Here is a 57,671-nt window from a genome sequence, read left to right as displayed (position 1 = left end):
AAAGTGGGGGGTCTTCCCTTCGGGAGCTATTGCTTGGCGACTGGTAGAGGAAGATTTTATTCAAGACCTCAATGTCTTTAGTGCATTAAAGTTAAGGGGTAGTTACGGACTTACAGGTAACGAATCTATCGGGGCCTATAATTCATTGGCGCTTTATGCGGCAACCGATCAACCTATTATTGGTGGTGTTCCGGTAGTAGGCTTGGCTCCAAATAGAATTAACAATCCCGATTTAAAATGGGAGCGTACAAAACAGACCGATGTGGGTCTTGAAATGGGCTTTTTTGATGGCCATCTAAATCTTGAGGCGGGCTATTACGTAAAAACTACCGAAGACCTTCTGTTAAGTGTGGCGATACCTACGCAATCTGGATATAATACCAGTGTCCAAAATATTGGTAAGGTAGAAAACAGGGGATTTGAATTTGACCTTGGAATGAACCATAATTTCGGGAAACTTACCTGGAACTCTAATTTCAATATCTCCTTTAACCGAAATAAACTGTTGGAACTACCTGAAGGTACCGATGAACTGATCAATGGAATCGGAAGGGGAGAGACCGCTTATGGTTCGTCCATTGCCCAAGTAGGTAAACCCTTAGGCCAGTTTTTTGGCTATCGTTTTGATGGTATTTGGGAATCGGAAGAAGAAATTATTGCCGAAGGCAACACGGTCGGTGGTGTAAATAGGGTCGGACTTCCCAAGTACAGAGACCTGAATGGCGATGGCTTTAAGCAGAACTTAGACGATAAAGAAGTGGTAGGGGATCCTAACCCAGACTTTATCTATGGGTTCACCAATTCATTTTCGTATAAAAATTTAAGCCTATCGGTATTTATAAACGGAAGTCAAGGAAATGACATTGCCAATATGAATACTATCGGACTCTATGCCCAACCTCAAAAACACAATGTGCTGCAAAAGGCCTTCGATGAACGATGGCAGGGGCCGGGAACCGGAAGTACCATTGAAGCTCCCTTGACCAATGCCGGGGAATGGAAAAACTTTAGTGATAGAAATGTTGAGGATGGTTCTTATTTACGGGTAAAGACCATCAATCTCTCATATAATTTGCCTATTGATGACCTCGGGTTACAATGGTTCAGAAGTGCGCAGCTATATATCGCTGCAGATAATTTGATCACCATAACCGACTATTCCGGTTTTGATCCAGAGGTAGATTTGTACGCCTCCAGTAATGTTAGTTTCGGGGTCGATAACGGAGCATATCCTTCTTCTAGAAGTTTTAGGATTGGAATGAAATTAGGTTTTTAATATAACAAGAAAATATCATGAAAAATATAACATATCTAACAGGTCTGATGATGTCTTTGGCCGTGTGCCTGACATCTTGTGAGGGAGATTTAGAAGAAAACCCGGCCGGAAACATAAGTATTGCAAATTTTTATTCTTCTGAAGATGATGCCGTGGCCGGATTGTACGGTGTGTACAATGCTGTATATTCATTATATGGCAACACCGCAATTAACTATGGGGAGGTAAATGCGGACAATGCGACCGTATCCCCCAATGTATCCGATTTATTCGAATGGGATGAGTTTACCTATAGCAATGAGGTCACCGAAGGTTTTTGGAGGTCTGCCTACGACGGTATAAACTTGGCCAATGAGGTGGCCTTATACACGGCCGAAATAGATTTCGATGAAGAAAAAAGAGCGGATATCGTGTCTGAGGCCAAAGCTTTGCGGGCCCTTTTTTATTGGCATTTGGTCAGAACAATGGGAGGTGTGCCCATATACGAGACCCCGACCATTGGGTTCGATGCGGTAGATACCCCACGTGCTACGGCCGATGAGGTGTATAGTTTGATTACAAGGGATTTGGGCGAGGCCGCTTTGGAATTACCGGAAACTAGCCTTGCAGGCAGGTTGAATGCCCATATTGCAGATGCACTGTTGGCGCGGATATATCTTTATAGGAACGATTTCGAAAATGCCTTGGTCCATGCCAAAAGGGTTATCGATTCAGGGGCCTATGATCTTTTTGATGACTATGCCCATATCTTTAAGACTGAGCACAATAATGGTATTGAACATATTTACCAGATACAATATTTAAGTGGCGAAAGAAATAACCCGATTCCAGGAAGCTTTGGTCCACGTGCACTTCCCGGTTCCTATGGGAATTCCTTTTGGGCCAATACCGTGGTAGGCGGGTCTATTGCCCCGAGCACGGAATTCACCGATGATAACCCGATCTCATATCGTCGTTCGGTAACCATTGCCGATAGCTATGAACATATCGATGGGGTTACCGGTACCATTACTATGGAAGAAGCCTATGGTCCTGGGGTGTATCCTTACTATGTCAGTAAGTTCGATGATCGCGCCAATGAATTGCAATCGGGAGTTAATTTTAATGTCATCCGGTTTGCCGATGTATTGTTGATCGCTGCCGAAGCTTTAAATGAAGTCGACCCAGAGGACAACAATAAATATACATGGATCAATAGGGTGAGAGAAAGAGCTCGAAACGGTGTCGAGACCGATCTTTCTGATTTGGCCGGATTGTCTCAAGACGAGTTTAGAACTGCCGTATTGGAAGAAAGAAGGTTTGAATTGGCTTTCGAGGGACAAAGGGCATGGGACCTAAAAAGAAGAGGCGAATTTTTGAACGTCATGAGAGACCAGGGAAAAAATGTGGAAGACTATAAGTTGCTCTTCCCTATTCCGAATAATCAAGTGCGATTGAATCCTAACCTAACCCAAAATGAGGGTTGGTAAGTGCGTTGATGTTTTTTGTTGACGTCATATGAAATAGTTTTTTATCAATTGTTGTGGTATTTGGTCGGAGCGGTTCTTATACCGCTCTGGCCAACTATTTTTCATGTAACCCATAGTTGAAGACCAATCTGACGGCCTTTGATTTTGACGAATGGTTTTTTAAAACCTGTCCCCGAGTATTGTGGAATCCTACTATTAACCAAGAATAAGACATGAAATCAATTATAAGAGGCCTGTTGGCCGTAAGTGTTTTGATCGGATGTTCCGAAAAACCCAAAAAACAGGAAGTAGCTCCTGTGGCGCAGGAAACCCCCAATATTATTTTATTAATGGCCGATGATCAAGGTTGGGGTGATGTGGGGTATAATGGGCACCCCCATTTAAAAACCCCGAACTTAGATGCAATGGCCGCTGAAGGAGCGGTTTTTGAACGATTCTATGCGGCATCTGCGGTATGTTCCCCTACACGGGGCAGTGTAATGACAGGAAGGCACCCTTTGCGCTATGGAATTTGCCATGCCAATTGCGGGCATATAAAACCAGAGGAAATTACCTTAGGGGAGATGGTCAAGGGCTTAGGCTATACAACGGGACATTTCGGCAAATGGCATTTAGGTACGCTTACTCGAGATACGATTGAGGCAAATAGGGGCGGTAGGCCCAAATTTGATGGGGATTATGCCCCTCCTTGGGACCATGGTTTTGATGTTAGTTTTGTAACCGAGTCCAAAGTGCCTACATGGAATCCTATGGTTACGCCTCCCAAGTCATCGGGCGACGTGAGTGGAAACCTGAAAGAAGGCATGCCTTTCAATACTTCGTATTGGACCGGACCTGGGGAAATAGCGGTTGATAATCTAGAGGGCGATGATTCTAGGGTCATTATGGATCGGGCGATTCCTTTTATAGAGAAAGCGGTAAAGAACAAGAAGGCATTTTTAAGTATTATCTGGTTTCATACCCCACATTTACCAGTATTGACCGGGGATGAGGAAAGAAAATCGTATACAGGACTCTCGGAAGACCAACAGCACTATTATGGGGTTATATCGGCGATGGATAAGCAAATAGGCCGCTTGCGGAATAGACTAAAAGACTTGGGTGTGGCCGAAAATACGGTGCTCTTCTATACAAGTGATAACGGGCCTGAAGGAAAATCCGTTGGCGGAAGGACCCAAGGGGTGACCAAGGGCTTGAAAGGAAGGAAAAGAAGCCTTAATGAAGGCGGAATACGGGTTCCGGGAATCATGGAGTGGACGGGTAGGATCAAGCCCGGTACAAAGGTGGAAGCTCCTTGCTTTACTTCCGATTATTTCCCGACAATTGCCAATATATTGGGGGTGGACCTAGCGGAAAATAATAGGCCTTATGACGGGGTGGATATGTTTCCCTTCGTCAGTGGGGAGCAAAAACGAAGGGAAAAACCTTTGGCCTTCGATTTTCAAGGTCAGGCGGCTTTAATAGATAATGAGTATAAAATATACAGTGATGATAAAGGGAAGAACTTCACGCTGTATAATCTCCAAAACGATGCGGCGGAAAGTGTTGATCTAGCTGAAGAACAGCCGGAAAAATTCAATGAAATGCTTGCGTATTGGCATCAATGGAAGACTTCCCAAAAAAGAAGTGCCTTGGGTGAGGACTATTAGTTTGCCTTTCCTTTAAAAGGGTATGAACTACTTAGATAATTAAAATAATAAACCAAAAATCATGTATAAAAGCATAAGCTGTTATTTGCCTTTACTGGCACTATTGTTATTGGGGGCTTGTAAACCTACAGGGGCCGAAAGGAACAATAAGGAAGACAATAAACCCAATTTTGTTTTTCTGTTTGCCGATGACCAAACTTTTGAGAGTATAAGGGCCCTTGGTTTCGATGAGGTCCATACCCCTAATTTAGACCGATTGGTAAATGGCGGTACCTCTTTTTCCCATGCCTACAATATGGGAGGATGGAACGGTGCGATTTGCGTGGCCTCACGTGCCATGATCATTTCAGGAAGCTATATTTGGAACGCCCAAAAGAGAAGTGCGGCCTGGGCCAAAGGCGATTCAACGGCATTGAGCCAAACTTGGGGAAAGTTGTTGGAAAAGCAGGGCTACGACACGTATATGACAGGGAAGTGGCATGTTCAGGCGCCGGCGGCAACCGTTTTCAAGGAAGCTCAACATATCCGTCCGGGGATGCCTGGGGATAAGGCCGGGCAGCTCGGTGCGGCCATAAAAAAATGGAAAAAGGAGTCTGGTGATATGAAAGATTGGAACGATTATATGCCTTTGGGGTATGGTCGCCCAACAGGCCCCGACGATACCGAATGGTCGCCTACCGATACCTTGCAAGGTGGTTTTTGGGAAGGTGGAAAGCACTGGAGCGAAGTGGTTCGTGACGATGCCCTTTCATTTATAGAAAAGGCAAAGAAAAAAGAGGACCCCTTCTTTATGTATTTGGCCTTTAATGCCACTCATGATCCGAGGCAGGCCCCACAACGTTTTCTAGATATGTACCCGGTGAAAGATATCAAGGTTCCTGATAATTTCATGCCTGAGTACCCTTGGAAGGATGATATGGGAAATCCACCGAGCCTTAGGGACGAAGCCTTGGCGCCGTATCCGAGAACGGAATATGCGGTAAAGGTACACCGACAGGAATATTACGCCTTGCTCACCCATATGGACGAACAGATAGGGAAAATACTCGATGCCTTGGAGGCGAGCGGTAAAATGGACAATACCTATATCTTTTTCGGTGCCGATCACGGACTTTCAGTGGGACATCATGGATTGATCGGAAAACAAAGTATGTTCGATCATAGCGTGCGTATTCCCATGATGGTCGTTGGCCCGGGAATACCCAAGGGCAAGCTTTTAGATCAAGATGTCTATCTTCAGGATATTATGGCCACGACTTTAGACCTGGCCCATGTAGACAAGCCGGAGGCCGTACAATTTCATAGCTTTTTGGATATCATCAAGGGTGAACGGCAAGAAAGTCATTACGATGGTATATACGGCGCTTATATCGATGTTCAGCGTATGATTCGTAAAGATGGTTTCAAACTTATTGTATATCCGAAAATAGGGAAGGTTCTTTTGTTCGATTTAAAAAATGATCCCAATGAAATGAACGACCTAGCGGACGACAAGAACTATTCTAAAAAGGTGGAAACACTTTTTGTCGATTTAATGGAACTTCAGCAAACAATGGGGGATCAGCTGTCCTTAACGGAAATATATGCCAAGGTCCAAAATGGGGGCTAGGTAAATTTTGAGTTTTCGAGGGGAATCGTGTGTCCTATAGATCATAAATTGGGCAACGGATTCAAAAGCATTGGGTAGAGAAGGGATTTAAAGATTATACCTCTTGTCGCGGGCCTTGTAAAGTACATTCATTACTAGGCCTGCGATAATTAATAATATCCCGAGCAGACTCCATTGGGTATACGTTTCTCCCAACCACATGAATCCGATAAGTCCCGTAAATAGTACTTCTAAGTACTTGAAGGGGGCAACAAGGTTGTTCGAGGCAATTTGAAAGGCCTTGGTCATATAGAGCTGTCCTATAAACCCGAAAACACCCAAGGTGGCAAAAAAGAGCCAGTCGCTTCCTATAGGGGTGTTCCAAGTAGGTATGGCGAGTATGCCGCCAAACACCGTTGCGGTAAACATAAAGTAATTGACGATTACAATGGGGTGGTCGCCCTTTCCTATTTTGCTTATGATAATGTAGACGAGTCCGCTCAATATGGCTGCGGCAAACACCAGGGCCAAGCCCGTATTGTCTAAGTGGCTATCAAGCCCTTTAAGGATCAAGACCCCCAAGAATGAGATGATAAAGAACAGCCATTGTAGCGGTTTTATTTTTTCCTTTAATAGGTAGATGGCAAAGATGGCCGAAAATATAGGGGCCAAATAACGTAGGGAAACGGCCGTGCCTGCCGACAGGTATTTTAATGACATAAAAAACAATGTCATGGAACTGGTTCCAACGATGGCACGTAGCACCAAGAGTTTTTTATTGTTCCCTAGAATGGGGACTTTTAAACGTTTTAATATGGCCATGGTGAGTAAAAAGGAGCCAAAACCCCTAAAGAGTACGATTTGGTATACGCTGTAGTGCTGCAACTGTTTTACCGCTACGTTCATTAAGGTGAACGCCAGGGCACTGATGATCATGTAAAAGAGAACTTTTCTAATGTTCATAATAGGAAGGCGATGAGGCTTTTTTACGGTAGCCTCGTGGGTAAAAAAAATCCAACCCAAATTGAATTGGGTTGGATCGTATAAATTCTAGTTCTATAAAACTAACCCTGGGTTATACCCTTGGTAAATCACCCTCACCTTTCAATGGTAAGGCAGATTCGCCCATAAGATAGGTGTCTACATGGTGGGCTGCTTGACGTCCTTCGGAAATGGCCCAAACGATTAATGATTGGCCACGTCTTTGGTCGCCCGCTGCAAACACACCGGGTACATTGGTCATATAGTCTTGTTCGCTGGCCTTGATATTGGTGCGGGCATCGGCCTCTACGCCCAATTGTTCCGCTACCGTCATTTCAGAACCGGTGAATCCTAATGCTAAAAGCGCTAATTCGCACTTCCATTCTTTTTCGGTGCCTTCAACCTCTTTTAGTACCATGGATTTTCCAGGTTCCCTGATCCATTCTACTTCAGAAGTAATAAGACCTTTTAGGTTGCCATTCTCGTCACCCAAAAACTTCTTGGTCGAGATGCTGAAAAAACGTTCGGCCCCTTCTTTGTGGGAAGTACTTGTTTTCAAACGCATGGGCCAGAAAGGCCAAGGTTGACTTTCAGGTCTTTCGACCGTGCCCATAGGCATGATCTCAAAGTTTGATACGGATTTTGCCCCGTGTCTGATCGATGTTCCGATACAGTCGGATCCGGTATCACCACCACCGATAACGACAACGTCTTTTCCAGTGGCCATGATTTCGTTTTCGAACTCTTTGACTCCGTCTACTCTTCTATTGTTTTGTGGAAGGAAATCCATAGCTTGAACCACGCCTTTTAAATCGGCACCTTCAATGGGGAGGTTTCTGCGAACCGTAGCCCCGCCCGATAAAACAATGGCGTCAAATTCGTCTTGTAGTTCCGGTCCGGTAATATCCTTTCCTACATGGACCCCACATTTAAATACGATTCCTTCTTCCTCAAGAACCTTCAATCGTCGGTCGATAACGTTTTTTTCCATCTTAAAATCAGGAATACCGTAACGTAAAAGTCCTCCTGGTTTTTCGTCCCTTTCAAAAACGGTTACCAAATGACCGGCTCTATTCAATTGTTGCGCAGCGGCAAGACCGGCAGGACCCGAACCTACTACGGCAACTTTTTTACCGGTTCTTGTAGCAGGGGGTTCGGCAACTACCCATCCTTTTTTAAAGGCCGTTTCCACAATATTTTTTTCAATATTCTCAATGGTCACGGGGTCTTCATTGATGCCTAGTACACAAGCTTCTTCACAAGGTGCCGGACAAAGTCTACCCGTAAATTCGGGAAAATTGTTCGTTGAGTGTAAAATCTTGGCCGCCTTGTCCCATTTACCACGATACACCGCATCGTTAAAATCGGGAATCAAATTGCCCAATGGGCAACCGCTATGGCAAAAAGGAATGCCACAGTCCATACATCTGGCTCCTTGTTCTTTAAGTTCGGGTTCCTTTAACGGAAGGGTGAACTCATGATAATTTTTAACGCGTTCTTCAACAGGTGCGTACGATTCTACTTTTCTATCGAATTCCAAAAATCCTGTAATCTTTCCCATTTCTCGACTTTAAATAGTTTCTAATTTTTCTCTTTCCATACGTAGTAATGCCTGTTTGTATTCTTCAGGTAAGACTTTGACAAATTTAGGTAGGCAATCTTCCCAGTTCTCTAGAATGCGTTGCGCTAGAGGACTCAAAGTCGAGTTGTAGTGACTTTCGATGAGGTCTTTTAGTTCCTTGATATCGTTGTCTTCGTTGACTTCAAGTAGATTCAAGTCTTCGTTGGTACATTTCTTTCTAAAGGTATTCTTCTCGTCAAAGATATAGGCTATACCACCGCTCATACCTGCTCCGAAGTTTCTACCTACGTCACCAAGAATTACGGCAACCCCTCCGGTCATATACTCGCAACCGTGATCTCCGATTCCTTCTACTACCGCTTTGGCGCCCGAATTACGGACACAGAAACGTTCGCCGGCCTTTCCGTTGATGTAGGCGCGACCTGCCGTTGCTCCGTATAAGGTAACGTTACCTGTAATAACGTTGTCTTCGGGAACAATGGTAGAGCCTTCCGGTACTTTGATCACCAGTTTGGCACCTGATAGTCCTTTTCCAAGGTAGTCATTGGTGTTTCCGTTGACGGTCATGGTCAAGCCCCTAGTGGCGAAAGCTCCAAAACTTTGGCCCGCGGAACCTGTAAAGTTCAATTTCAGGGTGTTTATGGGCAATCCTTGTGCTCCGTATATTTTTGAGATCTCATTACTGATGATCGCCCCAACGGCACGGTCCGTGTTTTTGATCGGGAAGTCTAGCGTCAGCTTTTCCTTTCTGAATAACGACGGATTCGCTTTGGCAATAATCTCGAACTCTATCGATTTGTCGATATCATGCGTTTGCTTTTGGGTGTTATAGAACTTGGTTCCTGCCGGTACGTCTACTTGATAGAGGATCGGGGTAAGGTCGATACCTGCAGATTTGTAATGGTCGATCGCTTTTTTGCGGTCTAATTTCTGAACCTGGCCTACCATTTCGTTTATGGTCCTGAAACCTAACTGGGCCATAATCTCACGTAGCTCTTGTGCTACAAAGTACATGTAGTTTACAACGTGTTCCGGTTTACCTGCGAATTTCTTACGTAGTTCAGGGTTTTGGGTCGCAATACCTACCGGGCAAGTGTTTAAGTGGCAAACGCGCATCATAACACAACCAGAGGCAACAAGTGGGGCGGTAGCAAAACCGAACTCTTCCGCTCCTAATAAACAGGCTATAGCGACATCGCGACCGGTCTTGAGCTGACCGTCACATTCAAGAACGATTCTATTTCTAAGGTCGTTCATGACCAAGGTTTGTTGCGCTTCCGCAATACCAAGTTCCCAAGGAAGACCCGCGTGTTTTAAGGAAGTTAATGGCGAAGCTCCCGTACCTCCATCAAATCCGGAGATAAGAATTACATCGGCTTTCGCTTTTGAAACCCCAGCGGCAACGGTACCTACACCAACTTCGGAAACCAGTTTTACGTTGATACGTGCTTCACGGTTGGCCGATTTTAAATCGTAGATCAACTGCGAAAGGTCTTCAATGGAGTAAATATCGTGATGCGGTGGAGGTGAAATCAATCCTACATAAGGAGTGGAATTTCTAGTTTTGGCAATGGATGGGTTCACCTTTGGACCAGGTAGTTGACCACCTTCTCCCGGTTTGGCACCCTGTGCCATTTTAATCTGTATTTCCTTGGCATTGGTCAGGTAATCGGAAGTTACGCCGAAACGACCTGAGGCCACTTGTTTTATTGCACTGTTTCTCCAATCACCTGTGGCGTTTTTGTAAAAACGCTCGGCATCTTCCCCGCCTTCACCGGAATTACTTTTTCCGCCAATACGGTTCATGGCTATGGCCAAGTTTTCATGGGCTTCTTTACTGATCGAGCCATAAGACATGGCTCCCGTCTTAAAGCGCTTCACGATTTCCGTCCATGGCTCTACTTCGTCCAAAGGAATAGGGTCGTAATTAGAGAACTCGAACAAACCGCGGATAGTCATCAAATTTTTTGACTGTTCGTTGACCATTTGAGCGTACTCCTTATAGGTGTCATTCTCGTTACCACGTACGGCTTTCTGTAATTTAGCTACGGTTAACGGATTGAACATATGCTTTTCGCCTTCACGTCTCCAGCGGTATTCCCCGCCCATTTCCAAATCAAGGTTGGCGGCCACTTCTTTTGTGCTGAAGGCTTTCTTGTGGCGTTTGGCCACTTCTTTTTCAATTTGGTACAGACCGATACCTTGAATACGGGTCGGAGTGTTAGGGAAATATTTCTCAACCACCTGACTGTTGATTCCGATACATTCAAACAACTGTGAGCCACGGTAAGAATTCAAGGTAGAGATACCTATTTTGTTCATTACCTTAAGGATACCTTTGCCAATAGCTTTGTTGTAATTCTTGACGGCCTCTTCAAAGGTGATATCGGTGATGTCGTGTTCTTCTATCTGTTCGCCGATAATTTCGTTTACCAAGTACGGGTTGATGGCGCTGGCCCCAAAGCCGAACAATAAACAGAAATGATGTACTTCCCTTGGCTCTGCAGATTCTATGATAACACTTAGCTTGCTGCGTTTGCCCAATCTTTGAAGGCCACTGTTTACATAGGAACAGGCCAATAGCGCGGGTATAGGAGCCATGGTTTCACTCACGTTCCTATCGGATAGGATAATAATATTGGCACCCTCGTCAATAGCTTTAGAGGCTTGGTCGAGAATAGATTCCAATGCATCTTCAAGGCCATTGTGCCCCCTGTTTATTTCGTAAAGGGTAGGAATGGAAACCACTTTGTAATCAGGACTGGCATCGTAGTTTTTGATTTTATCCAAATCTTCCTTGGATATAACCGGATTCTGAATTTTAAGTTTTCGACAATGCAATTCGGAAAAGTCGAATATATTGTGGTCACTACCTAGGGTAAGGCTGATATCGGTAATCAATTCTTCACGTATACCGTCCAATGGTGGGTTGGTAACCTGGGCGAATAATTGTTGAAAGTAATTATAGATCAACTGTGGACGCTGTGATAAAACCGCTATCGGGGTATCTGAACCCATTGAACCGATAGGTTCTTTGGCAGTTTTACCCATAGGAAGTATAATGGTATTGATATCTTCAAGCGTATAGCCGAAAACAGACTTGCGCTTTTCAAGGGAAGCTTCCCCTAAAAATAATGGGCAATCATTATAAGGTATATTCTTTAGGTGAACCAAATTCTTGTCTAGCCATTCTTTGTACGGATGACGTTGGGCGATCTCTTCTTTGATTTCTTCATCGTTGATGATACGGCCTTCTTCCATGTTGACCAAGAACATTTTTCCAGGCTCCAGTCTACCGTGAAATTCTACGTTCTCGGGAGCGATGTCCAATACACCGGTTTCCGATGACATGATTACGTAGTCATTTTTGGTTACCGTGTAACGAGAAGGGCGTAGGCCGTTACGGTCAAGTACCGCACCAATGTAGTTTCCATCGGTAAAAGGTACGGATGCAGGTCCGTCCCAAGGCTCCATCATACATGAATGGTATTCGTAGAAAGCTCTTTTGGCTTCTGACATGTCTGGGTTTTTCTCCCAAGCTTCCGGTACCAAGATCATCATGACCTCGGGTAGTGATCGACCGGTCATCAATAAGAGTTCGACCACCATGTCCATGGTAGCGGAATCCGATTTTCCGGGAAGTACGATCGGTAAGATGTTTTTTATTTCATCGCCGAACCAATCACTTTCCAGTAATTCTTCACGTGAGCGCATTCTTGATACGTTACCGCGAAGTGTATTTATCTCACCGTTGTGGCACATGTAACGAAAGGGTTGTGCCAAATCCCAAGTAGGGAAGGTGTTGGTGGAAAAACGTTGGTGAACCAATGATAAACGGGTTACCACGCGGGGGTCCATCAGGTCTTTGTAATATAGGCTGATATCCTTGGGCATTAAAAGCCCTTTGAATATGATAATTTTTGTAGAAAGGCTAGGTACGTAAAAGAACTTGCTTTCCGAAAGCTTAGAGTTGATTACGGTATGTTCGGTGACCTTTCTGGCAATGAACAATTTTAGGTTGAAGTTGAAATAGTCTTGTTCCTTGTTTTCCTTGGCAATGAAGATTTGCTTGACAAAAGGCTCGGTCTCCATGGCAACACGACCGGGAATCGATCGGTTTACGGGAACATCTCGCCAGCCCAAAAGTTTTAGGCCTTGTTTTTTTATGTTCTCTTCAAAGGTAGAAGTACAGAAGTTGCGTTGGTTTTCCTTTTGCGGTAGAAAAATGTTGCCAACCGCATACTCGCCCGGTTCGGGGAGTTCAAAATCGCAGACGGCCTTAAAAAAGTCATGGGGTATATCTATAAGTATACCTGCACCATCACCGGTTTTTCCGTCTGAGCTGACCGCACCACGGTGCTCCAACTTGTCCAATATCTCCAATGCCTTATGGATAATATCGTTAGACCTCTTCCCTTTAAGGCTACAGATAAAACCTGCGCCACAGTTATCATGTTCAAATTCCGGTAGGTATAATCCTTGCTTCTTCAACGTCATAAATTATGGTATTTCTTCAAAAATAGCGTTTCTGATGAGTAATTAGCAGCTATTTCTTTTAAATCAAATAAAAATTCAACGTTTAGAATAAAACATTGAAAAATATTCAGATATGATTTTTATGTGAGCTAAATTTATCAGAATGGTAAAATTAGCACATTCAACAGACCTGTGAAAGGTTTTTTAAGGGGGTATTTGTGATATTTCTTCACTTTTGGGGTGTACCCCCTTTAATTTTCATGGTCTTGTGATATAAAGGTCTGTCTTTGGGGGGTGTTTGTGATAAAAATAACGGGGGTGGTCGTTAGACTTTTTTTTAATCCTTTAAGATACTTCGTGAAATTACGATTTTTTGAATTTCCGAGGTTCCTTCGTAAATCTGGGTTATTTTGGCATCCCTCATCAGTCTTTCTACATGATAATCTTTGACAAAGCCGTTACCTCCGTGTATTTGTACGGCTTCAACAGTGGTGTCCATGGCAACTTGGGATGCGTAAAGTTTGGCCATGGCGCTTGATAGGTCGTAATTTTTTCCTTGGTCCTTGTCCCAAGCGGACCTATATACGAGGTTACGGGCGGCTTCGATTTGTACGTGCATATCGGCCAATTTAAAGGCTATGGCCTGATGGTTTGCTATTTCGGTGCCGAAAGCCTTTCTTTCTTTTGAATATTTAAGGGCGAGTTCATAGGCCCCGGCCGCAATACCCAAGGCTTGGGCCGCTATACCGATTCGTCCTCCCGATAAGGTCTTCATGGCAAATTTGAAGCCAAAGCCATCTTCGCCTATCCGGTTTTCTTTAGGAACCTTGACATCGTTAAATATTAAGGAATGGGTGTCGCTTCCGCGGATGCCCAACTTGTTTTCTTTTGGTCCTATTTCAAAACCGGGCATGCCTTTTTCAACGATGAGGGCGTTGATGCCTTTATGTCCTTTTTCCCTGTCGGTCTGGGCTATTACTAGGTAGATGTCGGCCGTTCCGCCATTGGTGATCCAGTTTTTGGTACCGTTCAATATATAGTGGTCGCCTTTGTCGATGGCGGTGGTTTTTTGCGAAGTGGCATCGCTACCGGCTTCTGGTTCTGAAAGGCAGAAGGCACCAATGACTTCGCCGGAAGCCAATCGTGTCAGGTATTTTTGCTTTTGTTCCTCGTTTCCAAAGGCTTCAAGTCCCCAACATACCAATGAGTTGTTCACCGATACCACGACCGAGGTCGATGCATCTACTTTTGAGAGCTCTTCCATGGCAATGACGTAAGACAGGGTGTCCATACCGCTTCCGTTGTATTTGGGGTCGGTCATCATCCCTAAGAAGCCGAGTTCGCCTAGCTTCTTTATCTGTTCTGTGGGGAATTTTTGGGCTTCATCCCGTTCGATCACACCAGGTAACAATTCGTTTTGTGCAAAATCACGAGCAGCCTGCCTGATCATTAAATGTTCTTCCGAAAATGAGAAATCCATAATTTTAGTGTGTTTTTTTGAGCTTCTACAAATATAGGACTATGAAATAAATAGTAGACCTTGCTTTGTGTGCTATTTTTTTAAAAATTAATCATTCATTAGCTCTGAAAAACTTTGTATCCCAAGCCAAATTTTTATATTTGTTGAATTCGTTTTTTCGAATTGGTTTAAACGTAATATTATGACACAGCAGTAACGCCGTTAAGGCGGAAAGAAAGAGAATTTTTTTTAGGAGAGGATTAATGAATTATAGTCATAATACTGTTAATTGATATCAATTTGAAATGAAAGAATTACTGCACGCATACGAGAATAAATCACCGGAAATTGTCTTTAATTGGAAAGATAGTGAAACCGAGGCCGAAGGATGGACGGTCATAAATTCGCTCCGTGGCGGTGCGGCCGGCGGGGGAACTAGAATGCGCGAAGGCCTTGATATGAATGAAGTCTTGTCCCTTGCGAAAACCATGGAGGTGAAATTTACGGTTTCGGGTCCGCCTATAGGTGGGGCCAAATCCGGAATTAATTTCAATCCGAACGATCCGCGTAAAAAAGGAGTACTCGAACGATGGTACCATGCGGTATCGCCTTTGTTGAAAAGTTATTACGGTACGGGGGGCGACCTGAACGTAGATGAAATCCATGAAGTAATCCCTATAACTGAAGATGCGGGGGTTTGGCATCCGCAAGAAGGGGTCTTTAACGGGCATTTCAAGCCTACCGAAGCCGATAAGATCAATAGGATCGGGCAGTTGCGCCTTGGGGTCATTAAGGCATTGGAGAATCGTAAGTATTCGCCCGATGTGTCGAGAAAATATACCGTGGCGGACATGATTACCGGCTATGGGGTTGCCGAGGCCGTAAAACATTATTACGATATTTATGGTGGTAATGTGGTAGGAAAACGGGCAATTATTCAAGGTTTCGGAAACGTAGGAAGTGCCGCGGCTTACTATTTGGCCCAAATGGGGGCTAAAGTAGTAGGTATTATCGATAGGTCAGGTGGTGTCATTAAGGAAGAAGGTTATAGTTTTGAAGAGGTCAAGAGTTTTTTCTTGAATAAAGATGGAAATAATCTTGTGGTAGGTGATGGGGAAATGATTCCTTTCGATGAGATCAACGAGCGTATTTGGTCTTTGCAAGCCGAAATATTTACGCCCTGTGCCGCCTCGAGATTGGTCCTTAAGTCGCAGATTGACCGTCTTATCGATTCAGGACTTGAGGTAATTTCATGTGGGGCGAACGTGCCCTTTGCGGATAAGGAGATTTTCTTCGGTCCGATCATGGAATATACCGATGGTAAAGTGAGCTTGATTCCCGATTTTATATCAAATTGTGGAATGGCACGTGTTTTTGCGTACTTTATGGAAAAAAGGGTGGGAATGGACGATGAGCTTATTTTTAGCGACACGTCGGAAACCATCCGAAAAGCCATTTTGAACACCTATGAACATAAGCCATCAAAAAAGAATATCAGCCAAACGGCATTTGAAATAGCATTGAAACAACTAATATAAACACAGATTGAGTATGGAGACCATTATTATCATTGTATTTGTTATCGGTTATCTAGCGATAACTATGGAGCATAATCTTAAAATCGATAAGCTGATTCCGGCTTTGGCCATGATGGCGATTTTGTGGGCCGTAATAGCCTTGGCCCATATGGACGTTTTTGAGGTGAATACCATGCTCAAAGAACTCGAGCCAACGCATATCGATGAGATTCTGCTGCATCACTTGGGTAAAACCGCGGAAATTTTGGTCTTCTTGCTAGGAGCGATGACCATCGTTGAAATCATTGATTATTTTGATGGTTTTGCGACCATTAAAGGGTACATTAAAACCAAGAGCAAGCGTAGGTTGTTATGGTTGTTCTCGATTTTGGCGTTTGTGTTGTCCGCTATAATCGATAACCTAACGGCTACTATTGTATTGATAACCATTCTTCAAAAAGTGATAAAGGAGAGGGAAACCCGTTTGTGGTTCGCCGGTCTTATTATTATTGCTGCCAATGCCGGTGGTGCTTGGTCTCCGATCGGTGACGTTACCACCACAATGCTTTGGATTGGAAACAAGGTTACTGCGCCTGTCTTGATCGAGCATGTATTGATACCTTCTGTCGTATGTATGGTAGTTCCGGTTCTTTTTGCCAGTCGTTATAAAGCCTTTTCTGGGGTGATCGAAACCGAGGAGGTCGATAATGATGCTCCAAAATCCAAGTTTGGTTCAACCATGTTGTACTTAGGTTTGGGGGCAATTGTCTTTGTTCCTTTTTTCAAGACCATTACACACTTGCCTCCCTATGTGGGAATGATGTTGTCATTGGCCGTCGTAGCTACATTTGCAGAGATTTATAGTAGTTCAAAATTTAGTATATCCTCAGTAGATGACGGGGATAACGATACCGTAGGGCATCATAGTCCCGTACATGCTTCCTTGTCTAAAATTGAATTGCCAAGTATCCTTTTCTTTTTAGGGATATTAATGGCCGTAGCGGCTTTGGAATCATTGGGTATGCTTTTCCATTTTGCCGGTAACCTAGAGAGTAGCTTGCCTATGTTGGGTACGGAATCACCAGGTGAATTGGTGTCCGATTTGGTGGTACTTATTTTGGGTATTGGGTCTGCGGTTATCGACAATGTTCCGTTGGTGGCGGCCAGTATGGGTATGTTCTCCGTACCGGTTGATGATCCGGTTTGGCACTTCATCGCATATTCGGCCGGAACAGGTGGTAGCATGCTGATAATTGGTTCCGCTGCGGGTGTGGTTGCCATGGGTATGGAGAAGATCGATTTCTTCTGGTACCTGAAGAAAATTGCATGGTTGGCTTTTATAGGTTTTATCAGTGGGGCAGCCGTTTTTGTTTTAATTAGAAATTTTATACTGGACGCATAATTTTATCGATAAAATACCGTTATAGAGGCAACTCTAATACCTAAGAATTCTATGATATTATTTCAAGATATGGCCCAAGATCCTGCAGCTGCGGATGTTATGTCAGAAGAAAAGACACTTTCCGTTATCGATTTGATATTTAATGGTGGAACAGGTAGTGTGCTTATTATAACGGTACTTTTTATCATGCTGTTCGTTGCCCTATATATTTACTTTGAGCGGATATTCGCGATTAAGGCGGCCTCGAAGATCGATAGTAACTTCATGAACCAAATTCGTGATCACGTGACCAACGGAAAATTGGAGGCGGCAAAATTGCTTTGTGCCCAAACCGATTCCCCTGTGGCCAGGTTGACGGAAAAGGGGGTTTCCAGAATAGGAAAACCTTTGGACGATATCAATACCGCTATTGAGAATGCGGGTACCTTAGAGGTGTATAAGCTCGAGAAGAACGTAAGTGTCTTGGCAACTGTTGCCGGTGCTGCGCCAATGATCGGGTTCCTCGGTACGGTAATAGGTATGATTTTGGCATTTCACGAAATGGCCACTAGTGGCGGTCAGGCCGAAATGGGTTCCTTGGCTTCCGGTATCTATACCGCGATGACAACGACCGTTGCCGGATTGATCGTAGGTATTATCGCTTATATTGGATACAATCACTTGGTGAACAGAACCGATAAAGTGGTTCATAAAATGGAGGCGAATGCCGTAGAATTTTTAGACTTGTTGAACGAACCTTTATAATTCAAGAAAGATGAAATTAAAGGGAAGAAACAAGGTTAGTCCTGATTTTAGCATGTCTTCAATGACAGATATCGTATTTCTGTTATTGATATTCTTCATGCTTACAGCAAACTCACCCAATGCATTGGATCTATTACTTCCAAAGGCGAAGGGAAAGTCAACGAATACGCAGAACGTATCCGTGAGTATAGACAAGAATTTACAGTACTTTGTCAACAACGAGAGAATTAACGGAGAATACATAGAAATTGAACTAAAAAAGGCACTAGAAGGACAAGACAAACCCACAATTATTTTAAGGGCTGAAGAAAGCGTTGCCATCAAAGAGGCGGTAAACGTTATGGATATTGCCAATAGAAATAATTATAAGGTAATCTTGGCCGTGCGACCGAATTAATGTCATTCCTAGACACGAGACACAAAAAACAATCTTTTACACTTACAACCTTTCTGCTAAGTGTGCTCTTGCTTGTGTTGTTCTATATAGGCCTTACCTATATGGACCCACCTATCGAGAACGGTATTTCCGTTAATTTCGGTACCACCGATTTTGGTAGTGGAAACGTACAGCCCAAGGAGAAGATTCGTTCCGAACCTGTTGAAAAACCACCTGTAGAACCGACCCAACAAGAAGAGGTTGTCGAAGAGGTGGAAGAAGTAGCGGAAGAGGTGCCCGAGGAAGTTGTGGCCAAGGAAGCCCCGGCGGAAAAGGTGCTGACCCAAGAGAACGAAGAGTCCATTAAAATCAAAAAAGCACAAGAAGCCAAGCGAAAAGCCGAGGAAGCTGAAAAGGCGGCCAAGAAAAGGGCGGAAGATGCCCAGAAAAAGGCCAAGGCTGAGGCGGCGAGAAAAGCGCAGCAGAAAAAAGCAGCTGAAGAAAAGGCGCGTAAGGAACAAGAGGCCAAGAAGAAAAAACTCGATGAGCTTATCGGAGGAATCAGTAAATCCGATGGAAATGCCTCAGGAAGCGAAGGCGATGACAACAGGGCCGGAGATAAAGGGCAACCCGGTGGGGACCCCTATGCGACCAGTTATTACGGCAGTCCAGGTTCCGGTAGCGGAACGGGAGGATATGGTCTTAATGGCCGTTCCTTGGTCACTAAAGGCCAAGTGAAGCAGCAATGCAACGAAGAGGGCAGGGTAGTGGTGAAAATCATTGTCGATAGGAATGGAAATGTAATCAGTGCTACGCCGGGAGTGAAAGGAACAACGAACAATAGTCCTTGTTTGCTTGATCCGGCCAAAAAAACGGCCTTCAAGCATAAATGGAATTTAGATTCGAACGCGCCAAGCCAACAAGTTGGGTTTGTAGTGGTCAATTTTAAGTTGGGAGAGTGACCTATCAAGAAACCTTGGATTGGATGTTCACGCAACTTCCAATGTACCAACAAAAAGGAAAACAAGCCTATAACGCCAAATTGGACGGTATCCGTAAGTTTACCGAGCATTTGGGGCGGCCTGAAACAAAGTTTAAGAGCATTCACGTGGCCGGTACCAACGGCAAAGGCTCCAGTAGTCATATGTTGGCATCCATTCTTCAAGAGGCCGGTTATAAGGTAGGGCTCTATACTTCACCCCATTTAAAAGATTTTCGGGAACGTATCCGTATAAACGGTGAATGCATAAAAGAGGATTTTGTTGTTGGGTTTATTGAACAAAATCAACCTTTTTTTAATGCCGACCATCTGTCCTTTTTTGAAATGACCGTGGGTATGGCCTTCGATTACTTCGCGAAGGAAAAAGTTGATATTGCGGTGGTCGAGGTGGGTCTTGGAGGGAGATTGGATTCTACTAATATTATTACTCCCGAAGTAAGTCTTATTGTCAATATTGGTTTGGATCATGTGGATATGCTAGGCGATAGCCTATCTAAAATAGCCTTTGAGAAAGCTGGGATTATAAAGGAAGGGGTTCCTGTGGTGATCAGTGAGCGTCAAGAAGAGACAACTGAAACTTTTGAGCAGGTCGCCCGGTCAAAAAATGCTAAGCTCGTTTTTGCGGAACGGGAAGTGAACGAAATTTTTCCGACCTCACTTCTTGGGGACTATCAAACTAAAAATATAAAAGGAGTTTTGGCCGTAATAGCCGAATTGGGCGACTTTCATATCAGTGAAGCCCAATTGCGTAGTGGACTCATGAATGTTATGCAGAATACGGGCTTAATGGGGAGGTGGCAGCAATTGCATTCCGATCCGACCGTTATTTGTGATACGGCACATAATAAAGAAGGTTTATCGATTGTGATAAATCAAGTGGCCCAACAAAAATTTAAAAAATTATTTATCGTATTGGGACTGGTTAAGGAAAAGGACCTAAATACGATATTGCCCCTCTTCCCAAAAGACGCTATATATTACTTTTCATCCCCGAATATTTCTCGGGGATTGGATGTTAATGAATTGGCATTCAGGGCAAAGGAATTTGGCTTGTTAGGGGAGAAGTATGCAACGGTCGAAGCCGCCTATCAAGCAGCTTTGAAGGATGCCTCACCTGAAGATTTCATCTTTGTTGGGGGGAGTACCTTTACCGTTGCGGAAGTAATTTAAATTTTTTTGCTTTTTTCTTTTGGAGAGTAAAAAAGAGTCTTATATTTGCACACCTTTTCGGGCAATTAGCTCAGTTGGTTCAGAGCACCTCGTTTACACCGAGGGGGTCGGGGGTTCGAATCCCTCATTGCCCACAGAAATCCCCAAGCATTAAAATGTTCGGGGATTTTTCTTTTTATGGCCTTTTTCACCTACATCCTTTATTCGGAATCCTTGGACCGATACTACGTCGGTTCCACCCAGGATATGTCCGTACGCTTGGAGGAACATCTGAAGAACCACAAGGGCTTTACCTCAAAGGCGAAGGACTGGGAGGTAAAGTATACCGAAAGCTATCCTACGCGGACGGAAGCCCTGCGCCGGGAACGTCAGATCAAGAAATGGAAAAAGCTTAATATGCTAGGTGTTGTTCCATATATTTTTTATTTTACTGACTACTGACTACTGACTACTGACTACTGACTACTGACTACTGACTACTGACTACTGACTACTGACTACTGACTACTGACTACTGACTACTGACTACTGACTACTGACTACTGACTACTGACTACTGACTACTGACTACTGACTACTGACTACTGACTACTGACTACTGACTACTGACTACTGACTACTGCCCATAAAGAAAAATCCCATCTAAATAATTTAGACGGGACTTTAAAATCGTAAGCAATAGGTCTGTCAGCCTTTTCCTATTACGATCTCTAGTTTTTTGTTGTTCTCTTGCGTGCTTTTGGCCGTTTGTGAGCTCACACCTGTCTGCCACAAATAAACGCGCTTAAGGCTGCTTATTTTCTCTATATCGGGCAAACAGGCATCGGTTACCTGGGTGCCATATAGGTTTAGGGCTTCTAAGTGTGTTAGATTGGACAAATGTGCTACCCCTTTATCGGAAACAGCTGTTTTTTCGAGTTGAAGTCGGGTCAGGTTGGAAAACTCCGACACAATTGAAAGCCAATTGTCTTCTACATTGCTATCGGCCAATGACAGCCAAGTAATATATTCTTTTACTTCCTTAAGGCTCGCGAGCTTTTCGTTGGTCAGGTCTGTGCCTGAATATTTGATATCCAATAAAGGATTGTCGGGACCTAAGGTCTTTACCTCAAAACCGTTCTGTACCAAGGCCGCGAGCTTTGTACTGTCTAATGGCGCAAGCTGTACGGTTTCGTACCAGGGTTTTTCGTTCGTGTCTATGCCGTAGCGTCTTAACAATACCGGTTTTATGTTATCGGCCACTTCAAGGCTGGAAAGGGAAGCTTCGAAAGGAGCGCCCTGTTCGATCCACCACTCAACGGTCTTGATTTCGTCGTAAGTAAGGGCGTTGTTGGTGGGTGGCATAAATTTAATATTCTTTGGAGGTAGCGTAATTCTTCTGAAGAGTTCGCTTTCTTGGGTATTGCCCGATGTAATAACATTTTCGCTTTCGCCTCCGAGAAGTAATGAATCGGGGTGGCTCATGTTGAGTCCTCCTCTTTTTATTTGGTCATTGTGGCATCCGACACATTTGGCCTCGAAAATCGGAGCGACCAAATCGGCATAGACCTGAACTGAATCAGGGTTGGAGAATTGGGGGCGGGTGTCTATATCTTCGCCACCGCCCAATAATTTTTGAATGGGGGCAGGGGCGTATTCGGTCAAGTACGTTTCGCCGTGGGTCAGGTTTCCTCCCTTGTGTCCTTCTATAAACAGCATGGCCAAAAGAACGATGTTAAAGCCGTGCTGTAATTTAATGGGAAAGGCTTTTGGTTTGCTCTTAAGATACCATCCCGCAAACGAAAAAATGACCAAGGCGATTCCTAGCCATCGGTGGGCGAAAAGATGCTCCTCTTCGTAGAGTCCCGTTTCACCAAGAAACCACCCGGAAATTGCGGCACCCGACGCGCTTAATGCACCCAGTAACCAAGCGATGGGAATCAGTTTGCTTTTTGTTTCGGTTTTTTTGAAACTCTCGTACCACTCCAATACAATGGCCAAGAAAAGAAAGCCAATGGGCAAATGGACGAACAAGGGGTGAAAACGGCCTAAAAAAGTCGTGAATTCTAGTGCAATCATAATGTTTTGTTCTAATCGGTTTTGTAGAAATAGAGTTGGTGTATACTATCAATTTTCAGTAAGTATGTTTTTGCCGGTATTACGACGATCCTTTGTTTTATGTTATTATTGAATTTCGGATAAATATATCATGGTTATCGCAAAATACGTATTATTGATGTTATCAATAGTGCAACAAATGGTCAAAATTGCAATTGTTTAGTTTTTGTACATTCGTTTTAGGGGAGAAACCTTTAGAACATTGCCCTTTTTGATCGTTTTATCAATTCTGGGTAATTTTGTGAGTTTTCGTTTTTTGACTGTTGGAATGTGTCGAAGTATTGTTGTTAAAAACAAAAATTGGCGGAAGATCAAGAAGTCGGTCAATTTATGTTTTCATAATCGGAAATAAATTTTACCTTTGGCGGACTATTTTTTGGGTCATTAGCTCAGTTGGTTTAGAGCGCTGCCTTGACAGGGCAGAGGTCACTGGTTCGAATCCAGTATGACCCACAAAATTCTTAGTACTTCCCTTTCTCAATCTGTCCTTTTAATATTTTATAAGTGTTTGGTTTTTAGTCTTTTTAAAAGTCGAATCGCGGCTATTTAACGTGTTTTTACAATATTGTTAAGTTTTTAGACGTTAATATGTGACTTTTTACCATAAGTGGTTTCCTATTAAATGTGTAACCAATTAAGAATCAAGACGTGTTTAACCCATATGTTCTGCTTTTAGTCATAAGTTTGATTATTTTCTTAATAATCATCGTATTTGTGATTCCTTCCGTTTTATCGGCTAAAAAATACATCAAAGACGGGAGTAGGATTACGAAACGAAAATCAAAGCCCAAATTCAATACGAGCGTCGAAGAAAATACCAAATAACAACGAACCGACCGTTGTGCCATTTCCAGCATTTTAGCTCGGAAGTATATTGTCTACAATTGTCTTTTCCTTAATCTTTCCAAGCAACATATTTTCTCGATTTTACATTCAAAAAAAGTGACTTTTTCCAAAAAGGCGGGTCTAATCTTATACACTAACTAAAATGATGTACGATGAACGACCTGGTATTTGTGTTTTTTTGTATTGGTATTACTATTTTTTTAATCGGTATGGTAGTTATGTTGCCAAAGATCTTGTTTTCTTCCGATTTTAAATCTGAGGATAAAAAAAAACGCAAACGGAACTCCCGTGATGAATCTGGGCAGTCTACGGAAAGCTTAAGTAGTTAAATGTTGAATAGCGTTATGGTCTAAAACAGGCCTAGACTCGGTGGGCGAAGGGAAGAAGGGGGATTTAATGCTTCGGTTCTTTGATGTGTTGTTAAGTTGCTAGCTTCTTTGTCCCTGGTAATCGGAGTGTCAATATCTGACGCATACGTTCTTTGAAATATGTTATGGTGTATTCGACCCTGAATATTTGATCGGTAATAATTACTTTTGGAGTTTGAAATTGGAACTGATGCTAGATTTTTGTTTTTGCTTGTCGATAGTAAGTATCTTTGGCAGGGAAAAATGAAGACTTCTAGTTGATTTTTGTGTCGTAATTGAATAATTAGCAACCTAAACCAAGTATTGGAAACAGAGATAGTACCGGAATCAATGTCGGACGAAGAGCTCGTGCGAAAAATAGCCAGACAAAATGATGCTACGCTATTTGCCGTGCTTTATGATAGATATGCGCAAAGGGTATATAACAAGTGTTATAGCTTTTCGAAATCTGCGGATGAAGCGGAAGACCTTACGCAAGATGTCTTTTTGATGCTCTTTATCAAATTGTCAAGTTTTAAGGGGCGATCAAAGTTCTCCACTTGGTTATATGCTTTTACCTATAATTTCTGTGTGAATTATGTGAATAGGAACAAGCAAAGGATGATGAGCGATAAGTCCGACTCTATTTCGGAATCGGATAAGCCTATTCAAGGTGGTAATGACGATGCCGAAATAGCCAATATGCGGGCCGAAAAGCTCAAGAAGGCCTTAGAGCTTATCGAACCCGAAGACAAGAAGATATTGCTCTTGAAGTATCAAGACGATGTGTCGATAAAAGAATTGACCACTATACTTGAAATAGGAGAAAGTGCCGTGAAAATGAGATTGAAACGGGCCAAATCAAGAATAGTGGAAGCTTATAATAAAATACCATAACGCCATGGAAAAGAAAAACCCATTTAAGGAAATGGAAGACTCCCTTCACGAGGTACCTCCCCATTTGAAAAAGAAGGTTATGGATGATATAGCTTCGGCTAAGCTTGTTATGGAAATGGCAAACTTATTTACATGCAATTATAAGTCAGCTATAGAAGATATATTCAAAACCAATCCCGACATTATTTAACGCGTAACATTTAAGAAAATGGATAAAGTTTCAGAATGGAAAAATTTAACTTTCAATACCATAACAACCATAATAAATGATATAGCTTCTGCATTGCCCAATATCTTGGGGGCGCTGGTTATTTTATTTATTGGATGGATCATAAGCAAGGTGGTGCGTATGGTTCTTGGGAAAGTGATGAAGGTGGCCCAAGTAGGGAAAATCTCCGATAAGATCAACGAGGCAAAGTTGTTTGGCGATAGCAACGTAAAGGTTGATATAGAAAAAGTCTTGCTTCAATTTGTAAAGTGGGTCCTTTTATTAATCTTTATTGTGGTTGCGGCAGATATTGTCGAGCTGACCATTATCTCCCAAGAGATTGCCAACTTGTTGCGATACTTGCCTATTCTGCTTAGTGCCATGGTCATTTTTATGATCGGGCTCTATGTGGCAAAACTCATAAAACAAGCCTTGAAAGGGGTCTTTGACTCCATGGGATTTGGCGGTGGCCGACTTGTGAGTAGTGTCGTCTTTTATATTATCGTCATTTTTGTAACGATAACTTCATTGAACCAAGCGGGTATTGATACCTCTATGTTCACGAACAACTTTTCGCTTATACTGGGCGCATTTTTGTTGGCCTTTGCCCTAGGGTTGGGTCTTGGGTCTAAAAGTGTGGTAGAGGGGCTGTTAAAGATGTTTTATGCGAGGAAGAATTACGCCGTAGGCGATAAGATCAAGTTTTCCGATGTGGAGGGCACCATAGAGGCTATAGATAATATTACGGTAACCTTGAGAACCCAAAAGGGGAAGCTGATTGTGCCCATCAAGGAAATTGTAGAAAATAGGGTCGAATTAAAGTAAGTAGATCATAAGTAGTTGTATCGGGCGGTGCTGAAAAGTACCGCCCTTTTTTTGTTTTGCCGATTTATAGAAATTCCAGAATGCGCTCGAGGGCCATGCCTCTTGACCCCTTGATTAAAATAGTGCTGTTGCCCTTAAGGTTTCCATCGTTTAGGTACAGTTTTAGGTCGTTAAAGGTGCTGTATTTCTGAAAAAGGGTGTCCGTTCCATAAAAATTTTCGCCGACCAAGATTACATTTTCGAAATTCAGTTTGTGGGCGAGGTCCGCTATGGCTTGGTGTTCTTCAGGCGCAGTTGTTCCTAGTTCGAACATGTCGCCCAAAAAGGCGATTTTATTGTTTCCGGGCATTTGGGCAAAATTTTCTAGTGCGGCCTTCATACTGGTCGGGTTGGCATTGTAGGCGTCCAGTATGATACGGTGCCCGTTTTTCGTCAATATCTGTGAACGATTATTGTTCGGGGCATAGCCTTCTATGGCCGATTTGATCTGGGCTAGGGAGACATTGAAATATTTGCCAATGAGAATGGCTGCGGCACAATTGGTGAAATTGTAGCTTCCGATAAGTTGTGAGGTTATAGAGGTGTCTTCTATCGATATCTTTACAAAAGGGTCGGCCGCTGTAAGTTCAACCATGTAATAGTCCTTGTTGTTTGTGCTGAAACCGTACTTCTTGATGTAATGGCCAAGTTTTTCTATTTGCACGGGGTCGTCTCCGTTCATAAAAACATGCTTGTTGTTTTTGGTCAAGAAGTCGTAAAGTTCGCTTTTGCCCTTAATAACGCCTGCCTCGCTTCCAAAACCTTCGAGGTGTGCTTTGCCAAAGTTGGTGATATAGCCGAAATCGGGTTGTGCCAAACCGCATAAAAATTCAATTTCCTTTTGGTGATTGGCACCCATTTCAACAATGGCTATTTCGGTATCTTCTTTTATGGAGAGTAGGGTGAGTGGAACCCCGATATGGTTGTTGAGGTTGCCTTGGGTGGCAATGGTATTGTATTTTTGTGATAGTACGGCGTTGATGAGTTCTTTGGTGGTGGTTTTGCCGTTGCTTCCGGTCAAGGCTATGACCTTGGCTTTTGAATGGCTTCTGTGGAATGCAGCGAGTTCTTGAAGCGCTTTTAGTGTGTCGTCTACCAAAATATGTCGGTCCGATTCGGCAAACTCGGCATCATCGATTACGGCATAGGCCGCTCCTTTTTTTAATGCTTCGTTAGCGTAGCGGTTCCCGTTAAAATTATCGCCCTTTAAGGCAAAAAAAATGCAGTTGTCGGTTATTTTTCGAGTGTCGGTACAAACTTCGGGAAACTCTAAAAAATGCTGGTGCAGTTGCGCTGTTTTCATAAAGTAAAAGTATAAAAAAAGTCCCGGCATGATTGCCGAGACTTTTTAGAAAATTATTTGTTTAAGGCTTATCTTACCTTTTTACCTCTTGGGGTCTTGTTTTTTGTCTTAGATTTAGAACCTACTCTTGACATAGCACATCTAAAGCCGATGTAGTCGGTAGCCATATATTGTGGCAAATACCTTCTTTGTGCTGGATCCAACCAGTACGCTCGGTCTCTCCATGAGCCACCTTTGTAAACCCTTACCTCGTCGTTGATCAATGTTGTTCTGTTATTCGATGTGTCGTAATGTCTGATCAATTTTCCGGTAGAATCCCTTTCTACTTTATGTTTAGGGGAGTTGTACATTTTCTTGTTGTCATCTTCTCCTTCTTCATCACTGAATTGGTCAAAGAATCTGGAAGAACCTGGGTCTCCGTCTCTATATCCTCTGTTGTCACTAGAAGAGAAGTTGGTTCTTAAATAGGTTTCCTCTTCATCTACAGGAACCATTTTAATTTCACCTGGAAGGTTTACTGCAACTATTTTTCCGTTAGGAAGCGTATCGTAAATTATAGAATCTCTCAATACGTTTACTTTTCCATCTTCACCGATTGCGGTTTTCATATAAATGTTACCACGGTAATAGTTGAAATCACTTACCTCGTCATCTACTATGGGGCGATAAACATCGGCTACCCATTCGGCAACGTTACCTGCCATATCGTAAAGACCAAGGTCGTTTGGCTTGTAAGACATTACTTGGGCGGTAATATCGGCACCATCGTCTGACCATCCGGCGATTCCGCCGTAATCTCCTTTACCTTGCTTAAAGTTGGCCAATTGGTCACCTCTACCTACACGTTGTCCGTTTCTGGTGTAATCACCATCCCATGGATATTTTTTCCTACCTCTGTAGTTGTTGTACTCACGGTTACCTTGGTTGGCTTGTGCCGCATATTCCCATTCGGTTTCCGTTGGTAGTCTATATTCTGGCATAATTATACCGCTGCTTCTTTTTGCAAATGTATTTACACTGTCTTTTTTTGCTTTACCCTGTAGGGAATCTATTTGTCCGTTATAAACAGATTCAGGTCTGTTAAGGTAGGCTTCGGTGCTAAAAGTACCGGAAACATCACCTTGGGCGGCTTTGTACTTGGCGTCTTTTGCCAAATATCCTTCCCTTTCGAGCATAACTTCGTTTACACGATCTGTACGCCATTCGGCAAATTGTGTGGCCTGTACCCAGTTAACACCTACTACGGGATACTCTGCATAGGCAGGGTGCCTTAAGTAGTTGTTGGTCATGGTTTCGTTAAAACCTAAGCGGTTTCTCCATACCAAGGTATCGGGTAGGGCACCTTTATATATGTTCGTGTATTTTGGGTTTTCCGGAGGATAAACACTTTTTAGGTAATCGAGGTACTCTAAGTACATGACGTTCGTTACCTCGGTCTCGTCCATATAAAAAGACTGTACGTGTTGCGATGTTGGTGTATTGTTCCAATCGTGCATAACGTCATCCTGTACCTTACCTTTGGTGAAAGTACCACCCTCAACAAATACAAGGCCTGGTGCGGTTTCTTGCTCCTTGAAATCCGTATTGTATTGAAAACCACCTTCTTTGGCGTTTATTTTCCAACCTGTGGCTCTCGACACATTTTTGGAAGAACCGGATTTTTTACAGCTGGTAACCGTAAAACCTCCCGCTATTACTGCACAAGAAAGTACAACTTTGATAAACTGTTTTTTCATAATTAGGACTTGAGTTCAAATAGGACCACTGCTGAAACGGTAGTGCAGTTGGTTGTTTTATTTTGATTAATTTTTAGTGTCACTTTCGGCATATAAAACGATGATTTGTACATAATATTTTATTTGCTAAAAAATATTTTCTCTTAGAAGCGCCTTCGTATTTGTTTAAAACGTATGACGTCTTAAAATCCATAACGGAACAATTGGCTTTATAGTATTGGGAAGCTGTTTCTTTTACCTGAAAACCGTATGTAGGCCCTTATATTTTAATGGAAATGCGAAATTACAAAAGAAGTGCGTACTTTGCGCCCCGTTTTTAATTTGGTCCCGAAATTAAAAATATTGCATGTTTCATGCAAGATATTCCTTAAAAGGGCGTTTGTATGTAGTACAACTAATATATTTTTCGGTTGTACCCTGATATTGTAAATTTTGACCGACTAAATTTAGCTCTATTTAAAAATGAAAAAATTATCAATGCTTGTTTTGCTTGCTTTTGCTTGCAAAATATCGGCCCAAGAGGCGGGTGATCGTGTGATTACGACCGCAGTTCCCTTTTTGAACATTACAGCAGATGCCAGGGCAGCTGGTATGGGAGATATGGGTGTCGCAACTTCTACCGATGCTTATTCCCAACAGTGGAACCCCGCAAAATTTGCTTTTGCAGAACGAAAAATGGGAGTTGGTCTCGGCTATACACCCTATTTGAGCAATGCCATTTCGGGAATAGGTCTTTTAAACGCTAGTTACTTTAATAAAATTAACGATCAGAGCGCTTTCGCCTTCAGTCTTCGGTATTTTACTTTGGGTGATATTGAGCTAAGGCAGAATTATGAAGATATAGGTACGGTGGTAAAGCCGAACGAACTGTCTTTTGATGGTTCATATTCCTTAAAACTAAGTCCGACGTTCTCAATGGCCGTAGGAGGTAGGTATATAAGGTCGAACCTGAAATTTCAGAACGACAGTAATGTAGATGCCAAGCCGGGTAGTACCTTTGCCGTTGATGTGGCCGGTTTTTACCGCTCAAGGGAAATAGCCTATAACAGTTTCGACGGACGTTGGAGGGCTGGATTCAATATTTCCAACTTGGGAGGCAAGATAGCTTATGACGAAAACGGACAAGATAACTTTATACCGACCAACCTGAAGTTCGGTGTTGGCTTTGATATCATCTTGGATCAAGACAATGTTTTAGGGTTTACCTCTGAATTCAATAAATTATTGGTGCCTACCCCTAAAGATTTTGATGGCGATGGCGATTTGGATGCCGACGATAGGGACGAGTATCAGAACATCGGGTTCTTAAGCGGTGTTTTTAAATCTTTTGGGGATGCCCCCGATGGTTTTAGCGAGGAATTGAAGGAGATGACATGGGCCTTAGGTGCGGAATACACCTATCAAGACGCTTTTATGTTCCGTACCGGATATTTCAATGAGAGTGATGTTAAGGGCTATAGAAAGTATTTTACCCTTGGTGCCGGCTTTAAGTTCAATTCGGCCCAAATAGACCTTTCTTATCTCTTCTCTACTTCAAAAATCACCAACCCTGTAGAAAATTCACTTCGTTTTTCCGTAACGTTTAATTTGGGAGACGAATTCTATAATGATTAAAATATAATATTATTAGTGCTTATAAAACCTGCCGTTCGGCGGGTTTTATTATTTTAGGCCCATATTCGAACAAGTATGCAAAAACGGAATATTACTTTTGAATTGACCACTTTCGATTCCTTGGAGGAACTGAGCAGTGAAGATGCCAATCTAATGGCCGAGGCCGTAGCGGCCAGGAAGAATGCCTATGCACCCTATTCGAATTTTCAGGTAGGGGCCGCCGTGCTTTTGGAGAACGGCGAAATTGTTATCGGTAACAACCAAGAAAATGCCTCATATCCTTCGGGACTTTGTGCGGAAAGGGTAGCGGTTTTTTATGCTGGGGCCAAATATCCGGGTGTGGGCATCAAATCGATAGCCATTACCGCCACTTCTACAACCTATCAGTTAACTGAACCTGCGGCGCCTTGTGGGAATTGTAGGCAGTCTATTTCAGAGTACGAGGTGCGGCAAAAAAGTCCCATAGCCCTCTTGATGATGGGGGAAACCGGCAAAATATTAAAGTGCGATTCTATGGCCGATATACTGCCGCTTGGCTTCGATAGTTCTTTTTTGTAACAGTTCTTGATGGCCTTAGGATAAATTCTAACAAACCTTTTACTTCAATTTTTTTCAACTATTGATTTAATATGTATTTTTGCTCTTCTGGTTCATTCCATGTATGAAAGGAATTGACAAGATGTAACGAAGAATCCAAATTAATAGCATCAATGAAAAAAATTACCAAAGAGGTATATCTGAAATGGTATGAGGATATGTTGTTCTGGCGTAAGTTCGAAGACAAGCTGGCACAGGTCTACATTCAACAAAAAGTTAGAGGTTTTTTACATTTGTACAATGGTCAAGAAGCTGTTTTGGCCGGCTCATTGCATGCAATGGACCTTACCAAAGACCGGATGATTACGGCTTATAGAAACCATGTACAGCCAATTGGTATGGGTGTGGATCCCCGAAAAGTAATGGCCGAATTGTATGGAAAGGTAACCGGTACCTCAAAAGGTATGGGTGGATCTATGCATATATTCTCTAAAGAACATCGTTTTCACGGTGGACATGGTATCGTGGGCGGTCAAATTCCGTTGGGTGCCGGTATGGCCTTTGGTGATAAATATGCAGGAAGGGACAACGTTACCTTATGTTATATGGGTGATGGTGCCGTACGCCAAGGTTCCTTTCATGAAGCCTTGAACTTGGCCATGTTATGGCAACTTCCGGTAGTCTTCATTTGTGAAAACAATGGATATGCCATGGGAACTTCGGTAGAAAGAACTGCCTACTCCACTGAAATCTGGAAACTCGGCTTGGGCTATGAAATGCCTTGTGGTCCCGTAGACGGTATGGACCCCGTAACGGTGGCCCAAGAAGTGAGCAAGGCCGTTGATAGGGCACGTTCTGGTGGCGGACCTACTTTCTTGGAAATGAAAACATACCGATATAGAGGACACTCTATGTCAGATGCGCAACACTATAGAACTAAGGAAGAAGTAAAGGAATATCAGAAAATTGATCCCATTACCCAGGTTCTTGATATTATTAAAGAAAATAATTACGCATCGGAAGAAGAGATAAAAGCTATAGACAAAAGGGTGAAGGATTTGGTCTTGGAATGCGAGAAATTTGCAGACGAGTCAGACTATCCGCCAGTACAGCAATTGTACGATATGGTCTATGAACAAGAAGATTTTCCATTTGTACAACATAAATAATTAGGTAGATGGCAGAAGTAATAAACATGCCCCGCTTAAGCGATACCATGGAAGAGGGTACCGTGGCCAAGTGGTTAAAAAACGTTGGAGACAAGGTTGAAGAGGGTGATATACTGGCAGAAATAGAGACCGATAAGGCTACTATGGAGTTCGAATCTTTTTATGAGGGAACACTGTTGCATATCGGTATACCAGAGGGTGAAGGCGCTCCGGTTGATTCTTTGTTGGCCATTATCGGTAAGGAAGGTGAAGATATCTCTTCCCTATTGAACGGTAGTGCGGCGTCTTCTGAAGTTCAGGAAGCCGATGCGGCGGATGAGCCGGTAGACGATAGTTCTGAAAGTTCCGATGAGGTTAGCGCTTCTGCTGAAGTTCCTGAGGGTGTGGAAATCGTAAAGATGCCCCGCTTGAGCGATACTATGGAAGAGGGTACCGTTGCCGCTTGGTTGAAAAAAGTAGGTGATACGGTAGAAGAAGGTGAGATTTTAGCCGAAATCGAAACGGATAAGGCTACAATGGAATTTGAATCTTTCTATTCGGGAACCTTATTATATATAGGTATACAGGAAGGTGAATCTTCACCGGTCGATGCGGTTTTGGCCATTATAGGCCCTGCGGGTACCGACGTTGATGCCGTGCTTAATGCAAAACCATCTTCTGGTGGAAAAGCAAGTGCTCCTGCAGAAACCCCAAAGGAAGCACCGAAGAAAGAGGCCGCCGAACCAAAGTCGGTAAACGATGGACAGCGTATTTTTGCCTCACCTTTGGCCAAGAAAATAGCTAAGGAAAAAGGCATCGATTTATCCAGTGTTCCTGGTTCTGGGGATAATGGAAGAATCGTAAAGAAAGACGTCGAAAATTATACGCCTGCCGCAGCACCGGCAGCTGCACCGCAAAAAGCGGCAGCTACGGCTGCAGCCCCTGCAAGCGCGCCTGTAATCTTACCGGTTGGTGAAGAAGGCTCCGAAGAGGTGAAAAATTCGCAGATGCGTAAGACTATCGCCAAACGATTGTCTGAGTCTAAATTTACGGCTCCTCATTATTACCTTACTATTGAGGTAGATATGGGCAATGCAATGGCTTCTAGAAAGCAAATAAACGATTTGCCCGATACCAAGGTGTCCTTTAACGATATGGTAGTGAAGGCCTGTGCCATGGCATTGAAGAAACATCCTCAAGTCAATACGACTTGGAAGGGTGATACAACACGTTACAACCATCATGTACATGTAGGTGTGGCCGTAGCGGTAGATGACGGCCTTGTGGTGCCGGTCGTGAAATTTACAGATCAGTTGAGTTTAACGCAAATCGGTGCCGCCGTTAAGGATTTGGCCGGTCGTGCAAGAAACAAAAAACTTACCCCGGCTGAAATGGACGGAAGTACGTTCACGGTTTCTAACTTGGGTATGTTCGGTATTACCGAGTTTACTTCAATTATCAACCAGCCTAATTCTGCAATTCTTTCCGTAGGGGCCATTGTGCAAAAACCAGTGGTGAAAGACGGTCAGATCGTAGTGGGGAATACAATGAAGGTAACCTTGGCCTGTGACCATAGAACGGTCGATGGTGCTACAGGGGCCCAATTTTTATTGACTTTACGTTCTTATTTGGAAAATCCGGTGACCATGCTGGCCTAAACAGATAGAAACTAATATAATAAAGGCATCTCGGTAATTTCGAGATGCCTTTTTTTATTTCTAAATTGTAGTCGAAAATTAAATACCTATGAAAAAGAGTTTTGTGTTCTTGACGGGCATGCTGGTAATGGCCTGTGGATCGTCTAAAATTGATGAATCGGTAACGCTTCAGAGCGAAGAGGCCGTGCAGTTTGATCGAAGTCTGATGGAAGTGCCTAAGAAGGCCGACGACCTTAATGGTATAAACGGTGCTATAGGTGCATCAAAAAATCAATTCTCGAACAGCGATAAGGTTGGTGCTATCATGACCTTCTTGGCTTCTGATGACCTTCAGGGCAGGGATACGGGTAGCGAGGGTATTGAAAAGGCCGCCGGGTTTATCGAGAACGTTTTTTCGGAAAATAACATAAGACCTTATTTTCAAACCTATCGGGATGAGTTGTCCAATTATGACCAACCTGCGTTCAATGTGGTAGGTATGGTAGAGGGCAACGATCCTGAATTAAAGAACGAGTTTGTAATTGTCGGGGCCCATTATGATCATATAGGCTTGATAGCCGAAGAGAACGGCGATAAAATTGCCAATGGGGCCAACGATAATGCTACGGGAACGACTACCGTATTGGAATTGGCCCGTTATTTTGGAAATACAAAGACCAACAAGCGGAGCATTATCTTTGCGCTTTTTAGTGCCGAGGAAAAAGGACTTTTAGGGTCGAAGCATTTGGCGCAAAAACTAAAGGAAGCCAATTTGAACCTTTATGTAATGCTTAATTATGAGATGGTAGGCGTGCCCTTGGTAGATAAGGACTATCTAGCCTATTTAACAGGGTATGAGGAGTCGAATATGGCCGATGTGGCCAATAGCTATGCGGAAGGTGGTACCTATGCGGGTTTTCTTCCAAAGGCAAAGGAGTTCAATCTTTTTATGAGGTCTGATAACTATCCTTTTCATGAGGCTTTCGGTGTGCCTTCGCAAACCTTTAGCACCTTTGATTTTACCAATTTCAATCACTATCACAAGGTGGGGGACGAGATCTCTGAAATGGACTTCGGCCATATGGCCAACTTGATTAATAAAAGTATTCCGGTTGTAGAGGGTATCGTAAACGCCTCGACTAAAGAAATTCGATATAACTAATGGCAAATGTTATTATTACGGGCTCGAGTAGGGGAATAGGTTTTGAACTGGCAAAATTGTTTGCGGATGAAGGTCATAAAGTCTTGGCCTTATCGCGAAATGACCGACCTATATCAGAATTGGGCCATAAAAATATTTTCAGTTTCCCCTTTGATTTGGGTAATCCTTCCGATTTTAAGAAAATGGAAGATTTTGTGGATGTAAACTTTAAATCGGTAGACCTGCTTATCAACAACGCGGGAAAGTTGCTGAACAAACCTTTTCTAGAGACTGAAGCCGAGGAGTTCGAAGCGGTTTATAAGGTAAACGTATTCGGTGTTGCCGAAATGACGAGAAGGGTCCTTCCTAAAATGTCAAAGGAAGGCCATGTGGTGACCATTAGCTCTATGGGCGGTGTTCAGGGGAGCGTTAAGTTTCCGGGCTTGTCGGCATACAGTTCCAGTAAGGGGGCCGTCATTACACTCACGGAACTGTGGGCGGAAGAGTTTAAGGAAACCGGCCCGTCTTTCAATGTTTTGGCCTTAGGGGCGGTTCAGACGGAAATGCTAGAAGAAGCCTTTCCGGGCTATGAGGCGCCTACTACAGCTTTGGAGATGGCCGGGTATATCAAAGATTTCGCCTTAAATGGACATAAATTTTACAATGGCAAGTTGCTTCAGGTCAGCAATAGTACTCCTTGATATTTTTAGAGGTACAACCGAGGCCGTTAGGGGGAATCGATTTTTGACATAGGCTTAATAATAGATAACTTCATTTATTGGCCGAGTTAACTTATTTTTGTTTCCAGTGGATAATGTGTTGCGAAAATATCTCCCCGAAAGGGCCGTTGAATCGTGTCTTGAATTAATTCAGAAAACAGGTGCGCACCTGAAGATCGTTAATGAAAGGGTCACGCGACATGGCGATTACAGAAGAATGCCCAACGGGAAGCATCAGATTACCGTTAACGCAAACCTCAATAAATATCGCTTTTTAATTACCCTGATCCACGAACTGGCCCATTTGGTGGCATTTGAAAAGTACGGTAGAAGCATAAAGCCTCACGGTGCGGAGTGGAAGCGTATATTTCAATACCTCATGCTGCCCTTTATTCGTCCCGAAATATTTCCCTCGCAATTATTGCCCCTTTTGGCGCATCACTTTAAGAACCCCAAGGCGAGTAGTAGTACCGATGCCCGATTGTCGATAGCCCTCAAACAGTTTGATGCCCAAAACACCGATAAAACCTATGTTTTTCAGGTGCCTTTAGGTAGCGTTTTCCGTATTTATAACGGAAAACTGTATAAAAGGGGAAATAGAAGGATCAAACGATACGAATGTATAGAGGTCGCAACGGGCCGTATGTATCTTTTTCAGCCAAATGCGGAAGTGGAATTGATTTTTGAGTGATATTTGTAGGAAATAAGATAAATTGAAATAAGAATAGCTAACTATTAATAGCGATGTGAAGACTATATTGGCTTCGCTTCCAAGAGCAATTAAAAAATGAAAAACAAAAATTATTACGCAGTGTTAATGGCCGGAGGTGTCGGCTCGAGATTTTGGCCGATCAGTACGTCATCTTATCCCAAGCAATTTCATGATATGTTGGGTACTGGCGATACCTTGATCCAAAAAACCTTTAAGCGTCTGAATAAATTTGTGCCTACGGAGAATATTCTCATCTTGACCAATGAGCGATATAACGATTTGGTATTGGAGCAGCTTCCTATGGTAAAGCAGGATCAAGTGGTACTTGAACCGGCAATGCGTAATACGGCGCCCTGCATTTTGTACGCGGCCCTAAAGATTCAAAAAATGAATGAAAACGGGGTTATGATCGTGGCTCCGAGCGATCACTGGATCGAAGATGAAGATGCTTTCGCCGCAGATGTCACCACCTGTTTTGAAAAATGCGAAAAAGAAGAGGTGCTTTGTACCTTAGGTATAAAACCATCGTTTCCGAATACCGGTTTTGGTTATATCGAATTTGAAAAGGAAAGTGCCGAGGGCTTGAAGAAGGTGAATCAATTTCGGGAAAAACCCGATTATGAAACGGCCAAGGAATTTTTGGCCCAAGGGAATTTTCTGTGGAATGCCGGAATCTTTATGTGGAGCGTAAAGACCATTGTAAACGCCTTTAAAAATTATCAGCCTGAACAGTATTCCCTTTTTGAATCTGGAATGTCTTGTTACAATACTGGCGAAGAAAAGGAGTTTATAAAAGAAAACTACCCGAAAGCGGAGAATATCTCCATCGATTATGCGATTTTGGAAAACTCTAAATCCATTTTTGTGCTTCCGGCGTCATTTGATTGGAACGATTTGGGTACTTGGGGCTCTTTATACGATAAATTGGATAAAGACGAAGACAACAATGCCGTGGTGAACAGTAAGGTCGTTACTACCGATGCATCCGGAAATATGATAAGGTCGCCAAAAGACAAGATTGTGGTAGTAGATGGTCTTAACGACTATATTATCGTAGACAAAAAAGAAGTACTTTTAATTTATCCAAAATCCAAAGAACAGGATATCAAAAAGGTTTTGGGCGAGGTTAAGGATAAATTTGGAGATACATATGCCTAACAGTATGATATGAGTGATAAACTAAACCAAGATAATCTTACGTCAAGCGAAGAAGAGACCAAGGAAGCCATCCGAAAAGATGCGAAAGGGCTTTGGGAAAGTGTTCGAAGGTTTGTACGTGAGTTGCTCGATATTCGTGAGAATACCGATCAAGAAGCTACGAAGGCGGCCATAATAGCGGATATTCCCTTTAAGGGCCATACTTCATGGATCTTGGTTTGTTCTATATTCATAGCCTCCGTAGGGTTGAATGCAAACTCTACGGCGGTCGTTATCGGTGCGATGTTGATATCTCCCCTAATGGGTCCTATTTTGGGGCTGGGTATGTCTTTGGCCATTAACGATATCGATACGCTGAGGCGTTCCCTTAAGAACTTTACGGTAATGGTAGTGCTCAGTGTTTTAACCGCCTACCTGTTCTTTGAATTTTTTCCTATTCAAGATGAATCATCGGAGTTGTTGGCACGGACCGCACCCGATATTCGTGATGTGCTCATTGCCTTTTTTGGAGGTTTGGCCCTCGTTATCGCCCGGGCCAAAAAAGGGACCATTGCCAGTGTCATCTTCGGGGTGGCCATTGCAACCGCTTTAATGCCACCATTGTGTACGGTGGGTTTTGGACTGGCCATAGGTAATCCTAGCTATGCTTTTGGGGCCATGTATTTGTTTATTATAAATACGATTTTCATTGCCTTGGCCACTTTTTTGACCATAAAATTGTTGAAGTTTCCCATGGTACGTTATGCCAATTCGGCCAAGCGAAGACGAATTGCGCGTATAGCCTCGGTGGTGGCCTTGTTGGTCATGATTCCTGCGGGATGGACCTTCTATAAGGTATTTCAAGAATCGATGTTTAAAAAGCAAGCTACGGAATTTGTTAGCGAGACTATCGGGAAATACCAGTTTATGGGAGGAGGTAGGTTTTTAGATAATTTTACCAGCATTGAATACAATGAAGGTGAAAAGCCGGTCATTGAAGTGGTGTGTATGGGGAATGAGGTCATACCTGAAAATATCATTGCCTCGTGGAATACTATCTTGAAAGAGGATGAGGATTTCTACCGTCTAAGAAATACGGAGCTTCACGTTATTCAAGGGGCCCAGAACGAGCAAGTAGACCAATTGAAATACGTTAACGAGCTCTATGAATCACAAAAAAATCAATTGTCGAGCAAGGCGGAAAAAATAGCCCTTCTCGAAGCTGAAGTGAGCCGGTTACGGCGTGATGCATCTCGGCAAAAAAAGATACCGTTTCTAGATATCAGTGCCGAAGCCAAGGCGAATTATAAGGATATTGAGTCGATACAATTCGACTACGCGGTAATCAATGATTTCAAGAAAATCGATACGCTGTCCATTTTTGAGGTAAAATGGAAAAAGGGAATGTCTTCTGCCAAGACAGCAGCGGAAAACAAGAAAATTCTAGACTGGTTGAAAGTGCGTTTGAAAGACTCTACGGTACAATTGCGCGGAGCCAGATAATCAGCTGTAGTTTAATCGTATGAAAGGTTGTTGCGTTTAGTTACGTTCTTCAATATACATTTGCCGTACCTTTTTAAAGAGATCCGAAGAATAGACAAAATCGGTAACGGTTTCGTTTTCGGTCTTGAAAATTTCTTTGTTGGTACCTTCCCATGCTTTTAGCCCATCTTTTAGAAAGAGGATTTTTTTTCCGATTTCCATTACGGAGTTCATATCGTGGGTGTTGATTACCGTGGTGATATCGTATTCTTCGGTAATTTCTTGAATCAGGTTATCGATAACTATGGCGGTTTTGGGGTCGAGTCCGGAATTGGGCTCGTCACAAAATAGGTATTTGGGGTTCATAACAATGGCCCGGGCTATCGCTACCCTTTTTTGCATACCTCCTGATATTTCGGAAGGATATTTATGGTGGGCATCCACCAAGTTGACCCGTTTAAGCACAAAGTCGGCCCGGTCTTGCATTTCCGATTGCGATTGTTTTGTAAACATTTCAAGCGGGAATTTTACATTGCCCTCGACCGTCATGGAGTCGAATAGGGCACTTCCCTGAAAAACCATACCTATTTCTTGCCGAAGGTTACGTTTTTGTTCGTCGGTCATTTCGGAGTATATTTTTCCGTCATAACTGATCGAGCCCTGTTCGGGGGTAAAAAGACCTAAAAGACACTTTAGGAAAACCGTTTTTCCCGACCCACTCTGTCCAATGATAAGATTAGTCTTTCCTTTGCTGAAACTTGTGGTGACACCTTTTAAGATATGGGTGTCGCCAAAAGATTTGTGTATGTCGTTTACTTCGATCATTAGCCTAATAAAAGTTGGGTTAGAATATAGTTCGCTACAATGATGACAACGCTTGTCCACACAAATGAAGTCGTACTCGCCTTACCTACTTCTAAGGCGCCTCCCGTCATGTAAAAACCGTGGTATGAGGGCACGGTGGCCAAAACAAAGGCAAAGACCAAGGTCTTGAGAAAAGCGTAGGTTACGTGAAATGGAATAAAGTCCAATTGAACCCCTTCTATAAAATCGGCGCTGGTACTGAACCCGCCGAATACGGCCGCCATCCAGCCTCCGAAGATACCTACGTACATGGCTATCGAAATAATAAAAGGGTAGAGGCATAAGGCAACGATCTTTGGGAAAACCAAATAGTTCAAGGCGTTTACCCCCATGACCTCCAATGCGTCTATCTGTTCGGTGACCCGCATGGTGCCGATACTTGAGGTGATATACGAGCCTACTTTTCCTGCCATGATGATAGAACAAAAAGTTGGGGCGAACTCCAATATAATCGATTGCCTTGTGGCAAAACCGACCAAGTTTTTCGGAATAAGTTCACTGGTGATGTTGAGTGCGGTCTGAATAGCTACAACCGCTCCCATAAAAAAGGCGATAAAAATTAAAATACCTAGAGAACCAAAGATCAGCTCGTCGACTTCCTTTAAAATCAACGATTTCATGATACGCCATTTCGTAGGTTTTTTAAAGACGTCTTTTATCATTATGGCATACCTGCCAATAGATGTTAAGTAGTTCATGTGATGAAAATAGGTATATCCTAACAAAAATAACAATAAACGATTTCATTTAACCTTCATTTAAATTTTAAAAGGGTAATTTCTTTACTTTTGTTATTACAATCTATCCAGTTATGCATAAGAATTATTTCATTGTTTTTTTATCAGTTTTTACCTTAACATTTTTACCCTCCAATAGTCTTGCTCAGCGAAAATCAAAAGAGCAGCCCGTATCTGACTTAAGAACGGAGCCAAAGCTAGTGGTAGGTATTATCGTTGATCAGATGCGATACGACTATATCACCCGTTTTTGGAACCACTACGGTGAAGGCGGTTTTAAACGCTTGGTAAACGAAGGTTTCAATTGTAAGAACAACCACTATAACTACGCTCCTACAAGCACAGGCCCGGGACATACCTCGGTCTATACCGGTACCACTCCGGCCGTGCATGGTATAATAGGAAATAACTGGTACGATAAAGCTACTGAAACAAGCGTGTATTGTGCCGGAGATCCCGATTACGAGTCAGTCGGAACTACGTCGGATGCGGGAAAGATGTCACCCCATAGAATGACGGTAACCACTATTACCGATGAATTGCGTTTACATACGCAAATGCGGGGAAAAACCATTGCCGTAGCCCTAAAGGATAGGGGGGCGGTTTTGCCGGGAGGCCATACGGCGAACGCTGCCTATTGGTTTAGTGAAGGTTCATGGATTACCAGTTCATACTATATGGATAAGTTGCCCGTGTGGGTCGAAAAATTTAATGCCGAGAAGTCTGTCGATGCGTATAAAAAACCTTGGAAGACTCTAAAGAATATAAATGAATACGTAGAAAGTGCTTCTGATTACAATGCCTATGAAGGGAAGTTCAAAGGAGAGGAGTCCCCGGTCTTTCCGCACGATCTTCCTGCGTTATGGGACAACAATGGAAAGTACGAAATGCTTAAGGCCACACCTTTTGGAAATAGTATGACCACTGATTTTGCCTTGGCGGCCTTAGATGCCGAAGCTTTGGGGTCGGACGATATTACCGACTTTTTGGCCGTTAGTTTTTCAAGTACGGATTATGTCGGCCACAAGTTTGGGGTAGCTTCCAAAGAGGTTCAAGATACCTATTTGAGATTAGACCGTGATTTGGAGCGTCTGTTTAAGGAACTTGACCGAAAAGTAGGTAAAGGGGAGTATACCGTATTTTTAAGTGCCGACCACGCTGCAATAGAGGTGCCTTCGTATTTAAAGGATAAAAAGATACCGGCCGATTATGTTTCTTGGGATGCTATGAAAAATGATTTTGCCCAGTTCTTGGAGTTTAATTACGGCACTACCGATATTGTAAAGAATTTTTCCAATTATCAGTATTTTCTTGATCATGATATTATAAACAACCTTGATTTAAGCGTTCAAGAGGTTCAGGAAGCCATTGCCAAGGAAGTTTTGAGCTACGAGGGTATCGATAGAACCTATACCGCCTATCAGATGTGGCAGAACGATTATACGCATGGTATACCTTATATCTTGCAGAACGGCTACAACCAAAAGCGTTCCGGTGATGTATTGGTCGTTTTGGCCCCAGGAATCATTTCATATCAAAAAACAGGTTCGACCCACGGGTCGCCACAAATATACGATACACATGTGCCTCTACTTTTTTACGGTGCGGGAATAAAACAAGGGAGCACGGTAGAGCGAACCGAAATAGATGATATTGCGCCCACCATAGCCGCTCTACTGGGGGTCGCTTTTCCAAGTGGAACTACGGGTAGCCCTATAACCCAAGTATTGAAATAAACCTAAGGAATTATGAGCGAGGCCCCGATAGGTGTTTTTGATTCAGGTGTTGGAGGTACTTCTATCTGGAAGGAAATCCACAAACTGTTACCGCGGGAGCGAACCATATACTTGGCCGATAGCAAGAATGCACCCTATGGGGAAAAGTCACAACAACAGATTCTTGAACTGAGTATCAAGAATACCGAGTTGCTCATGGAAATGGGGTGTAAGCTTATCGTTGTGGCCTGCAACACGGCCACTACCAACGCCATCTTATATCTGAGAACGCATTATGGACTGCCGTTCATCGGAATAGAGCCTGCTATAAAACCTGCGGCCCTGAATTCCATATCAAAGGTCGTAGGCGTACTAGCGACCAAGGGAACACTTTCCAGTAGTCTTTTTCATAGTACCACGGAAAACCACGCAAACGGTATAAAATTAATTGAGCAAGAAGGCACCGGTCTGGTTCCCTTGGTAGAGAGTGGGAATATAGATTCAAAAGAAACGGAAACGCTTTTGAGGAAGTATATTGATCCCATGCTTGATCAAGGTATGGACCATTTGGTTCTTGGGTGTACCCATTATCCGTATTTGGTGCCGGTACTGCAAAAGATAATGCCCGAGGGGGTCAAAATTATCGATTCGGGTGAGGCCGTTGCGCGCCAAGTAAAGGCCATTTTGGAAAAGAACGCTATGCTCAATACGGCCACAAGCCATAAGGGGCATCGGTTTTATACCAATATTGATCCGAAGGTACTACGTAATTTCGTTAGCGGTGTCGCCCCCGATATTCGGGTTGAAAAGTTAGATTTTTAAATAGGTGCGGTAAGTAAAGGCGTATTTGTGCTTTTCATCCGCGGGATGGTATTGCTCGCTGGCAAGTTCCCATTGGCTTTCGGGTATTTCCGGAAAGAAGGTGTCGGCATCTTCAAAAATGCCGTGTACGCGGGTGAGTTCAATTTTATTGGCGTGCTCCATGGCCAGTTTGTAGATTTCGCCGCCTCCGATTATAAAGGATAAGTCTTCGTCCTTTACCAGTTCCAAAGCTTCCTCTAAGGAATGTACCACAACACATACATCGTAGTCTACAGTGTAATTTTTGTCGCGGGTAATGATCACGTGCTTGCGATTGGGCAGGGGTTTCGGAAAGCTCTCGTATGTTTTTCTGCCCATGACAATGGTGTGCCCGGAAGTAAGGCTTTTAAATCTCTTAAAATCATCCGGTAAATGCCATAGTAGGTCGTTGTCCTTTCCTAGGGCATTGTTGTCGGCCGCTGCCGCTATCAAGGCTATGATGTTCATATGTCCTTTTTTTTATTTATTTGGGAGAGGGGAAAATCGGTTTCGATCTCTTTTTGTATTTCGGCTATGCGTTTTTTTTGCTTGGCCACCAGTTTCTCACGTTGGGTGCGTTCCCAGTCCTTACCCATGAATTTTTGGGTCACAAAAACATTGAAGGCATGAAGGACGAATAAAAAGGCCCAGAACGTAATGCCCCATATAAACCAATCATAGGTGGCGCCATACTTTAATATCTTGTTGACCAGAATGAGAAATACACTGCCAATAAGAAAGATGACAAAATGAACGTACAGGCGTTTTTTTTGTTTGATGCGGTTTTGGGCATTCTCGAGCATTTCATGTTGCTCAAGGCCTACTTCTGAATGGTTTTTGTTTTTAGAGAACATACGAATTAGTACCTTTATAGAACAAAGATAAGGCAATTGCCGATACAGAGAATAAGCTATGGTAAATACCCGTAAACACTTTCCGGTTTTAAGTCAATATGTATACGCCAATACCGCTTCTGCAGGATTGCTAAACGACGATTTGATGGAATGGAGACAAGAGCATGATATGGATTATCTGATCGGAGGTAGCAATTTTAGAAACAAGGTGGCCGAAAAATTGATCGGCGAGACCCGTGAGACCGTAGCGGGCTTCTTTGGGGCCAAAAAAGAAAATACCGCGCTGGTACAGAATTTTACACTCGGCTTGAACATGTTATTGGAGGGTTTGGATAAAAAGGAGCGTGTTTTACTGGTTAAAGATGACTATCCGTCGGTAAACTGGCCGTTTGAATACCGTGGTTTTCCCCTGTCGTATGTTGCCTTGAGCGAGAATCTCGAAGCCAATATCCTCCATAAGCTTAAAAGTGAAGATATATCGGTATTGGCCTTGAGTTTGGTGCAATGGACCAATGGATTTAAAATTAACATGAAATTTCTTTCAAAAATTAAAGAAGAATTTCCTAACTTGAAGATCATTGCAGATGGAACGCAATATTGTGGAACATGCGATTTTGATTTTGAAAGGTCACCTATAGACGTGCTTGGCGCCAGTGCCTATAAGTGGTTGTTGTCGGGTTATGGTAACGGATTTATGTTGTTTAAGGATGGCGTACAAGATATGTTTAGCGTGAAAACGATTGGTTTTAATGGATCCGGTCACGACCTTGGCGCACGCGATAAGCTGTCTTTTGCCCGTCATTTTGAACCTGGGCACCTTGATACCTTGACTTTCGGAAGCATGAAATTTTCATTGGACTACCTGACTAAATTGGGCAAGGGGGCCATTGAAGAGCGGCTTCAAACCCTTTCGCGCTATGCGATGGAAGGTTTTGGGGGATTAGGACTTTTGTCCGATGACATTGTAAAAAGGAAAGAACATAGTACCATATTTAATATACAAGGAAATGATGCGCTGTTTCAAGAGTTGACAGAGTACGGGGTTATCTGTTCGCAACGGGGGAAGGGTATTCGGTTGAGTTTTCATTTTTATAACAATGAAGGGGATATCGATGAAGTTCTAAGAATCTTAAAAACAGCATTATAACATAGTGATGTGGCCAATACCATGAGCTTTTTTTACGTCAAACGACTATTTGTTATGTGAATATTGCGAAAATGATAAAAATGCGTTAATCATTGTATATGAGCGCTTTAATATGGTAGTTTTGCTCTTTGATATAGCACTGAAAATCAATTTAAAAATTATATATAATGGCAATCTCAAAACAGTATCTCAAAACAAAACCCGTTTGTAAAGTAACCTTTACCGTGCCCGCAGAAGATGCGAAAAAAGTGGCCGTTGTTGGTGATTTTAACAACTGGAAGGCTGACAAGGCCAGTTCGTTGAAAAAATTGAAAAATGGAAATTTCAAAGGTACTATAGAACTTCCTAAAGAAGGTTCGTTTGAATTTAAGTACATCGTTGACGGTAATTACGTTAATGAAACCGAAGCGGATCGTTACCAGTGGAATGATTACGCAGGTGGGGAGAACGCGGTTCTAGACCTATAGGCGATCGGTATTTTAAAATTTAAAAAGCCAGATCGTGATTTTACGGTCTGGCTTTTTGTTTCATGTCTAAGGCTTGGGCTTTATGGCAAGGGGGGTTCTATTTTTCTACGGTCACTCCACGCCAAAATGCCACGCGGCCCTTTATTCCCTTGGCCAGTTCACTGACTTCGGGATAGAACCATGCCGCATCGGGGTTTTCTTTCCCGTCTACCGATAGGGTGTAGTAATGGGCTTGGCCTTTCCATGGGCAGGTGGTATGTGTGTTGCTGGCTTTAAAATATTCCTTTTTTATACTTTCCGCTGGAAAATAGTGGTTGTTTTCGACTACCAGGGTGTCGTCGCTCTCGGCGATTACGGTACCGTTCCAAATTGCTTTCATATGAATATGGGTATTGACCTCGTGCGAACAAGGTAGTTTAAAATGGATTTTGGACGAAACAAAGGGGTTAGCACTTTTTGAAAACGAAATTTTTGTACTCCTTTTCAGGATCGGAAAACTCGGTCTCTATTTTTAGGCCGGCATTGTCGGCCAACCATGCTACTACCTTGTCGTCGTATTTTTGTGAGATTTCAGTATGTATGGTTTCCCATGGGGCAAAATCTATTAGTAGGCCTAACTTGTCAATACTTACAGTTTGGGCTTCTTTGGCTACCAAATAACTTTTTGCCGTACCTGTTTCGGGGTCATAGACTTCCCAGTGAAGAAATTTATCGAGGTCGAAATTGCCATCGAGTTCGGTATTGATGCGGGCCAGCACATTTTTGTTGAACGCCTCGGTAATCCCCGAAGGGTCATTATAGGCGTCTAGTATGGTCTGCGGATTTTTCTTCATGTCGAAACCGATAAACAAAAGGTCGTCTTCTTGCATGAGCTCTTGAACACTTTTTAAAAAGGCAATGGCGTGTTCGTGAAGCAAATTGCCAATGTTGGAACCTAAAAATAGAATAACTTTCTTAGTGCCGTTTTCTAAATTTATTTTTTCTAAGGCTTCAAAATAGGTGCCGTGCTGAGGTTCTACCTGCAAGTCGGGCAATTCTTTGTGAAGTGATTTTTCAAGACCGTCAAGTACGCTTTGACTGATGTCTATGGGTTGGTATTTGACGTCAAAATTATTTTCTGAAAGGTATTTTAGAAGGATCTTGGTCTTTTTTCCGTCACCTGCGCCCAATTCGATCAGCTTGAACTTGGGGTTGCCCATGGCGAACTTCTCAGCTATTTCTGCCGTATGCTGTTTTAATATATCGTACTCTTTTCGGGTAAGATAATATTCGGGCATGTGCATGATGTCTTGAAACAGTTTATCCCCTTTTTGATCATAAAAATATTTAGAGGACAAATGCTTCGGAAAGTCGCTTAGGCCTTTGTAGACATCTTCCTCAAATTGAGTCTTAAAAAGTACTTGGGTGGATTTTTGCATATTGTTTAAGTCGAAAAGGTTCTGAAAACTATACGGAAGGGGGTTAAATATTTCTGGCCAACCGTAATCCGGTGTATTGCCATCTCAGGTGGGTCTGGAAAAAATTGCGATAGGTAGGGCGCGTATGTCGTATGGGGGTCGCTACGGAGCCTCCGCGCAATACCTTTTGGTTGACCATAAACTTGCCGTTGTACTCGCCTAGGGCGCCGTCGGCTTTTTTGTAATTAGGGTAGGGAAGGTAGGCGCTTTCCGTCCACTCCCATCGTTGGCCCCAATTAAATGCCGATTGGGCGGCTTCCCACTCAAATTCAGTAGCCAGGCGACATCCTTTCCATTGGGCAAAGGCAAAGGCTTCAAAATACGATATGTGGGTCACCGGAGCTTCGGGTGTAACTTTTTGGAGTCCGTTTAGCGTGTAATTGTGCCAAAGCCCATCGATTAAGTGCCAGTATAAAGGAGCGGAAATTTGGTTTTGGTTTACCCAATCCCATCCTTCGGCATGCCATAAATCGAATCTTTGATACCCTCCTGCTTCAATAAAAGCGATAAATTCACGGTTGCTGATCAGTTTACTCGATATTTCAAAAGGATGAAGGTATACTTTGTGCCTTCCCAATTCATTATCGTAGCAGAAGCTGTCCGAAGCATGGCCGATTTCATAGATACCTTCATCCATGGGAATCCATTCTTGGGATTCGGGGGTGATAGGATGCTCTTCAAAACTATCGGAATAGGAAGGAAGTAAGGGGTTGTTGCCCAATATGTACTTGATGTCGGTCAAGAGTAATTCTTGATGCTGTTTCTCGTGGTGTATGCCAATTTCCAAAAGAAGGTATAATTCGTTGGCCTGAGGCGATGAGAATAGTTCTTTAATGGCTTGGGTTACGTGTGTGCGGTAGGCGTATACCCCTTCTACCGATGGGCGTGATAGATTGCCGCGGTCGGATCGGACTACCCGTTTGCCTACGGTTTCGTAATAACTGTTGAATACAAATGAGAAATCGTCGTTAAAGACTTGGTATCCCTTGGCGTGGTTTTTTAATATGAATTCTTCAAAGAACCAAGTGGTATGGCCCAAGTGCCATTTTGGTGGCGATACGTCAACAATGGGCTGTACTACGTAATCTTCAATTTCTAAGGGGGAACAAATCGTCTCGGTGTGTTCGCGTGTCTCTAAAAAGAAATCCAAAAGGGAATCGGTCAGGGTCATATCCATTCTATAATATCCTATAAATATAAGGAATATAGAAAGGGCAGGAATGACCCAAAAGGATTTTTGACGAACGTTAAACCGCTACGGCCCCTTTAATATGTGGATGCGGGTTGTAATCCTCTAAGGTAAAATCTTCAAAATTGAAGTCAAAAATATCCTTTACTTCAGGATTGATGAGCATTTTGGGTAGGGGACGGGTTTCACGACTCAATTGCAATTCTACCTGTTCCATATGGTTGTTGTAAATATGGGCATCACCAAAAGTGTGGATAAATTCTCCCGCTTCATAGCCGCATACCTGTGCCATCATCATAGTGAATAAGGCATAAGAGGCTATATTGAAAGGTACCCCTAGGAAGATATCCGCACTGCGTTGGTATAACTGGCATGAAAGCTTGCCGTCGGCCACGTAAAATTGGAAAAAAGCGTGACATGGTGGAAGCGCAGCTTTACCGTTGGCTACGTTTTCAGAGAATGATTTTGATGTATCGGGAAGTACGCTCGGGTTCCATGCGGAAACCAACATACGTCTACTGTTAGGGTTGTTTTTTAATGATTCAATAACATCTTTGATCTGGTCAATTTCATTATTGTTCCAGTTACGCCATTGGTGGCCATAAACAGGACCTAAATCGCCATTTTCATCGGCCCATTCGTTCCAGATACGCACACCATTTTCTTGAAGGTATTTAATGTTCGTATCACCTTTCAAAAACCAAAGCAATTCATAAACAATAGACTTCAAGTGTAACTTTTTAGTAGTTACCATAGGGAAGCCTTCGCTGAGGTCAAAACGCATTTGATATCCGAAAACGCTAAGGGTTCCTGTTCCTGTTCGGTCTCCTTTTTGATTGCCGTTATCGAGTACGTGCTTTAGTAAGTCGTGGTATTGCTTCATAGTGGGGTAAAAATAGAATTTTGTAGGTTAAAGCTCAAAGACTACTTGTGGTAGTTATCAGAGATTTATTAACCAAAATAGTATCCGTTGAAGTAAAGGGTGTTGTTTTAGCCTAAAATCATCCCTGCGATAGTGGCAGATAGCAATGAAGCGATAGAACCGCCAAGAACGGCCTTAAGGCCAAATTCGGAAAGCGTTTTACGTTGTCCGGGTGCTAATGAGCCAATTCCGCCGATCTGTATCCCTATAGACGCAAAATTGGCAAAGCCACAAAGCATATAAGTGGCCATAATCACCGATTTATTATAGGTGAAACTTGCGCCTGTCGCCATGTCTTTTAATTCCGCCAATTGAATATAACCGACAAATTCACTGGCAACAAGCTTAATTCCCAAGAGTTGCCCCATGAGCATAATATCTTCATTGGCAACGCCAATAAGCCACATCAATGGGGCAAAGATAGTCCCAAGAATGGCCTCTAATGAAAACTTCTCGTACGAGGTGTTGTGGGCGACCCATTGGTTTAGGGTCGTCATATCGCCGATCCAATCTAAAATTCCGTTTAACATGGCGATCATGGCCACAAAAACCAAGAGCATGGCACCCACGTTGACCGCCAATTTTAGGCCTTCGGTTGTGCCATTGGCGATAGCATCCAAGACGTTAGAGCCGATCTTCTCGGAAGATACGGCCACCTCTGTATTTACGGCCTCTGTTTGTGGATATAGTATTTTTGAAATGACAATGGCACCTGGTGCAGCCATGACCGATGCCGCTAAAAGATGTTTGGCGAATACCAATTGCAATACCTTGTCTTCCCCTCCTAAGAACCCGATATAGGCGGCCAAAACAGCACCGGCAACGGTAGCCATTCCCCCTATCATAACTAGAAGAATCTCTGACTTGGTCATTTTCTCCAAGTAAGCTTTAATCAATAATGGTGCTTCGGTCTGTCCTAAAAAGATGTTTCCCGCAACGGAAAGACTTTCGGCACCGGAGATTCCCAAAGATTTGGAAAGCATCCACGCCAAGGCCTTAACGACTTTTTGTATTATGCCCAAATAGAATAACAAAGACGTAAGTGCGGAAAAGAAAATAATGGTAGGCAACACCTGAAAGGCAAAGATATAGCCGAAGGTATTGGTGTCAACGACCAATCCTTCGAACAGAAACTTGCTCCCTGCCCGGGTAAAGCCCAAAATACTGATAAAGACCTCGCCGACCGACTCAAATACTTTTTGGATAAAGGGCACTTTCAGTACGCCAATGGCTATCAGTAGTTGTAGTGCGAGTCCGATTCCTACGGTTCTCCAATTGATTGCTTTTCGATTGGCGCTGAACAGATATGAAATGAGCAATAAAACGGCCATCCCTAATATTCCACGGGAGAGGCTATTTAGGCTAAACCCTTCGTTTGGGATAATGCTAGGGGTGTTTTGGGCAATGACATCATTGATAGCAGTGGTTTCGACCGCGGGTATCGATGTGCTTTCTTGTGCTAGTGATGGGGAGAAGATACAAAGGGCAAGCAGAACGATCCACGGGTTGATTTTCATAAGGTACTTGCTAATTATCAATTTCTTTTAGAAATCTCATCACGTAGTTTGGCAGCTTTTTCGTAATCTTCATTGGCCACTGCTTGATCGAGTTCTTTATGAAGTTCTTCGATGGAAAGTTCGGTATAACCATCGGAGGCTCCTGATTCTATTTCAACGGTCTCACCTTCTTGAAGGATTTCATCGACGACTATACTGTCGTCGGTTTCTTCCTTTGCCTTGTCTTTTGACGAAAACTTTAAAAAGATGCCCGCCTTGTCCAAAATCGTTTTGTACGTAAATATCGGGGCGTTGAACCGTAGGGCCAAGGCAATGGCATCACTGGTTCTTGCATCAATAATTTCTTCGATCTTATCGCGTTCACAAATAATACTCGAATAGAAAACACCGTCTACCAATTTGTGAATAATGACCTGTTTTACGATGATATCGAAACGGTCTGCGAAATTTTTAAACAGATCGTGCGTCAGTGGTCGAGGTGGTTTAATCTCTTTTTCAAGGGCAATGGCTATGGACTGCGCTTCAAAAGCACCAATAACGATGGGGAGTTTTCTGTCACCTTCCACTTCGTTCAAAATTAGGGCATAGGCCCCATTTTGTGTTTGGCTATAAGAAATACCTTTTATTTTTAACCTGACTAAGCTCATATATTCATTAAATAGAAAAAGCTGTTTAAAGATGGGCGTACCATGCATTTAAACAGCCCTTTAATGAGCGCAAATTAACAAAAATTAAGCGTTTTGCGCCTTAAATTCCTTTAATTTTTCAATCAGTTTCGGTACCACTTCAAAGGCATCGCCTACGATTCCGTAATCTGCGGCTTTGAAAAATGGGGCCTCAGGGTCTGAGTTGATGACTACTTTGGTTTTAGAAGCACTCACTCCCGCCAAGTGTTGAATGGCACCAGAGATGCCTATGGCGATGTATAGGTTTGAGGCTACGGGTTTACCGGTTTGGCCCACATGCTCGCCATGGGGCCTCCATCCCATATCCGAAACAGGTTTCGAACATGCGGTGGCAGCGCCGAGTACTCCGGCAAGTTCTTCAATCATTCCCCAATTTTCAGGACCTTTTAGGCCCCTTCCTCCAGAAACTACGATATCTGCATCTGCAATAGTAACTTGACCGGCAACCTTATCGATTTCTGTCGATTTCACGGCGAAGTCGCCATCGCCAAGATCGGCATTAAAGGCTTCGACCGCTGCAGTGGTCTGGTTTTCCTTTATACCGAATGAGTTGTTCGATACCCCGACGATTTTTACATCGGTGGCGATTTCGGTATGGGCAAAACCTTTGTTGCTGAAAACGGTACGTTTAACGGTAAAGGGAGCTGTGCTGTCTGGGGCGGCCACTACGTTGGGAACATACCCGGCCCTGAGTTTGGCCGTAAGGATTGGGGCCAAAAATTTACTGTTGGTACTTGAGCTCAATACAATTACCTTGGCGCCCTCTTTGCTCGCGGCCTGAGCAATGCTATTGGCGTAGGCCTGCGCGTTAAAGGTGGCCAGCTTGTCGTCCGATACGTTCAATACTTTTGAAACACCAAATGCGCCAAGACTTTCATTGTCTTCGGCGTTGAATGAAATTGCCGTTACCGAGGAGCCTAATTGGTCGGCCACGGCCTTGGCGTAAGACGCGACTTCAAAGGCACTTTTTTTAAATTTTCCGTTTTCGGATTCTGTATATACTAATACTGACATGGTGTATATTTTTTAATTTTTTAGAAACAAATATTTGAGTGGCTACCCCTTCAAACCGGTGTAGGTCTCAAAAACCAAAGGAATGGCTTAGATTACTTTGGCTTCGTTGTGTAGTAAGTTTACAAGTTCGTCTACCGAGTCGACCAGTTTTACGGCGCCTTTTGCCGCGGGTTTGTCGAATTTCGCATCGTTGGTGGCTTTGGTAGCCTCAATGGGCTCCACCACTGTAAGTGTCTTTTTCCGGGCCATCATGATACCGCGCATATTCGGTATTTTAAGGTCGCTTTCCTCAACAAGTCCTTTTTGTCCACCAATAATTAGGGGCAATGTGGTTTGAAGGGTTTCCTTTCCACCATCGATTTCACGCACTGCGGTAGCTGTGTTTCCGTCAACTTCTAGGTTGATACATGAGTTTACGAAGTTCATTCCTAATAAAGAGGCTAAAATTCCAGGTACCATACCGCCATTGTAGTCGATAGATTCCCTGCCTGCAATAACAAGGTCGTAGGCTCCATCCTTAATAATATGGGCCAATTGTTCGGCTACGAAAAAACCGTCGGCAGGTACGGCGTTGACGCGAATGGCCTCGTCGGCACCTATGGCCAGGGCCTTTCGCATGGTCGGCTCTACCGATGCTTCGCCAACCGTGGCTATATGTACGGTGGCACCTTGCTTCTCTTTGAACCACATGGCACGGGTCAAACCGAATTCGTCATTAGGGTTTATTACGAACTGAACACCGTTAGTGTCGAATTTGGTATCGCCTTCGGTGAAGTTGATTTTAGACGTCGTGTCAGGAACATTACTTATGCAAACTAATATTTTCATGTCTATAAAGCTGTTTTTAATCTACACGAAGATATGTAATCTTTTTCGAAAATACTATGCATGCATAGTATTTTTTGTAACTTTTTTTGATTCTGAGAGCCTATGTTTTGATATATAATTTCCTATTTTTGCTTGCGTTTTTAACGTTCATAACAAAAAGATACTCCATATAATATGAAGACATTACAATTTAGGGAAGCCATTGTCGAGGCGATGTCGGAAGAAATGCGAAGAGATGAGTCCGTTTACCTGATGGGTGAAGAGGTTGCTGAATACAATGGCGCCTACAAGGCATCAAAGGGAATGCTCGATGAATTCGGACCCAAACGCGTGATAGATACGCCGATAGCCGAGTTAGGCTTTGCTGGTATAGGTGTCGGTTCAACCATGACGGGTTGTCGACCTATAATCGAGTTTATGACTTTTAATTTTGCCTTGGTGGGTATCGATCAGATTATCAATAACGCTGCCAAGATCCGTCAAATGTCGGGGGGGCAGTTTCCCTGTCCGATCGTTTTTAGGGGGCCAACGGCTTCCGCGGGCCAATTGGCCGCAACGCACTCCCAGGCCTTTGAGAGCTGGTATGCCAACTGTCCTGGCCTAAAAGTGGTCGTACCTTCAAACCCTGCTGATGCAAAAGGTTTGTTGAAATCGGCTATTCGCGATGACGATCCCGTAATTTTTATGGAGTCGGAACAGATGTACGGAGATAAAGGCGAGGTGCCGGAAGGTGAGTACACCATTCCCTTGGGTGTTGCCGACATCAGAAGGGAAGGTAGCGATGTTACCATTGTTTCTTTTGGAAAGATTATAAAAGAAGCCGATAAAGCGGCCGATGAACTTCAAAAGGAAGGTATCAGCTGTGAAATCATAGATTTGCGTACCGTTAAGCCTTTAGACTACGATGCGGTCTTAAAATCGGTGAAAAAAACCAATAGATTGGTGATTTTAGAAGAAGCTTGGCCTTTCGGTAACGTAGCTACCGAGCTTACCTATCATATTCAGGCCAATGCATTCGATTATTTGGATGCGCCTATTCAAAAAATAAATACGGCAGATACACCAGCCCCATATTCACCGGTACTATTGGCCGAATGGCTTCCGAACCATGAAGATGTGGTAAATTCTGTTAAGAAAGTGTTATACAAGTAAGTATAACAATTCAGTAAGGGTACTTTTGCTTCGCCGACACTGTGTTGGCGAAGTTTTTTTTTAAGGAGTTTTGTTGAAGATGCCCTTTGTTGTTCAATCGTCCCCCCTAGGTCAGCTTTTTCACTGAAAAAAATGGGTAAAACTATTGGGTTTTGCTAATATATTCTTTTCTGGTACGTTATTTGTCTATATAGTGCCGAGAACAACATTATAAATGAAAAACATTCTTTTAGCCATACTGTTGCTTGTTACTTCTGTTGCCAGTGCACAGACCAAGGTAGGAGGCGTTGTTGTAGATGAAGATGATCGACCGGTCGCCTTTGCCAATCTTCTCTTTAAAGATTCTTACGAGGGAACGATTACCGATGATAACGGCCATTTCTATATGGAATCGGACGGTAGCCATAAGACCCTCGTGGTTTCCTTTATTGGCTATGAAAACGTGGAAATCCCTTTGACTGCGAAGGTGACTTATGACATGAAGGTCAAACTGAAGGAAGCTGCCCAGCAATTGGACGAAATCGTACTTGTTGGCGGAAAGCAGCCGAAGAAAAACAATCCCGCGGTAGAAATTCTCAAGAAAATATGGGCTAAGAAACGTGAGAACGGACTCCGAAAGTTCAAACAGTACGCTTTTAAGAAATATGAGAAAGTAGAGTTCGACCTCAATACCATTGACAGTGCCTTGATGAAGAAAAAGATCTTCAAAGGACTTGAATTTGTGTTTGATGACCTCGATACTTCGCGTATAACGGGTAAAACCTATTTGCCTATTTTCTTGAACGAGACCTTTAGTAAGGTCTATGGCGATAATCTTCTAGATGAGGAAAAAGAAGATATTTTAGGAAACAAAAATTCCGGATTTGATAACAACCAGGCGATAATAGCCTTTGTGGCCGATCTCTATCAAGAATATGATATTTACGATAATTACCTGAAATTTTTCGATAAGAGCTTTACTAGTCCACTATCGAGAACTGGTGTAGATACGTATAATTATGCCCTACGGGATAGTGCATTTATCGATAACAAATGGTGTTATAATATCGTGTATTATCCAAGGCGCAAGAACGAACTTACCTTTAAGGGGGACTTTTGGGTGAACGATACTACCTATGCCATCAAAAACATCAATCTTGAGGTTACCAAAAGTGCCAATATCAATTGGGTAAAGGAAATATATATAGAGCAAGATTTCGAGGTGGTCAACGATTCCGTTTTTCTCTTGAAGCGCGATTATATGATGAGCGATTTCAGTTTTCAGAAAAAGGAAGAATCGCGGGGCATGTACGGAAAACGTACAACGGTCTTTGACGACTACGTCTTTGATCAAGAAAAGCCGAAGGAATTTTACAAGCAAGAAAGCAATCCGTACGATCCCGTGGTCTTGAATCGCGATTCTACCTTTTGGCAGAACAACCGCTTGGAGACCTTGAACAAAGATGAAAAAGGGATATATCAATTGCTCGATACCCTCAAGACCGTACCTAAGTTTAAGTCGTATTATAATTTGGTCAGTATTTTGGGCAGTGGCTATGTAGAGATCGATAAATGGAATATGGATATAGGCTCGGTCTACGATGTTTTTGGATACAACCAGGCCGAAGGCCCCCGTTTGCGTATCGGTGCCCGTTCTTATTTTGGGGAGAACGACCTTTGGAGGGTAGAGGGTTATACGGCCTATGGTTTTACCGACCAAAAGTTTAAACACGGTGTTTCGGGAAAAATATTGCTCGACAGAAAGAACAGGCTTATTGTCTCGGGCGGTAATCGGCGTGACATAGAGCAGCTAGGGGTGAGCCTGACCGCTACGAACGATGTGCTCGGGCGTAGTATTGCCTCGTCGTCATTGGTGACCGTAGGGGCCAATAACCGCTTGACCAACATTAATTTGAGTAAGTTCAATATAGAGATGGAGCCTATTACCAACGTAAGGTTTGGGATAGGGGGAACGTTTCGCACCCTAAGTTCGGCCCTGCCCGATGATTTTAGTCTAGACTACATAGATCCCGACTCGCCGACCGGGGTTTCCTCAGAGATACGACAGTTCGATTTTAATGCATTGATGATCTATACGCCCGGTAAAAGAACTATTGGATATGGGGTGGAACGGAAAGGTATGAACGATGATTACAGTACTTTGCTGTTGAGCTATACCAAGGGTGTAGATGTCGTTTTTGATAGTGATTTTAGCTATAGCAAATTACAGTTCTCTTATAGCCAGCCTTGGCAAATTGGAGGCTTTGGCCGCTTGTTCTCGACCTTGGAAATGGGTAAGACATTCAATACGGTGCCTTTGGGGCTGCTCAATGTGGTGCCGGGGAACCAGACTTTTTTCTCGAACTACGGAACCTTTCCTAACCTCGATTTTTACGAGTTCGTAACCGATACCTATGTGGCCTTGCACCTGCAGCACAATTTTAACGGGCGCCTCTTTTCAAGGGTGCCGTTATTGAGAAAATTGAATTTGCGTGAAATTATCGGTCTTAGGGGTGTTTGGGGCGATTTGTCAGATGAGAATATCGCCTTGAGTATGCCGGCAACGATAAATACCCCGCTACGGGCTCCGTCGGAGAAAATCTATTATGAGTATTCTTTTGGGATCGGAAACATATTCAAAATCCTAAGGATAGATTTTAATTTTAGGGGCAATTACCTAGATGCGCCCGATGCCCGTCCTTTTAGTATCACAGGAACCTTTGGCTTTGATTTCTAAATAAAGCTCCAAATACTGTCGATTTTTTGTAGTTTGTTCATTTCGAATTGCTTAGGGTTTGGTGTCCGTTGATTCGTATTCGGGAAAGGAAGCAGGCTAGAATTCAAATATTCTAATATTTATAGGAAAACCCGATGTTTTTTCAATATTTCAAGGGTGGCACGTGAGCATTTTTGTACCTTCGCAGCTGTAAAATAAACCAAAAAAATGGGAAAAAAAGCTGATATAACTTTTGATGTTTTAATAGAGATTCCAAAAGGAAGTAGAAACAAATACGAGTACGATTTTGCATTGCATAAGATACGTTTTGACCGTATGCTTTTCTCATCCATGATGTATCCTGGAGATTATGGTTTCATCCCAGAGACTTTAGCATTGGACAAAGATCCACTAGATGTTTTGGTCATGGGCGCCGAACCTACCTATCCTATGGTGGTTATGGAGGTAAGGCC

At 43.1% G+C, this 57,671-nt stretch carries 49 protein-coding genes and 2 tRNA genes (2 of these 51 only partly in view); 32 read left to right on the top strand and 19 right to left on the bottom strand.

The annotated features are described in order from the left end of the window. From ZOBGAL_RS04335 to ZOBGAL_RS04320, 4 genes are all read left to right on the top strand, one after another. Positions 1-1,276 carry the end of a TonB-dependent receptor gene (locus ZOBGAL_RS04335; protein WP_013992290.1) on the top strand. 2,180 nt of this gene lie to the left of the window's left edge, so only the last 1,276 of its 3,456 coding nucleotides appear in the window; its start codon lies beyond the left edge, outside the window; it ends in the stop codon at positions 1,274-1,276. A gap of 17 nt (positions 1,277-1,293) precedes the next feature. Continuing rightward, positions 1,294-2,745 carry a RagB/SusD family nutrient uptake outer membrane protein gene (locus ZOBGAL_RS04330; protein WP_013992289.1) on the top strand — a complete coding sequence of 484 codons (1,452 nt, stop codon included), beginning with the start codon at positions 1,294-1,296 and terminating at the stop codon, positions 2,743-2,745. Positions 2,746-2,957: 212 nt separating this feature from the next. Beyond that, positions 2,958-4,394 (top strand): sulfatase family protein, encoded by a 1,437-nt coding sequence (locus ZOBGAL_RS04325; RefSeq protein ID WP_013992288.1) that lies wholly within the window; start codon positions 2,958-2,960, stop codon positions 4,392-4,394. A 61-nt stretch (positions 4,395-4,455) separates the two neighbouring features. Further along, entirely contained in the window at positions 4,456-6,003 is a 1,548-nt protein-coding gene (locus ZOBGAL_RS04320) for a sulfatase-like hydrolase/transferase (RefSeq protein WP_013992287.1), read from the top strand. A gap of 87 nt (positions 6,004-6,090) precedes the next feature. Here ZOBGAL_RS04320 and ZOBGAL_RS04315 read toward each other — a convergent pair whose 3' ends face one another. From ZOBGAL_RS04315 to ZOBGAL_RS04300, 4 genes are all read right to left on the bottom strand, one after another. Then, positions 6,091-6,945 carry a DMT family transporter gene (locus ZOBGAL_RS04315; RefSeq protein WP_046287744.1) on the bottom strand — a complete coding sequence of 285 codons (855 nt, stop codon included), beginning with the start codon at positions 6,943-6,945 and terminating at the stop codon, positions 6,091-6,093. A gap of 112 nt (positions 6,946-7,057) precedes the next feature. Beyond that, entirely contained in the window at positions 7,058-8,524 is a 1,467-nt protein-coding gene (locus ZOBGAL_RS04310) for a glutamate synthase subunit beta (RefSeq protein WP_013992285.1), read from the bottom strand. Positions 8,525-8,533: 9 nt separating this feature from the next. Then, a complete protein-coding gene (gltB, locus tag ZOBGAL_RS04305) occupies positions 8,534-13,042 on the bottom strand; it encodes a glutamate synthase large subunit (RefSeq protein ID WP_013992284.1) in 4,509 nt (1,502 codons plus the stop codon). Positions 13,043-13,358: 316 nt separating this feature from the next. Next, complete coding sequence (locus ZOBGAL_RS04300) at positions 13,359-14,501, bottom strand: acyl-CoA dehydrogenase (protein WP_013992283.1); 1,143 nt, start codon at positions 14,499-14,501, stop codon at positions 13,359-13,361. A gap of 284 nt (positions 14,502-14,785) precedes the next feature. Between ZOBGAL_RS04300 and ZOBGAL_RS04295 the strand changes: the two genes are divergently transcribed. The 8 genes from ZOBGAL_RS04295 (at position 14,786) to ZOBGAL_RS04260 (ending at position 21,130) form a co-directional block, all read left to right on the top strand. Then, complete coding sequence (locus tag ZOBGAL_RS04295) at positions 14,786-16,018, top strand: Glu/Leu/Phe/Val dehydrogenase dimerization domain-containing protein (protein ID WP_013992282.1); 1,233 nt, start codon at positions 14,786-14,788, stop codon at positions 16,016-16,018. Between the two features lie 13 nt (positions 16,019-16,031). Continuing rightward, positions 16,032-17,399: a sodium:proton antiporter NhaD gene (gene nhaD, locus ZOBGAL_RS04290; RefSeq protein WP_013992281.1), complete on the top strand. Its 1,368-nt coding sequence runs from the start codon at positions 16,032-16,034 to the stop codon at positions 17,397-17,399. Between the two features lie 51 nt (positions 17,400-17,450). Continuing rightward, positions 17,451-18,143, top strand: coding sequence for a MotA/TolQ/ExbB proton channel family protein (locus ZOBGAL_RS04285; RefSeq protein ID WP_013992280.1), 693 nt, complete (start codon positions 17,451-17,453; stop codon positions 18,141-18,143). A 10-nt stretch (positions 18,144-18,153) separates the two neighbouring features. Beyond that, a complete protein-coding gene (locus tag ZOBGAL_RS04280) occupies positions 18,154-18,540 on the top strand; it encodes an ExbD/TolR family protein (protein ID WP_013992279.1) in 387 nt (128 codons plus the stop codon). After that, positions 18,540-19,481, top strand: coding sequence for a hypothetical protein (locus ZOBGAL_RS04275; protein WP_013992278.1), 942 nt, complete (start codon positions 18,540-18,542; stop codon positions 19,479-19,481). Before ZOBGAL_RS04280 ends, ZOBGAL_RS04275 begins: the two co-directional genes overlap by 1 nt. After that, a complete protein-coding gene (locus tag ZOBGAL_RS04270) occupies positions 19,478-20,689 on the top strand; it encodes a bifunctional folylpolyglutamate synthase/dihydrofolate synthase (protein WP_046287331.1) in 1,212 nt (403 codons plus the stop codon). Before ZOBGAL_RS04275 ends, ZOBGAL_RS04270 begins: the two co-directional genes overlap by 4 nt. Before the next feature lie 59 nt (positions 20,690-20,748). After that, a tRNA-Val gene (locus tag ZOBGAL_RS04265) sits at positions 20,749-20,823 on the top strand. Positions 20,824-20,866: 43 nt separating this feature from the next. Beyond that, positions 20,867-21,130 (top strand): GIY-YIG nuclease family protein, encoded by a 264-nt coding sequence (locus ZOBGAL_RS04260; protein WP_013992276.1) that lies wholly within the window; start codon positions 20,867-20,869, stop codon positions 21,128-21,130. Between the two features lie 246 nt (positions 21,131-21,376). On the opposite strand, the gene ZOBGAL_RS04255 is transcribed toward ZOBGAL_RS04260, so the two are convergent. Next, entirely contained in the window at positions 21,377-22,747 is a 1,371-nt protein-coding gene (locus tag ZOBGAL_RS04255) for a c-type cytochrome domain-containing protein (protein WP_013992275.1), read from the bottom strand. Between the two features lie 417 nt (positions 22,748-23,164). On the opposite strand from ZOBGAL_RS04255, the gene ZOBGAL_RS04250 reads away from it, so the two are divergent. The 4 genes from ZOBGAL_RS04250 to ZOBGAL_RS04235 all read left to right on the top strand — a co-directional run bounded on the left by ZOBGAL_RS04250 (position 23,165) and on the right by ZOBGAL_RS04235 (position 25,909). Continuing rightward, positions 23,165-23,239: transfer RNA gene (locus ZOBGAL_RS04250), tRNA-Val, on the top strand. A gap of 1,091 nt (positions 23,240-24,330) precedes the next feature. Continuing rightward, complete coding sequence (locus ZOBGAL_RS04245; protein ID WP_013992272.1) at positions 24,331-24,876, top strand: RNA polymerase sigma factor; 546 nt, start codon at positions 24,331-24,333, stop codon at positions 24,874-24,876. Between the two features lie 4 nt (positions 24,877-24,880). Then, a complete protein-coding gene (locus ZOBGAL_RS04240; protein ID WP_013992271.1) occupies positions 24,881-25,066 on the top strand; it encodes a hypothetical protein in 186 nt (61 codons plus the stop codon). Between the two features lie 18 nt (positions 25,067-25,084). Further along, positions 25,085-25,909, top strand: coding sequence for a mechanosensitive ion channel family protein (locus tag ZOBGAL_RS04235; protein ID WP_013992270.1), 825 nt, complete (start codon positions 25,085-25,087; stop codon positions 25,907-25,909). Between the two features lie 64 nt (positions 25,910-25,973). Here ZOBGAL_RS04235 and ZOBGAL_RS04230 read toward each other — a convergent pair whose 3' ends face one another. Beyond that, positions 25,974-27,251 (bottom strand): UDP-N-acetylmuramoyl-tripeptide--D-alanyl-D-alanine ligase, encoded by a 1,278-nt coding sequence (locus ZOBGAL_RS04230; RefSeq protein ID WP_046287743.1) that lies wholly within the window; start codon positions 27,249-27,251, stop codon positions 25,974-25,976. Between the two features lie 68 nt (positions 27,252-27,319). Continuing rightward, positions 27,320-28,987, bottom strand: coding sequence for a gliding motility lipoprotein GldJ (gldJ, locus tag ZOBGAL_RS04225; RefSeq protein ID WP_013992268.1), 1,668 nt, complete (start codon positions 28,985-28,987; stop codon positions 27,320-27,322). Between the two features lie 462 nt (positions 28,988-29,449). On the opposite strand from gldJ, the gene porV reads away from it, so the two are divergent. The 9 genes from porV (at position 29,450) to ZOBGAL_RS04180 (ending at position 39,135) form a co-directional block, all read left to right on the top strand. Further along, a complete protein-coding gene (gene porV / locus ZOBGAL_RS04220) occupies positions 29,450-30,601 on the top strand; it encodes a type IX secretion system outer membrane channel protein PorV (protein WP_013992267.1) in 1,152 nt (383 codons plus the stop codon). 75 nt (positions 30,602-30,676) lie between these two features. Then, positions 30,677-31,159, top strand: coding sequence for a cytidine deaminase (gene cdd, locus ZOBGAL_RS04215; RefSeq protein WP_013992266.1), 483 nt, complete (start codon positions 30,677-30,679; stop codon positions 31,157-31,159). A 152-nt stretch (positions 31,160-31,311) separates the two neighbouring features. Then, positions 31,312-32,307, top strand: coding sequence for a pyruvate dehydrogenase (acetyl-transferring) E1 component subunit alpha (gene pdhA, locus ZOBGAL_RS04210; RefSeq protein ID WP_013992265.1), 996 nt, complete (start codon positions 31,312-31,314; stop codon positions 32,305-32,307). A gap of 8 nt (positions 32,308-32,315) precedes the next feature. Beyond that, entirely contained in the window at positions 32,316-33,944 is a 1,629-nt protein-coding gene (locus tag ZOBGAL_RS04205; RefSeq protein WP_013992264.1) for a pyruvate dehydrogenase complex dihydrolipoamide acetyltransferase, read from the top strand. An 88-nt stretch (positions 33,945-34,032) separates the two neighbouring features. Continuing rightward, a complete protein-coding gene (locus ZOBGAL_RS04200; protein WP_013992263.1) occupies positions 34,033-35,085 on the top strand; it encodes a M28 family metallopeptidase in 1,053 nt (350 codons plus the stop codon). Then, on the top strand, positions 35,085-35,765 hold the full coding sequence (locus ZOBGAL_RS04195; RefSeq protein ID WP_013992262.1) for an SDR family NAD(P)-dependent oxidoreductase: 681 nt from the start codon (positions 35,085-35,087) through the stop codon (positions 35,763-35,765). Before ZOBGAL_RS04200 ends, ZOBGAL_RS04195 begins: the two co-directional genes overlap by 1 nt. A 106-nt stretch (positions 35,766-35,871) precedes the next feature. Continuing rightward, entirely contained in the window at positions 35,872-36,474 is a 603-nt protein-coding gene (locus tag ZOBGAL_RS04190) for a SprT-like domain-containing protein (protein WP_046287329.1), read from the top strand. A gap of 96 nt (positions 36,475-36,570) precedes the next feature. Then, the gene (locus ZOBGAL_RS04185) at positions 36,571-37,653 is read left to right on the top strand and encodes a mannose-1-phosphate guanylyltransferase (RefSeq protein WP_013992260.1); all 1,083 of its coding nucleotides are present in this window, start codon (positions 36,571-36,573) and stop codon (positions 37,651-37,653) included. A gap of 9 nt (positions 37,654-37,662) precedes the next feature. Continuing rightward, a complete protein-coding gene (locus ZOBGAL_RS04180) occupies positions 37,663-39,135 on the top strand; it encodes a DUF389 domain-containing protein (protein WP_013992259.1) in 1,473 nt (490 codons plus the stop codon). Between the two features lie 36 nt (positions 39,136-39,171). Here ZOBGAL_RS04180 and ZOBGAL_RS04175 read toward each other — a convergent pair whose 3' ends face one another. Continuing rightward, positions 39,172-39,939 carry an ABC transporter ATP-binding protein gene (locus tag ZOBGAL_RS04175; RefSeq protein WP_013992258.1) on the bottom strand — a complete coding sequence of 256 codons (768 nt, stop codon included), beginning with the start codon at positions 39,937-39,939 and terminating at the stop codon, positions 39,172-39,174. Next, the gene (locus ZOBGAL_RS04170) at positions 39,939-40,676 is read right to left on the bottom strand and encodes an MlaE family ABC transporter permease (RefSeq protein ID WP_046287328.1); all 738 of its coding nucleotides are present in this window, start codon (positions 40,674-40,676) and stop codon (positions 39,939-39,941) included. Before ZOBGAL_RS04170 ends, ZOBGAL_RS04175 begins: the two co-directional genes overlap by 1 nt. A gap of 113 nt (positions 40,677-40,789) precedes the next feature. Between ZOBGAL_RS04170 and pafA the strand changes: the two genes are divergently transcribed. Both pafA and murI read left to right on the top strand, forming a co-directional pair. Continuing rightward, on the top strand, positions 40,790-42,451 hold the full coding sequence (gene pafA, locus ZOBGAL_RS04165; protein WP_013992256.1) for an alkaline phosphatase PafA: 1,662 nt from the start codon (positions 40,790-40,792) through the stop codon (positions 42,449-42,451). A 12-nt stretch (positions 42,452-42,463) separates the two neighbouring features. Beyond that, positions 42,464-43,252, top strand: coding sequence for a glutamate racemase (murI, locus tag ZOBGAL_RS04160; protein WP_013992255.1), 789 nt, complete (start codon positions 42,464-42,466; stop codon positions 43,250-43,252). On the opposite strand, the gene ZOBGAL_RS04155 is transcribed toward murI, so the two are convergent. Next, positions 43,241-43,738, bottom strand: a complete 498-nt coding sequence (locus tag ZOBGAL_RS04155) for a dihydrofolate reductase (RefSeq protein WP_013992254.1) — start codon at positions 43,736-43,738, stop codon at positions 43,241-43,243. The genes murI and ZOBGAL_RS04155 overlap by 12 nt on opposite strands. Then, a complete protein-coding gene (locus ZOBGAL_RS04150; RefSeq protein ID WP_013992253.1) occupies positions 43,735-44,124 on the bottom strand; it encodes a 2TM domain-containing protein in 390 nt (129 codons plus the stop codon). Before ZOBGAL_RS04150 ends, ZOBGAL_RS04155 begins: the two co-directional genes overlap by 4 nt. A 58-nt stretch (positions 44,125-44,182) precedes the next feature. Here ZOBGAL_RS04150 and ZOBGAL_RS04145 point away from each other — a divergent pair, with 58 nt between their 5' ends. Beyond that, complete coding sequence (locus ZOBGAL_RS04145; RefSeq protein WP_013992252.1) at positions 44,183-45,271, top strand: aminotransferase class V-fold PLP-dependent enzyme; 1,089 nt, start codon at positions 44,183-44,185, stop codon at positions 45,269-45,271. Between the two features lie 167 nt (positions 45,272-45,438). Next, a complete protein-coding gene (locus tag ZOBGAL_RS04140; RefSeq protein WP_013992251.1) occupies positions 45,439-45,738 on the top strand; it encodes an isoamylase early set domain-containing protein in 300 nt (99 codons plus the stop codon). A 97-nt stretch (positions 45,739-45,835) separates the two neighbouring features. Here ZOBGAL_RS04140 and ZOBGAL_RS04135 read toward each other — a convergent pair whose 3' ends face one another. The 8 genes from ZOBGAL_RS04135 to ZOBGAL_RS04100 all read right to left on the bottom strand — a co-directional run bounded on the left by ZOBGAL_RS04135 (position 45,836) and on the right by ZOBGAL_RS04100 (position 53,351). Beyond that, entirely contained in the window at positions 45,836-46,117 is a 282-nt protein-coding gene (locus ZOBGAL_RS04135) for a DUF427 domain-containing protein (RefSeq protein ID WP_013992250.1), read from the bottom strand. A 67-nt stretch (positions 46,118-46,184) separates the two neighbouring features. Further along, on the bottom strand, positions 46,185-47,156 hold the full coding sequence (egtD, locus tag ZOBGAL_RS04130; protein WP_013992249.1) for an L-histidine N(alpha)-methyltransferase: 972 nt from the start codon (positions 47,154-47,156) through the stop codon (positions 46,185-46,187). 43 nt (positions 47,157-47,199) lie between these two features. Then, positions 47,200-48,366 (bottom strand): ergothioneine biosynthesis protein EgtB, encoded by a 1,167-nt coding sequence (gene egtB, locus ZOBGAL_RS04125; RefSeq protein ID WP_046287742.1) that lies wholly within the window; start codon positions 48,364-48,366, stop codon positions 47,200-47,202. Between the two features lie 76 nt (positions 48,367-48,442). Continuing rightward, positions 48,443-49,267, bottom strand: coding sequence for a thymidylate synthase (locus ZOBGAL_RS04120; protein WP_013992247.1), 825 nt, complete (start codon positions 49,265-49,267; stop codon positions 48,443-48,445). Between the two features lie 107 nt (positions 49,268-49,374). Beyond that, positions 49,375-50,823, bottom strand: coding sequence for a NupC/NupG family nucleoside CNT transporter (locus ZOBGAL_RS04115; RefSeq protein ID WP_013992246.1), 1,449 nt, complete (start codon positions 50,821-50,823; stop codon positions 49,375-49,377). Positions 50,824-50,840: 17 nt separating this feature from the next. Further along, positions 50,841-51,470 carry a bifunctional nuclease family protein gene (locus tag ZOBGAL_RS04110; RefSeq protein WP_046287741.1) on the bottom strand — a complete coding sequence of 210 codons (630 nt, stop codon included), beginning with the start codon at positions 51,468-51,470 and terminating at the stop codon, positions 50,841-50,843. A gap of 84 nt (positions 51,471-51,554) precedes the next feature. Next, entirely contained in the window at positions 51,555-52,523 is a 969-nt protein-coding gene (locus tag ZOBGAL_RS04105; protein WP_013992244.1) for an electron transfer flavoprotein subunit alpha/FixB family protein, read from the bottom strand. An 87-nt stretch (positions 52,524-52,610) separates the two neighbouring features. Beyond that, positions 52,611-53,351, bottom strand: a complete 741-nt coding sequence (locus ZOBGAL_RS04100; protein WP_013992243.1) for an electron transfer flavoprotein subunit beta/FixA family protein — start codon at positions 53,349-53,351, stop codon at positions 52,611-52,613. A 174-nt stretch (positions 53,352-53,525) separates the two neighbouring features. On the opposite strand from ZOBGAL_RS04100, the gene ZOBGAL_RS04095 reads away from it, so the two are divergent. The 3 genes from ZOBGAL_RS04095 to ZOBGAL_RS04085 all read left to right on the top strand — a co-directional run. Beyond that, positions 53,526-54,503 carry a pyruvate dehydrogenase complex E1 component subunit beta gene (locus ZOBGAL_RS04095; RefSeq protein ID WP_013992242.1) on the top strand — a complete coding sequence of 326 codons (978 nt, stop codon included), beginning with the start codon at positions 53,526-53,528 and terminating at the stop codon, positions 54,501-54,503. 214 nt (positions 54,504-54,717) lie between these two features. After that, positions 54,718-57,219, top strand: coding sequence for a DUF5686 family protein (locus ZOBGAL_RS04090; RefSeq protein WP_013992241.1), 2,502 nt, complete (start codon positions 54,718-54,720; stop codon positions 57,217-57,219). A gap of 207 nt (positions 57,220-57,426) precedes the next feature. Next, on the top strand, positions 57,427-57,671 hold the 5' end (the start) of the coding sequence (locus ZOBGAL_RS04085) for an inorganic diphosphatase (RefSeq protein WP_013992240.1). Its footprint extends 283 nt past the window's final position; the window shows 245 of its 528 coding nt (coding positions 1-245); the start codon lies at positions 57,427-57,429; its stop codon lies beyond the right edge, outside the window.

It is taken from the genome of Zobellia galactanivorans, assembly GCF_000973105.1.
Taxonomy (GTDB): domain Bacteria; phylum Bacteroidota; class Bacteroidia; order Flavobacteriales; family Flavobacteriaceae; genus Zobellia; species Zobellia galactanivorans.
Note: the sequence above shows the minus strand (reverse complement) of the source record. Positions and strands in the feature narration are given on the sequence as shown.

Bases quoted from the DNA above. Each gene is read 5' to 3' on its own strand.
- ZOBGAL_RS04330 (WP_013992289.1), top strand. From the start codon at position 1,294: ATGAAAAATATAACATATCTAACAGGTCTGATGATGTCTTTGGCCGTG.
- ZOBGAL_RS04325 (WP_013992288.1), top strand. From the start codon at position 2,958: ATGAAATCAATTATAAGAGGCCTGTTGGCCGTAAGTGTTTTGATCGGA.
- ZOBGAL_RS04320 (WP_013992287.1), top strand. From the start codon at position 4,456: ATGTATAAAAGCATAAGCTGTTATTTGCCTTTACTGGCACTATTGTTA.
- ZOBGAL_RS04315 (WP_046287744.1), bottom strand. From the start codon at position 6,945: ATGAACATTAGAAAAGTTCTCTTTTACATGATCATCAGTGCCCTGGCG.
- ZOBGAL_RS04310 (WP_013992285.1), bottom strand. From the start codon at position 8,524: ATGGGAAAGATTACAGGATTTTTGGAATTCGATAGAAAAGTAGAATCG.
- gltB (WP_013992284.1), bottom strand. From the start codon at position 13,042: ATGACGTTGAAGAAGCAAGGATTATACCTACCGGAATTTGAACATGAT.
- ZOBGAL_RS04300 (WP_013992283.1), bottom strand. From the start codon at position 14,501: ATGGATTTCTCATTTTCGGAAGAACATTTAATGATCAGGCAGGCTGCT.
- ZOBGAL_RS04295 (WP_013992282.1), top strand. From the start codon at position 14,786: ATGAAAGAATTACTGCACGCATACGAGAATAAATCACCGGAAATTGTC.
- nhaD (WP_013992281.1), top strand. From the start codon at position 16,032: ATGGAGACCATTATTATCATTGTATTTGTTATCGGTTATCTAGCGATA.
- ZOBGAL_RS04285 (WP_013992280.1), top strand. From the start codon at position 17,451: ATGATATTATTTCAAGATATGGCCCAAGATCCTGCAGCTGCGGATGTT.
- ZOBGAL_RS04280 (WP_013992279.1), top strand. From the start codon at position 18,154: ATGAAATTAAAGGGAAGAAACAAGGTTAGTCCTGATTTTAGCATGTCT.
- ZOBGAL_RS04275 (WP_013992278.1), top strand. From the start codon at position 18,540: ATGTCATTCCTAGACACGAGACACAAAAAACAATCTTTTACACTTACA.
- ZOBGAL_RS04260 (WP_013992276.1), top strand. From the start codon at position 20,867: ATGGCCTTTTTCACCTACATCCTTTATTCGGAATCCTTGGACCGATAC.
- ZOBGAL_RS04255 (WP_013992275.1), bottom strand. From the start codon at position 22,747: ATGATTGCACTAGAATTCACGACTTTTTTAGGCCGTTTTCACCCCTTG.
- ZOBGAL_RS04245 (WP_013992272.1), top strand. From the start codon at position 24,331: ATGTCGGACGAAGAGCTCGTGCGAAAAATAGCCAGACAAAATGATGCT.
- ZOBGAL_RS04240 (WP_013992271.1), top strand. From the start codon at position 24,881: ATGGAAAAGAAAAACCCATTTAAGGAAATGGAAGACTCCCTTCACGAG.
- ZOBGAL_RS04235 (WP_013992270.1), top strand. From the start codon at position 25,085: ATGGATAAAGTTTCAGAATGGAAAAATTTAACTTTCAATACCATAACA.
- ZOBGAL_RS04230 (WP_046287743.1), bottom strand. From the start codon at position 27,251: ATGAAAACAGCGCAACTGCACCAGCATTTTTTAGAGTTTCCCGAAGTT.
- gldJ (WP_013992268.1), bottom strand. From the start codon at position 28,987: ATGAAAAAACAGTTTATCAAAGTTGTACTTTCTTGTGCAGTAATAGCG.
- porV (WP_013992267.1), top strand. From the start codon at position 29,450: ATGAAAAAATTATCAATGCTTGTTTTGCTTGCTTTTGCTTGCAAAATA.
- cdd (WP_013992266.1), top strand. From the start codon at position 30,677: ATGCAAAAACGGAATATTACTTTTGAATTGACCACTTTCGATTCCTTG.
- pdhA (WP_013992265.1), top strand. From the start codon at position 31,312: ATGAAAAAAATTACCAAAGAGGTATATCTGAAATGGTATGAGGATATG.
- ZOBGAL_RS04205 (WP_013992264.1), top strand. From the start codon at position 32,316: ATGGCAGAAGTAATAAACATGCCCCGCTTAAGCGATACCATGGAAGAG.
- ZOBGAL_RS04200 (WP_013992263.1), top strand. From the start codon at position 34,033: ATGAAAAAGAGTTTTGTGTTCTTGACGGGCATGCTGGTAATGGCCTGT.
- ZOBGAL_RS04195 (WP_013992262.1), top strand. From the start codon at position 35,085: ATGGCAAATGTTATTATTACGGGCTCGAGTAGGGGAATAGGTTTTGAA.
- ZOBGAL_RS04185 (WP_013992260.1), top strand. From the start codon at position 36,571: ATGAAAAACAAAAATTATTACGCAGTGTTAATGGCCGGAGGTGTCGGC.
- ZOBGAL_RS04180 (WP_013992259.1), top strand. From the start codon at position 37,663: ATGAGTGATAAACTAAACCAAGATAATCTTACGTCAAGCGAAGAAGAG.
- ZOBGAL_RS04175 (WP_013992258.1), bottom strand. From the start codon at position 39,939: ATGATCGAAGTAAACGACATACACAAATCTTTTGGCGACACCCATATC.
- ZOBGAL_RS04170 (WP_046287328.1), bottom strand. From the start codon at position 40,676: ATGAACTACTTAACATCTATTGGCAGGTATGCCATAATGATAAAAGAC.
- pafA (WP_013992256.1), top strand. From the start codon at position 40,790: ATGCATAAGAATTATTTCATTGTTTTTTTATCAGTTTTTACCTTAACA.
- murI (WP_013992255.1), top strand. From the start codon at position 42,464: ATGAGCGAGGCCCCGATAGGTGTTTTTGATTCAGGTGTTGGAGGTACT.
- ZOBGAL_RS04155 (WP_013992254.1), bottom strand. From the start codon at position 43,738: ATGAACATCATAGCCTTGATAGCGGCAGCGGCCGACAACAATGCCCTA.
- ZOBGAL_RS04150 (WP_013992253.1), bottom strand. From the start codon at position 44,124: ATGTTCTCTAAAAACAAAAACCATTCAGAAGTAGGCCTTGAGCAACAT.
- ZOBGAL_RS04145 (WP_013992252.1), top strand. From the start codon at position 44,183: ATGGTAAATACCCGTAAACACTTTCCGGTTTTAAGTCAATATGTATAC.
- ZOBGAL_RS04140 (WP_013992251.1), top strand. From the start codon at position 45,439: ATGGCAATCTCAAAACAGTATCTCAAAACAAAACCCGTTTGTAAAGTA.
- ZOBGAL_RS04135 (WP_013992250.1), bottom strand. From the start codon at position 46,117: ATGAAAGCAATTTGGAACGGTACCGTAATCGCCGAGAGCGACGACACC.
- egtD (WP_013992249.1), bottom strand. From the start codon at position 47,156: ATGCAAAAATCCACCCAAGTACTTTTTAAGACTCAATTTGAGGAAGAT.
- egtB (WP_046287742.1), bottom strand. From the start codon at position 48,366: ATGACCCTGACCGATTCCCTTTTGGATTTCTTTTTAGAGACACGCGAA.
- ZOBGAL_RS04120 (WP_013992247.1), bottom strand. From the start codon at position 49,267: ATGAAGCAATACCACGACTTACTAAAGCACGTACTCGATAACGGCAAT.
- ZOBGAL_RS04115 (WP_013992246.1), bottom strand. From the start codon at position 50,823: ATGAAAATCAACCCGTGGATCGTTCTGCTTGCCCTTTGTATCTTCTCC.
- ZOBGAL_RS04110 (WP_046287741.1), bottom strand. From the start codon at position 51,470: ATGAGCTTAGTCAGGTTAAAAATAAAAGGTATTTCTTATAGCCAAACA.
- ZOBGAL_RS04105 (WP_013992244.1), bottom strand. From the start codon at position 52,523: ATGTCAGTATTAGTATATACAGAATCCGAAAACGGAAAATTTAAAAAA.
- ZOBGAL_RS04100 (WP_013992243.1), bottom strand. From the start codon at position 53,351: ATGAAAATATTAGTTTGCATAAGTAATGTTCCTGACACGACGTCTAAA.
- ZOBGAL_RS04095 (WP_013992242.1), top strand. From the start codon at position 53,526: ATGAAGACATTACAATTTAGGGAAGCCATTGTCGAGGCGATGTCGGAA.
- ZOBGAL_RS04090 (WP_013992241.1), top strand. From the start codon at position 54,718: ATGAAAAACATTCTTTTAGCCATACTGTTGCTTGTTACTTCTGTTGCC.